Annotated in this window: 46 protein-coding genes (2 of these 46 cut by a window edge); 19 read left to right on the top strand and 27 right to left on the bottom strand. The window is 75.3% G+C overall.

The genetic code is table 11. The annotated features are described in order from the left end of the window. From AB0442_RS09760 to AB0442_RS09785, 6 genes are all read left to right on the top strand, one after another. Positions 1 to 131, top strand: the 3' portion of a protein-coding gene (locus AB0442_RS09760) for a GlsB/YeaQ/YmgE family stress response membrane protein (RefSeq protein ID WP_344627842.1). Its footprint begins 130 nt before the window's first position; 131 of the gene's 261 nt are visible here — the last part of the coding sequence; its start codon lies beyond the left edge, outside the window; its stop codon occupies positions 129 to 131. A 55-nt stretch (positions 132 to 186) separates the two neighbouring features. Beyond that, complete coding sequence (locus AB0442_RS09765) at positions 187 to 531, top strand: PRC-barrel domain-containing protein (protein WP_366161860.1); 345 nt, start codon at positions 187 to 189, stop codon at positions 529 to 531. Positions 532 to 695: 164 nt separating this feature from the next. Beyond that, on the top strand, positions 696 to 1091 hold the full coding sequence (locus tag AB0442_RS09770; RefSeq protein ID WP_366161862.1) for an STAS domain-containing protein: 396 nt from the start codon (positions 696 to 698) through the stop codon (positions 1089 to 1091). 73 nt (positions 1092 to 1164) lie between these two features. Further along, on the top strand, positions 1165 to 1593 hold the full coding sequence (locus tag AB0442_RS09775; RefSeq protein WP_363538778.1) for an ATP-binding protein: 429 nt from the start codon (positions 1165 to 1167) through the stop codon (positions 1591 to 1593). A 93-nt stretch (positions 1594 to 1686) separates the two neighbouring features. Further along, the gene (locus AB0442_RS09780) at positions 1687 to 2103 is read left to right on the top strand and encodes an SsgA family sporulation/cell division regulator (RefSeq protein ID WP_366161864.1); all 417 of its coding nucleotides are present in this window, start codon (positions 1687 to 1689) and stop codon (positions 2101 to 2103) included. 102 nt (positions 2104 to 2205) lie between these two features. Then, positions 2206 to 2379, top strand: a complete 174-nt coding sequence (locus tag AB0442_RS09785; RefSeq protein WP_366161866.1) for a CsbD family protein — start codon at positions 2206 to 2208, stop codon at positions 2377 to 2379. Between the two features lie 51 nt (positions 2380 to 2430). Here the strand turns inward: AB0442_RS09785 and AB0442_RS09790 are convergent, their stop codons facing one another. Further along, complete coding sequence (locus AB0442_RS09790) at positions 2431 to 2910, bottom strand: DUF427 domain-containing protein (RefSeq protein WP_344627837.1); 480 nt, start codon at positions 2908 to 2910, stop codon at positions 2431 to 2433. Between the two features lie 146 nt (positions 2911 to 3056). On the opposite strand from AB0442_RS09790, the gene AB0442_RS09795 reads away from it, so the two are divergent. Both AB0442_RS09795 and AB0442_RS09800 read left to right on the top strand, forming a co-directional pair. Next, entirely contained in the window at positions 3057 to 3932 is an 876-nt protein-coding gene (locus tag AB0442_RS09795; RefSeq protein WP_366161868.1) for an oxygenase MpaB family protein, read from the top strand. A gap of 133 nt (positions 3933 to 4065) precedes the next feature. After that, on the top strand, positions 4066 to 5088 hold the full coding sequence (locus AB0442_RS09800; protein WP_366161870.1) for a LuxR C-terminal-related transcriptional regulator: 1023 nt from the start codon (positions 4066 to 4068) through the stop codon (positions 5086 to 5088). Here AB0442_RS09800 and AB0442_RS09805 read toward each other — a convergent pair. Genes AB0442_RS09805 through AB0442_RS09835 form a run of 7 tightly spaced genes read right to left on the bottom strand, consistent with a single transcriptional unit; the run spans position 5085 to position 12934 of the window. Next, complete coding sequence (locus tag AB0442_RS09805; protein ID WP_366161871.1) at positions 5085 to 6263, bottom strand: cytochrome P450; 1179 nt, start codon at positions 6261 to 6263, stop codon at positions 5085 to 5087. The genes AB0442_RS09800 and AB0442_RS09805 overlap by 4 nt on opposite strands. Before the next feature lie 26 nt (positions 6264 to 6289). Next, on the bottom strand, positions 6290 to 6883 hold the full coding sequence (locus tag AB0442_RS09810) for a GAF domain-containing protein (protein WP_366161872.1): 594 nt from the start codon (positions 6881 to 6883) through the stop codon (positions 6290 to 6292). After that, a complete protein-coding gene (locus AB0442_RS09815; RefSeq protein WP_366161873.1) occupies positions 6880 to 7725 on the bottom strand; it encodes a S8 family serine peptidase in 846 nt (281 codons plus the stop codon). The genes AB0442_RS09810 and AB0442_RS09815 overlap by 4 nt, the downstream gene beginning before the upstream one ends. After that, positions 7722 to 10901: an adenylate/guanylate cyclase domain-containing protein gene (locus tag AB0442_RS09820; protein ID WP_366161874.1), complete on the bottom strand. Its 3180-nt coding sequence runs from the start codon at positions 10899 to 10901 to the stop codon at positions 7722 to 7724. The genes AB0442_RS09815 and AB0442_RS09820 overlap by 4 nt, the downstream gene beginning before the upstream one ends. Before the next feature lie 10 nt (positions 10902 to 10911). Next, a complete protein-coding gene (locus AB0442_RS09825) occupies positions 10912 to 11115 on the bottom strand; it encodes an aroma-sacti cluster domain-containing protein (RefSeq protein WP_363538795.1) in 204 nt (67 codons plus the stop codon). Then, positions 11112 to 11801, bottom strand: a complete 690-nt coding sequence (locus tag AB0442_RS09830; RefSeq protein ID WP_366161876.1) for an iron-containing redox enzyme family protein — start codon at positions 11799 to 11801, stop codon at positions 11112 to 11114. The genes AB0442_RS09825 and AB0442_RS09830 overlap by 4 nt, the downstream gene beginning before the upstream one ends. Further along, positions 11798 to 12934: a radical SAM protein gene (locus AB0442_RS09835; RefSeq protein ID WP_366161877.1), complete on the bottom strand. Its 1137-nt coding sequence runs from the start codon at positions 12932 to 12934 to the stop codon at positions 11798 to 11800. Before AB0442_RS09835 ends, AB0442_RS09830 begins: the two co-directional genes overlap by 4 nt. Positions 12935 to 13249: 315 nt before the next feature. Between AB0442_RS09835 and AB0442_RS09840 the strand changes: the two genes are divergently transcribed. The 8 genes from AB0442_RS09840 to AB0442_RS09875 all read left to right on the top strand — a co-directional run bounded on the left by AB0442_RS09840 (position 13250) and on the right by AB0442_RS09875 (position 22754). Then, complete coding sequence (locus AB0442_RS09840) at positions 13250 to 13531, top strand: hypothetical protein (protein ID WP_344627555.1); 282 nt, start codon at positions 13250 to 13252, stop codon at positions 13529 to 13531. A 68-nt stretch (positions 13532 to 13599) separates the two neighbouring features. After that, complete coding sequence (locus AB0442_RS09845; RefSeq protein WP_363538801.1) at positions 13600 to 14796, top strand: radical SAM protein; 1197 nt, start codon at positions 13600 to 13602, stop codon at positions 14794 to 14796. Between the two features lie 26 nt (positions 14797 to 14822). After that, the gene (locus AB0442_RS09850) at positions 14823 to 16094 is read left to right on the top strand and encodes an MFS transporter (RefSeq protein WP_366161878.1); all 1272 of its coding nucleotides are present in this window, start codon (positions 14823 to 14825) and stop codon (positions 16092 to 16094) included. A gap of 69 nt (positions 16095 to 16163) precedes the next feature. Next, on the top strand, positions 16164 to 18278 hold the full coding sequence (locus AB0442_RS09855) for a prolyl oligopeptidase family serine peptidase (RefSeq protein WP_366161879.1): 2115 nt from the start codon (positions 16164 to 16166) through the stop codon (positions 18276 to 18278). 182 nt (positions 18279 to 18460) lie between these two features. Continuing rightward, positions 18461 to 18703 (top strand): hypothetical protein, encoded by a 243-nt coding sequence (locus AB0442_RS09860; protein WP_366161880.1) that lies wholly within the window; start codon positions 18461 to 18463, stop codon positions 18701 to 18703. 18 nt (positions 18704 to 18721) lie between these two features. Then, the gene (locus tag AB0442_RS09865; protein ID WP_366161881.1) at positions 18722 to 18886 is read left to right on the top strand and encodes a hypothetical protein; all 165 of its coding nucleotides are present in this window, start codon (positions 18722 to 18724) and stop codon (positions 18884 to 18886) included. A 339-nt stretch (positions 18887 to 19225) separates the two neighbouring features. Further along, positions 19226 to 21109, top strand: coding sequence for a BTAD domain-containing putative transcriptional regulator (locus AB0442_RS09870; protein WP_366161883.1), 1884 nt, complete (start codon positions 19226 to 19228; stop codon positions 21107 to 21109). A gap of 421 nt (positions 21110 to 21530) precedes the next feature. Next, a complete protein-coding gene (locus tag AB0442_RS09875; RefSeq protein ID WP_366161885.1) occupies positions 21531 to 22754 on the top strand; it encodes a branched-chain amino acid ABC transporter substrate-binding protein in 1224 nt (407 codons plus the stop codon). Positions 22755 to 22796: 42 nt separating this feature from the next. On the opposite strand, the gene AB0442_RS09880 is transcribed toward AB0442_RS09875, so the two are convergent. Beyond that, positions 22797 to 24416, bottom strand: a complete 1620-nt coding sequence (locus tag AB0442_RS09880) for an ADP-ribosyltransferase domain-containing protein (protein WP_366161886.1) — start codon at positions 24414 to 24416, stop codon at positions 22797 to 22799. Between the two features lie 208 nt (positions 24417 to 24624). Between AB0442_RS09880 and AB0442_RS09885 the strand changes: the two genes are divergently transcribed. Then, entirely contained in the window at positions 24625 to 25305 is a 681-nt protein-coding gene (locus AB0442_RS09885; protein WP_366161887.1) for a macro domain-containing protein, read from the top strand. Positions 25306 to 25339: 34 nt separating this feature from the next. Here the strand turns inward: AB0442_RS09885 and AB0442_RS09890 are convergent, their stop codons facing one another. From AB0442_RS09890 to gntD, 18 genes are all read right to left on the bottom strand, one after another. Beyond that, positions 25340 to 26053, bottom strand: coding sequence for a thioesterase domain-containing protein (locus tag AB0442_RS09890; protein ID WP_366161888.1), 714 nt, complete (start codon positions 26051 to 26053; stop codon positions 25340 to 25342). Position 26054: 1 nt separating this feature from the next. Further along, the gene (locus AB0442_RS09895) at positions 26055 to 26711 is read right to left on the bottom strand and encodes a response regulator transcription factor (RefSeq protein WP_344627560.1); all 657 of its coding nucleotides are present in this window, start codon (positions 26709 to 26711) and stop codon (positions 26055 to 26057) included. 174 nt (positions 26712 to 26885) lie between these two features. Then, entirely contained in the window at positions 26886 to 27266 is a 381-nt protein-coding gene (locus AB0442_RS09900) for a nuclear transport factor 2 family protein (RefSeq protein WP_344627543.1), read from the bottom strand. A gap of 4 nt (positions 27267 to 27270) precedes the next feature. Continuing rightward, positions 27271 to 28572 carry an MFS transporter gene (locus tag AB0442_RS09905; protein WP_366161889.1) on the bottom strand — a complete coding sequence of 434 codons (1302 nt, stop codon included), beginning with the start codon at positions 28570 to 28572 and terminating at the stop codon, positions 27271 to 27273. Further along, positions 28569 to 30326, bottom strand: a complete 1758-nt coding sequence (locus AB0442_RS09910) for a non-ribosomal peptide synthetase (RefSeq protein WP_366161890.1) — start codon at positions 30324 to 30326, stop codon at positions 28569 to 28571. Before AB0442_RS09910 ends, AB0442_RS09905 begins: the two co-directional genes overlap by 4 nt. A 26-nt stretch (positions 30327 to 30352) precedes the next feature. After that, positions 30353 to 31423 carry a branched-chain amino acid aminotransferase gene (locus AB0442_RS09915; protein WP_366161891.1) on the bottom strand — a complete coding sequence of 357 codons (1071 nt, stop codon included), beginning with the start codon at positions 31421 to 31423 and terminating at the stop codon, positions 30353 to 30355. Positions 31424 to 31539: 116 nt separating this feature from the next. After that, positions 31540 to 32727, bottom strand: coding sequence for an XdhC/CoxI family protein (locus AB0442_RS09920; RefSeq protein WP_366161892.1), 1188 nt, complete (start codon positions 32725 to 32727; stop codon positions 31540 to 31542). A gap of 17 nt (positions 32728 to 32744) precedes the next feature. Beyond that, complete coding sequence (gene pucD, locus AB0442_RS09925; RefSeq protein ID WP_366161893.1) at positions 32745 to 35132, bottom strand: xanthine dehydrogenase subunit D; 2388 nt, start codon at positions 35130 to 35132, stop codon at positions 32745 to 32747. Positions 35133 to 35135: 3 nt separating this feature from the next. Then, positions 35136 to 35609 (bottom strand): (2Fe-2S)-binding protein, encoded by a 474-nt coding sequence (locus tag AB0442_RS09930; RefSeq protein WP_366161965.1) that lies wholly within the window; start codon positions 35607 to 35609, stop codon positions 35136 to 35138. After that, positions 35609 to 36490, bottom strand: a complete 882-nt coding sequence (locus AB0442_RS09935; protein WP_366161895.1) for an FAD binding domain-containing protein — start codon at positions 36488 to 36490, stop codon at positions 35609 to 35611. The genes AB0442_RS09930 and AB0442_RS09935 overlap by 1 nt, the downstream gene beginning before the upstream one ends. Before the next feature lie 64 nt (positions 36491 to 36554). After that, positions 36555 to 37142: a TIGR00730 family Rossman fold protein gene (locus AB0442_RS09940; RefSeq protein ID WP_344626075.1), complete on the bottom strand. Its 588-nt coding sequence runs from the start codon at positions 37140 to 37142 to the stop codon at positions 36555 to 36557. Further along, positions 37139 to 38314, bottom strand: coding sequence for a Zn-dependent hydrolase (locus AB0442_RS09945; RefSeq protein ID WP_344626076.1), 1176 nt, complete (start codon positions 38312 to 38314; stop codon positions 37139 to 37141). Before AB0442_RS09945 ends, AB0442_RS09940 begins: the two co-directional genes overlap by 4 nt. Before the next feature lie 14 nt (positions 38315 to 38328). After that, positions 38329 to 39300, bottom strand: a complete 972-nt coding sequence (locus tag AB0442_RS09950; protein WP_366161897.1) for a TauD/TfdA family dioxygenase — start codon at positions 39298 to 39300, stop codon at positions 38329 to 38331. Positions 39301 to 39483: 183 nt separating this feature from the next. After that, positions 39484 to 47010: an amino acid adenylation domain-containing protein gene (locus tag AB0442_RS09955; protein WP_366161898.1), complete on the bottom strand. Its 7527-nt coding sequence runs from the start codon at positions 47008 to 47010 to the stop codon at positions 39484 to 39486. Then, positions 47000 to 51985, bottom strand: coding sequence for an amino acid adenylation domain-containing protein (locus AB0442_RS09960; RefSeq protein ID WP_366161899.1), 4986 nt, complete (start codon positions 51983 to 51985; stop codon positions 47000 to 47002). Before AB0442_RS09960 ends, AB0442_RS09955 begins: the two co-directional genes overlap by 11 nt. Continuing rightward, positions 51982 to 52194 carry an MbtH family NRPS accessory protein gene (locus tag AB0442_RS09965; protein WP_366161900.1) on the bottom strand — a complete coding sequence of 71 codons (213 nt, stop codon included), beginning with the start codon at positions 52192 to 52194 and terminating at the stop codon, positions 51982 to 51984. The genes AB0442_RS09960 and AB0442_RS09965 overlap by 4 nt, the downstream gene beginning before the upstream one ends. Before the next feature lie 8 nt (positions 52195 to 52202). Beyond that, complete coding sequence (locus AB0442_RS09970; RefSeq protein ID WP_366161901.1) at positions 52203 to 53051, bottom strand: arginine deiminase-related protein; 849 nt, start codon at positions 53049 to 53051, stop codon at positions 52203 to 52205. Further along, a complete protein-coding gene (gene gntD, locus AB0442_RS09975) occupies positions 53048 to 54100 on the bottom strand; it encodes a guanitoxin biosynthesis L-enduracididine beta-hydroxylase GntD (protein WP_366161902.1) in 1053 nt (350 codons plus the stop codon). Before gntD ends, AB0442_RS09970 begins: the two co-directional genes overlap by 4 nt. Positions 54101 to 54329: 229 nt before the next feature. Here gntD and AB0442_RS09980 point away from each other — a divergent pair, with 229 nt between their 5' ends. Continuing rightward, entirely contained in the window at positions 54330 to 56591 is a 2262-nt protein-coding gene (locus AB0442_RS09980; protein WP_366161904.1) for an alpha/beta fold hydrolase, read from the top strand. Then, positions 56588 to 57671, top strand: the 5' portion of a protein-coding gene (locus AB0442_RS09985; RefSeq protein ID WP_366161905.1) for a cytochrome P450. It continues 173 nt past the right edge of the window; the window shows 1084 of its 1257 coding nt (coding positions 1–1084); the start codon lies at positions 56588 to 56590; its stop codon lies off the right edge, out of view. Before AB0442_RS09980 ends, AB0442_RS09985 begins: the two co-directional genes overlap by 4 nt.

Raw genomic sequence — 57671 nt, forward strand, 5'->3', positions numbered from 1 at the left:
ACGCACTGGCCTCGTACCTGGGCGTGCGGCACACCGGCGGCATCGACTGGATGCGGCACCTGCTGCAGGTGGGCGTCGCCGCCGTGCTGATCGCGGCGGCCTCCCCGGTGTACGCCGGGCGCCGGCGCTGAACGCCGGCTCCGGCAGGCCGACACCGACCGACACCGACGAGCGAAGGAGAAGACGATGGGCGAACAGCTGTGGAACCACCACCCCGACAACGGCGACCTCGCGGACCGGGACATCATCGGCTACACGGTGCAGGCCACCGACGGGAAGATCGGCAAGGTCGACCGGCACTCCGCCGAGGTCGACGCGGCCTACCTGGTCGTGGACACCGGCCCGTGGATCTTCGGCCGGCAGGTGCTGCTGCCGGCGGGCACCGTCCTGCGGATCGACCACGAGGAGCGGACCGTCCTGGTCGGCCGGCCGAAGGACGAGATCAAGGGCGCGCCGGAGTTCGTGAGCGAGCACGAGGTGCCCGCCGACTACCTGGACTCCCTCGGCACCTACTACCGCCCGATGATCTGACCGTTCGTCGGGGACGGGCGACGGAACGGGGGATCCCCCGGATTCCGCCCGGCCGGCACCGGGTACGGTGCCAGAAGCGGACGGTCGGGACGGGCCGACCGGCAGGGAAGACGTGACGATACGGCGGCCGCACCGCGGACGGCCGCCGGCGGAGGGCACAGGACATGGGCAGCGGTGAACTGGGTACGGGGCCGGCGACCGGCCGGGCCGAGGGAGCCGGGGCGCCGCTGCGCGCCGCCTCCGGTCCGGACGGGGCACTGGTCTGCTCCCTGACCGGGGACCTCGACCTGGACGGCCTCGCCGAGGTCGAGGAGCCGCTGCGCGGGCTGCTGGCGGCCGCCGCGCCCGGGGTGCTCTGCCTCGACCTCTCCGCGGTGGGGTTCTGCGACTCGACGGGCCTCAACCTCCTGCTCCGGCTGCGGCTGGACGCCGAGGAGTCGGGGGTCTCGCTCGTCCTGGCGCAGCCAGGCCCGCAGCTGAGCCGGCTGTTCGAACTGACCGGCACCGGCGCGGTGTTCCGGGTCTTCGAGACGGTGGGGGAGGCGTGCGCAGCCGGGTGAGGCCGGCCCCCCGCGGCCGGGCCGCGGCCGCGGGCGTCGCAGGGAAGTGCCGGAAATCCATCAGGGTGAGGACATGAGCAGCAGTTCGCACACCGCCGACGGGCCCGTGCTGGGCCAGCGCCGCCGGTACGCCTTCGGGCCCGCCGGGCAGGTCCGGACGGGCCGGGAGTTCGCCGCCAAGGTGCTCCTGGACTGGGGCCTGGCCTGCGACGGGCTGCTGGACGAGGACGTCCGGCTGATCGTGTCGGAGCTGGTCTCCAACGCCTGCCTGCACGGCGGAGGCCCGAGCGAGCTGGTGCTCGTCCTGTCGGACCGCTCGGTGCGGATCGAGGTGCTGGACGCCGGCGACGGGGTGCCCGAGCCGCGCAGCCCGCACCGCTCCTCCCGCCCCGGCGGGCACGGCCTGCACATCGTCGGCCGGCTGAGCACCGCCTGGGGCGTGCTGCGGGCCCCGGGCGTCAAGGCGGTCTGGGCCGAGGTGGCGCTGCCCGGGAGCCCGTGAGACGGCCGCCGGCACCACCGTTCGCGGGCGCATGACGGCGCGGATCGCGGGCAGACGGGCGCCGACCGTTTCGGACCTCCCAGGGAGTCGACCGTGATCATCGCGCAGGCCGGTGCAGCCTCCATTCCAGCCCCCGTCCCCGGCGTCGTGCCGCTCGTCCTGCGGTACGACTCCGACGACCCGTTCGCCGTGGTGCTGGACTTCCCCGACCCGCCGGCCGGCGGACGGATGTCCGGCGGCGAACCGATCAGCTGGTACGTCTCCCGGGAGCTGCTCACCGCCGGCCTCGCCGGACCCGTCGGGGACGGTGACTTCCGGCTGGTGCCGGTGGACGGCGGCCTCACCCAGCTGGAGTTCCACAACCGGCACGGCGTCGCCCTCGTCCAGGTCGCCACCGACGAGCTGCGCGGCTTCCTCGCCGACACCGCCGAGGTGGTGCGGCCCGGCGACGAGCACCGGCAGGTGAGCTGGCCGGACACCGTCGAGGCGTTCCTGCGCGCGACGGAGTGACCGGCGTCGGGGTGGAGCGTGTGGCGCATGGAACGGCGGGAACGGGGCAGACGCCGTCCGTGACCGCCGGTGGAACGCCCACCGGCTCCGAAGGGAGTGGTCATGAGCGGCAAGCACAAGGCCGAGAACATGGCCCAGAAGGCCAAGGGCAAGGCGGAGGAGACGGCCGGCAAGGCCGTGGGCAACGAGCGCCTGACTGCGAAGGGCAAGATCGAACAGTCCGCCGCCGATGCCAAGCAGGCGGGCCAGAAGGCCAAGGACGCGCTCAAGCACTGACCCGTCCGACCCCGGGCCGCGAGCGGGGGCGCCGCACACCGGCGCCCCCGCTCACCAGTGCCCCGAACCGGCCCCGCCCTTGAACGGCCCGCGGACGGCCGAGGTGATCCAGCCCCCGTAGAAGCCGCCCTCCTGCGGCAGCACCACCTCTCCGTCGACCGTGCAGCGGTCCACCCGCGCCGGGTAGAACGCCAGGTGGTCGCGGATCGCCCCGTAGCCGGGCGAGGGCTCGGGATAGCTCCAGGCGGCGTTCTCGCTGCGCACCCCGTCGACGACGAGGTCCCAGTAGACGGCCGCACCCTTCCACTCGCACCAGCTGCGCAGCCGGGTCGGCACCAGCACCCCCGGCGCCACCGCCGCCGGCGGCAGGTAGAACACCGGCGGGTGGCTGGTCTCCAGCACCCGCAGCGCGTCCCCGGTGTCGGCCACCAGCAGGCCGTGGAACTCCACGGTCACCCGGCGCCCGGCCCGCTCCACCCGCGGCGGACGCGGGTAGTCCCACACCGACTCCGTACCGTCCTCGCCGGCCATCGCCGCCTCCTCGTTCCGGCGCGCCGGAGCGCGCGGGAAGGGTTCGGAGCCGACCCCGGAGCGGATGGGCGGCCGCCGTCACCGGTGGACCCGTGGTTGCCGGCCGGTACGGGCGGGCAGGCTCCGGACGACGGGAGGTGTTCCGGATGTCCGGTACCCGGTCGGCCGAGGGGCCGCGGATACCCGCCGAGGGCCTGTTCGGCCCGGAGTCCGTCACCTGGCGGGTGCACGCCGACCCGGCGATGCTGCTGGGCGGCCTGCGGGCGCTGCTGCTGCAGGCGCTGCACCCGCTGGCGATGGCCGGGGTCTCCCAGCACTCCGCCTTCCGCGAGGACCCGTGGGGCAGGCTCGACCGCACCGCGGCCTTCATCGGCGCGGTGACCTACGGCACCGGCGAGGAGGCCCGCGAGGCCGTGGACCGGGTCCGCCGGGTGCACCGGCACGTCCGCGGCACCGACCCCGCCACCGGCCGGGACTACCGGGCGGACGACCCGGCGCTGCTGGTCTGGGTGCACGCCTGCGAGGTGGGCTCCTTCCTCGACGTCGTCCGCCGCGCCGGCCTCCCGCTGACCCCCGCCGAGGCGGACGCCTACCTCCGCGAGCAGAGCGCGGTCGCCCGGCTGGTCGGGGTGCCCGCCGGGACGGACGTGCCGGACTCCGCCGCGGCGCTGCGCCGCTACTTCGCCGAGGTCCGGCCCGAGCTGTGCGTGACCCCGGCCGCCCGGGAGGCCGTCCGGTTCGCCTTCCTGCCGCCGCTGCACGGCAGTGCCCTGCTCGCCGTCCCGGCCTGGTCCGGGCTGGTCGGTCTGGCCTTCGCGATGCTGCCGCCCTGGGCGCGCCGGATGTACGGCCTGCCCGGCTGGTGGATCACCGACCGGACGGCCGGCCTGGAGGCGCGGGCGCTGCGGGCGGCCGCGTTCCGCCTGCCGCGCAGCTGGTGGGAGGGCCCGTACCTGGTGGCGGCCCGGGAACGGCTCGGCCTGCCGGCGGAGGCACTCGGCGCGAACCGGGCAGGCGTCTGACGGCCCGTCGGGCCGTGGCCGCGCCGTGCGGAATGTGGAGTTCTCCTGAATGTCATGTGCCGGTCCTACTATATGACTCCATGTCATGTGCATCGACGTACCGCCGGCCCGGCGCACGGGTGGGGAGCTGAGGATGGGACACTTCGGGCCACCGGCCGCCACGACCGACCTGCCCGGCCTGGACGACACCGATGCACGGGTCTTCCAGTGGGCCGCCCGGCACGGCGGCCTCGACCCGGCGGCCGCCGCCGACGAACTCGGCCTCGACCCCGCCGAGGTCGAGGCCTCCGCCGCCGTCCTCATCCGGCTCCACCTGCTCCGCCCGCTGCCCGGCCCCGACGGCGCCCGACCGCAGCTGATCGCCGTCCCGCCCGACCTCGCCGTGGCCAGCCTGGTCGCCCCCGCCGAGGCCGAACTGCGCCGGCAACTCGCCGACGCCGAACGCGTCCGCGCCGAACTCGCCGCGCTCGGCCCGCTCTACGCCCGCAACGCCGGCCGGCCCACCGCCGGCGGCGCCCTCGACGAAGTGCTCGAACTCGCCGCCGTCATCGACACCATCGGCCGGCTCACCGAACAGTGCCGCACCGAGGTGCTCACCTGCCAGCCCGGCGGCCCGCGCGCCCCCCACCTGCTGGAACAGGCCTTCGCCCGCGACCTCGCGATGATCCGTCGCGGCGTCCGGATGCGCACCCTCTACCAGCACACCTCCCGACGCCACGCCCCCACCCAGGAGTACGTCCGGCGGATCACCGGGGCCGGAGCCGAAGTGCGCACCCTCACCGCCCTGTTCGGCCGGATGATCGCCTTCGACCGGGAGGTCGTGATCATCCCGCACCACGAGGCCTACGACGGCGCGGTGATCGTCCGCGACCCCTCCACCGTCGCCTACCTCTGCGCGGTCTTCGACCACTCCTGGACCCTCGCCGACCCCTACGCACCCTCCTGTGCCGGCGACTCCTCGCTCGGCGAGATCAAGGAGGCGATCGTCCGGCTGCTCGCCGAAGGCATGAAGGACGAGATGATCGCCCGCCGCCTCGGCATGTCGCTGCGCACCTGCCGCAAACACATCGCCGAGATCATGGACGCGCTGGGCGCGGCCAGCCGCTTCCAGGCCGGCTACCTCACCCGAGCCCCTGGTGGCGCAGGCACGTCCTAGTCGCGGTGCGGGCCGAGGCGGAGGGGCAGCGCGGCCAGTCGGCGGTGTTGGGGGCCACCGCCCCACTGCAGTCGGTCGGGCGGGACCGCGGCCCGTAGTTCGGGCCGGTGGCTCAGCAGGGCCGCGAGCGCCGCGGTGAGCTGGAGCCGGGCCAGTGGTGCGCCCGGGCAGTAGTGCGGGCCGAGGCCGAAGCCGAGCTGGCGGGCCGCGGTCGGCCGGTCCAGCCGGAGGACGTCGGGGTCGGGGTGGCGGCGCGGGTCGCGGTTGGCGGCGGCGACCGACAGCAGCACGCCGCTGCCGGCCGGCACCACCGTGCCGCCGACCGGCACGTCCGCCAGCGCGGTGCGGGTGGTGGCGAACGGGCCGGGGGTGTCCCAGCGCAGCAGCTCGTCGACGGCGGCGGGCAGCAGCGCCGGGGCGGCGGCCAGCCGGGCCAGCTCCGCCGGGTGGGCGAGCAGCGCCAGTACGGCCATCGCGAGCATCTGCACCGTGCTGTCGAAGCCCGCCAGCAGCAGCATCGCGAGCAGGTCGGCGAGTTCGTCCTCGGTGACGTCCGTCCGGAGCGACCAGGCGGCGACGATCCGGGAGAAGGCGTCCTCGCCGCCGGGCCGGGCGATCCGCCCGGCCGTGCCCGTCCGGACGAAGGCGTCCAGCCGGCGCTGGGCGGCCGGCACGTCGCGGTGCGCGATCAGGTCGTCGACCACGGCCCGCAGCGGCCCCCGGTCGCCCTGCGCCACGCCGAACACCTCGCACAGCACCCGGAAGGTGAACGGCGCCGCGAAGTGCGCCACGAGGTCGACCGGCCGGTCCGTGGCCAGCGCGGCGAGCTGTTCCCGGGCCGCCCGTTCCACCAGGGGACGGTACGCCGCGATCCGGGCCGCCGAGAGCGCCGGGGCGGCGAGCCGGCGGATCCGGGTGTGGTCCGGCGGGTCGTAGTCGACCAGGGTCATGTCGAGGGCGCGGCGCGGCCGGCCCGTCGCGGGCGGCGGGGTCCGGGCCAGCGAGAGCCGCGGATCGGTGAACGCCGCCCGGACGTCCTCCTCCCGGGTCACCACCCAGACGGCGCGGCCCGCCGGGGTGGTCACCCGGGCCACCGGGCAGGACTCGCGGAGCCCGGCCAGCACCGGGTGCGGGTCCGCGGTGAAGCGGCCGCCGAGCGGCGAGTGCGCGGTCATCGCCTCCCCCTTCCGTCCCGGCCCGCTCAGTGCGCGGCGAGCAGGTCGCGGACGGCCTCCAGGGCGCGCAGCCCGGCGGCCCGGCCGGCGTCGTCCAGGTCCCGCAGGACCCGGGCGGCCGCGGCCTGCCCGGCGTCGGCGGCCCGGCGCTCCAGCACCGCCGCGAGCGCGGTGGCGGCCTGCCGGGCGAACAGCGCCAGCAGGTCGAGCTCGCCGAGGCTGGCGCGGGCCTGCGGCGCCGGGTCGAGCACCTCCAGCACGCCCAGCACCCCGTCAGGGCCGAGCAGCGGCGCCGCCATCAGCGCGTTCGGCACGTACGCGGTCTTCTCGGCGAGGTCGCGGGCGAACCCGGCGCTCTGCGACAGGTCGTCGACCACCATCGGCTCGCCGGACCCGGCGACCCAGCCGGCGATGCCCCGTCCCGCCGGGAAGCGCATGCCCACCAGGAAGTCCTCGCCCTCCCCGGAGACCGCCTGGAAGACCAGTTCGTCGGCCTCCCGGTCGAGCAGGAAGATCGAGCCGGCGGCGGCGCCGAAGATGGCGCGGGCGGTGTCGACCACCGACTGCAGCAGGTCCCGGGCGACCGGGTCGGTCTCGGCGGCGCGGCAGGTTCCGTTCATCGGGCACCCCTGGTGGTGTTCTCGAGGCCGTTGCCGGCGCGGACGTTGGACGCTGCCTGGTACAGCGCGCTCTTGAGCTGGAAGACCGTCAGGTGCGGGTGCTTGGCGAGCACCCGGGCGGCCAGGCCGGCGAGGTACGGCGTGGCGAAGCTGTTGCCGGTGGTGCGGATCGTCGCGCCGCCCAGCCAGGGCACCGTGACGTTCTGCCCCGGCGCGAAGAACTCGACCGGCGGGGCCGGGTTGTAGAGGAGGAGCTCCGGGTCGTCCTCCTGGTGGCTGCCCACCGAGATCACCGAGGAGAACCGCCACGGGAAGCTCTCCACCGGCGTGTTGTGCGCCGAGGCGATGATCGCGGTGCGGTGGAAGTACGCCTCGTCGGCGAGCGCCCGCAGCTCCTCGGTGAACCGCGTCCGGGTGGTCGACAGGCTCAGGTTGACCACGTCGAAGCGCTGCTCGACCGCCCAGCGCAGCCCGGCGAGCAGCACGTCCCCGCTGCCGGAGAACCGCTCGCCGAGCACCCGGACGCTGTACAGCTCGCAGTCCGGCGCGGTGCGGCGGACGATCCCGGCGCAGGCCGTGCCGTGCCCGCAGACGTCCCCGGTGTCGGTCGGCTCGACCCGGATCCCGTCCTCGTCCTTGAGCACCACGAACGAGCCGTCCACCGGCCCGACCATCGGGTGGTCGCGCTCGACGCCGCTGTCCACCACGCACACCCGCACCCCGCGGCCGGTCGACCCGCCCCACGCCCACTCGGGTGTCACCTCGGGGCCGTCGGCGGCGACCGGGATGTCCGACGGACTGCGGCCGCGCAGGCTCCAGGTGAGCGCGGTGGGACCGGTCATCGCTGTTCCTCCTGTGTCGTTCCGGCCGCCGTGGTGCCGGCCGCCTCCGTTCGGGCCGCCGCGGTCCGTTCCGCCAGGGCGGCCAGGGCGGCGGCCCTGCGCCGGCCCGCGGCGTGTCCCTTGGCGGCGTGCAGGGCGCCCGCCGCGGCGGCGGCGCGGGCCGCCCGGGCCGGGTCGCCGAGCGCCAGCGCGGCCTGCGCCTCGTCCAGCGCGGCGGTCGCCCGGACCACCGGTGAGTCGGTCGCCCCGGCCGCCGCCCGGCAGCGGCGCAGCTGCTCGGCGCACTCCCGGGGCCGGCCGCGCAGCGCCGCCAGCCGGGCGAGCGTGCCGTGCAGGTCCGCGGCGTCCGCGGGCGGCAGATCGTCCTGGTGGCCGCGCAGGGCGTCCTCGGCGGCGGCGGTGTCACCGCAGTCCAGCAGCGACCGGGCCAGTCCGCGGGCGATCGGGCCGCGCAGGCCCGCCGCCCCCAGCACCCGGCAGGCCCGCTCGGCCTGCCGCAGCTCCTCGACGGCCTGCCGCGGCCGGTCCGCGGCCGCGTGCACCGCGGCCCGGAACACCGGCAGGAAGACCTCCGCCTCCGCGAAGGCGAGCTCCCGGGCCAGGCGTTCCGCCTCGGCCAGGCACGCCCGGGCCTGCGCCCACCGCTCCTGCAGGGCGAGCAGCACGGCCAGCGGGCAGTTCAGGGTCAGCCGTACCGTCCGCCGGCCGGCGCCGTGCCGGGCCAGCAGCGCCCGGCAGCGTTCGACGGCCTCCGGCACCGGCACCGGGCCCGTCCACAGCGAGACGCCCACCGCACCGAGGGCGCCGGCCCGCTCTGGCTCCGCGTCCGCCCGCACCGCACCGTCCAGGGCCCGCCGCAGCAACTGCTCCGCCTCGCCGTGGCGGCCGGCCAACTGCCGTTCCTGGGCGAGCCGCAGGCAGGCCCGGGCGGTGCCCAGGTCGTCGCCGGCCGCCTCGAACAGCGGCAGCGCGGCCCGGGCGGCATCGGCGGCCCGGTGCAACCCCGGCCCGGGGTCGAGCACGGCCAGCGCCAGGCCGGCGTGCGCGGCGAGCACCGCGTCCCCGGCGGCCGCCGCCTCCGCCAGCAGGGCACGGCCCTCCTCGGTGCGGCCGCTCGCCAGCCGCACCTCGGCGAGCCGCCAGGCCGCGGCCGCCCGGCCCGGGTCCTGCGGCCGGTACAGGCCGACGGCCCGGTCGAGCAGCTCCTCCGCCCAGCCGAGGTCGGCCCGGCGCAGCGCGGTCGCCCCGGCGGCGGCCAGCCGGTCGGCGGCCCGCCCGCGCAGCGCGTCGGTGCGGGCGTCCAGCAGGCCGAGCTCGGTGCGGTACCGGTGCGCGAGGGCGAGGTGTCCGCCGACCGCGCCGTCCGGGGCGCCGCGGGAGGCCAGCAGCTCGGCGGCCCGCTCGTGCCGTTCGGCGCGGACCCGCTTGGCGGTGCCCCGGTAGGAGACCTCCTGGACGAGTCCGCTGCGGAAGCGGTAGCCGCCGTCCGGCTCGGCCGGCTCCACCAGCCGCCGCCGGTCCAGCCGGTGCAGGGCGGGCAGCACCGGGTCCGCCCCGGCCGGGCCCGGCCGCAGCTCGCCGCCGGGTCCGCCCTCCGGCCCGCCGAGGGCGAGACCGGTCACCTCCTCGGTGTGGAAGTCCCGGCCGACCACCGAGGCCAGCGCCAGCGTCGTCCGCTCGGGCGGCGCGAGCGCGTCGATCCGGGCACCGAGCAGCGCCTGCACCGTCGGCGGCAGCCCGCCTGCGCCGTGCCCCTCCGCTGCCATCGCGAGCAGCTGCTCCAGGTGCAGCGGATTGCCCTCCGCCCGCTCCAGCAGTGCCGCGCCCGCCTCGGCGCCGTGCCCGGCGACCTCGACCAGACCCGCGGCCAGCCGGGCGCAGTCGGCGTCGGACAGCCCGCCGAGCGCGACCGCCGCCGAGCGGCGGGCCCACTCCGGGTCCTGGTCGAGGAGTTCCGGCCGGCCCGGGCAGAGCAGCAGCACGGGCCGTGCCGCGAGGTCGTCGGAGAGCCGGCGCAGCACGGTGCGCAGCAGTGCACCCGCCCAGTGGAAGTCGTCGACGACCAGCACCAGGCCGTCCGGGCCGGTCAGCGCGCCGAGCACGGCGACCAGCGCGGCGCAGGTCTCCTCCACCGACGGGTCGGGGGTGCCGTCGCGCAGCAGTCCGGCCTCCAGCAGCCGCAAGGACCCGGCGGGGAGCGGGTGTTCGGCGCCGTCGAGCAGCGGCCGGATCGCGTCGGCGAGCGGGGCGAGGCTGCCCCGGTCGCCGTACGGGCGGCAGCGGCCGGCGGCGTGCCGCACCCCGGTGCGGGCCAGCCACTCGCGGACCAGCCGGGTCTTGCCGAGCCCGGCCTCGCCGTGCACGGTGAGCAGCCGGGCGCCGCCCGCCACGGTACGCGCCAACGCCTCGTCCAGCAGCCGCAGTTCGGCCTCGCGGCCGACGAACGGGGTGTCGAAGCGGCGGAGCAGCTCCGGGGCGTCGCCGTGCAGGGCCAGCAGCCGGTGCGCCGGGACGGGCTCGGTCTTGCCCTTGAGGGCGAGCGGGCCGGCCGGCTCGGTCAGTGCCGCGTTGGGGCCGATCGCCCGCAGGGTGTCCGGGCCGATCAGGATCTCGCCGGCGGCGGCGTTCTGCTCCAGCCGGGCGGCCACGTTCACCACCTCGCCGGAGACCAGCGCCTGCCGGGCGGAGGCGTCCGTGCTGGCCACCGCCTCACCGGTGTTGACGCCGATCCGGACGTTCAGCCGCACCCCGAGGACGGCGAGCCGGTCGTTCAGCCCCGCCAGCGCGTCGACCATGTCGAGGGCGGCGGCGGCCGCCCGCCGGGCGTCGTCCTCGTGCATCACCGGGATGCCGAACACGGCCATCACCGCGTCGCCGATGAACTTCTCGACCCGGCCGCCGTGCGCCTCGATCCGCTCCGTCATCAGCTCGAAGTACCGCAGGGTCACCGAGCGCAGCGCCTCCGGGTCGAGCCGCCCGGAGAGCGCGGTGGAGCCGACCAGGTCGCAGAAGAGCACGCTGACCATCCGGCGTTCGTCCGCACGGGCCGCGGGCACGGCCGCAGCGGCGAGCGCGGCGCCGCAGTACGGGCAGAAGCGGGCACCGGCGGGCGGCTCGCCCGCACAGCTGGGGCAGGCCACGGAGGCCTCCTCTCCGGAGAAGTGACGGAACGTCATCGCGGAACGGTCAGAACAGGGCGCCGCCGGCCACGGTGGTGTGCGCCTGCACCTCCGGCTCCACCTCGTCGAGGCGCGCCTTGAGGTCGAGCAGCAGCGCCAGCTCCTCCGCGCCGAGGGTGCGGAACACGCCCAGCTGCTCGTCGGTGAAGGTGTCGACGGGGAAGCCGGCCGCGGCGAGGGCGGTGAGCACGGGGTCGTCGGCGGGGTTCATGCGCGGTCTCCGGAGGACGGGCCGGGGTGGGCCAGCGAACGGAACAGATGGGTGGTGGCGGTGACGGTGTGCAGGGCGCTCACCGTGACGGCGCTCTCCTGCCGGACGTCCAGCGGCAGACCGTCCAACAGGGCGTCCAGGTCGGCCCGGTGGCCGGCGTCGAGCACGGCGTGGTCGTGCACGGTGCGGAAGGCCGCCCGCGGCAGGCCGGTCCGTGCGGCGAGCCGGCCGGCCAGCCACGGCGCCGGCGCGTGGCCCTCCAGCACCGTCATGTAGCCGAGCAGGGCCACCGGGTGGACGTGCTCGATCCAGTAGTACTGCGGGCCGACCAGCCGGGCCGCGGCCACCGGCGGCGGCCCCGCGTCCGGCGCGGCGCCGGCGGCCGCCAGGTCCTCCAACAGCCAGTCGTCGTGGCCGCGCTCCTCCTCGACGTGCCGCTCCAGGTAGGCGCCGAGCGGCCCCGCCACCCGGTCCCCGGGCCCGGCCGCGGCGCAGCGCCGCGCGGCGAGCTCCATCAGCGGCACGGAGGCCCGCACCACCGCGTGCATCGCCCGCAGGTACGCGGTGTACCGTCCGCCCAGTCCGTCCGGCCGCCACAGCGTCGAGGTCGCGGCCTGCAGCGGCAGGGCGGCCAGGTCGAGGGTGAGCCGGAGGGCGGTGCTGCGGGAGGGCGGTGCGGAGGTCATCGGGCTTCTCCGAGCGGGAGCGGGGCGGGGGTGCGCGGGAGCGGGGCGGGGGTGCGCGGGGGCTGCGGCGGTGCGGCGCCGAGGGTGACCAGGTCGGCCCAGGCGGCGCTGCCGAAGCGGCGGACCAGCGCGGCCGGCCCGGCCGCCGCCTGGGCGTGCGCGGCCTGCAGGTCGAGCAGTTCGCCGACCGGCCCGGCGCCCGTCCGGGCGGCGGCCGCGTACACCGCCGGGTGATCGGGCAGGGCGCGGCAGCCGGTGCAGGTGCCGGTGCAGTCCGCCGCCGCACCGTGGCGGGCGTACAGGTGCGGGGCGCCGACCGCGCGGACCATCCGCAGCACCGGCCCGCTCAGCGCCCGGCGCCGCACGGCGGCCCAGTCGTCGCGGTCGGTGTGGCCGAGCAGCAGGTGCGCGGGGACGGGGCGCCGGTCCACCACCTGCTGGTTGCAGCAGGCGAGTACGGCGCCGTCCGCGGCGACCACCGGCCAGGCGGCCATCGCGCAGGGCACCGGCCGGCCGTCCGGGCCCGGTGCGGACTGCCGGGCCGCCCAGCCCGCCGCCCGGCCGACCGCGCGCACCTCGTTGACCAGCATCGGCACGGCGTCGCCGAAGACCCGGCGGACCTGCCCGGTGACCTCGGCGAGGTACGGGTCGTCCGGGCCGCCGCCGGTCAGGTGCAGGCTCACCGGGACCCCGCCGTCCAGCACGGTGCGCAGCACGGCGAAGACGTCCGCGCGCGGCACCTCCCGTTCGTGGAAGGCGTCCAGGCTGGCGGAGAAGTGGTGGACCCGGCTGATCGCCGCCGCGATCCGGCGGGGGAAGCGGCCGCCGCGGGCGAAGAACATCCCGCTGAGCACCGCCGTCCGTGCCCCGGACGCCCGTGCGGCGTCCGCGAGTTCGGCGACCAGCTCGGGCCGCAGCAGCGGCTCGCCGCCGGTCAGCAGCACCAGCTCCGGCCGGTCGGCCGCGGTGAACGACCGGACGAGGCGCAGCAGTCCGTCCCCGGCCGGGTCGGTGCCGCGCATGTCGGAGGCGGTCGAGCAGTGCGCGCAGCTGAGCGGGCAGCGGCGGGTGAGCGTCAGCAGCAGGCCGGCGCAGGGCGTCGGGCGCAGGCCCACGAGTTCGGCCAGGTCCATCGTCCACCTCTTCCCGCAGCAGGGCTGTCCCCGCCACCGTGCCCGCCCGCGGTCGGCGGCCGGTTCGGCGGCGCCCCGGGACCGGTACATCCGCAGGTCACGGCGGGTTCGGGGCGGCCCGGACGGTGCCGCGGCGCCACCTTTGGCGGCCCGCCACCCGCTCCGACCTGCGCACGGACCGTCCTGTACCGCGGCTGAACCGCCGCCGTGCCGGGCGTTCCTAGCTTTCTCGGTGTCGGCGGACGAACCGCCGGCCGCGGCACCGAGCCGGGTGCGCCGACCGGGCCCGCCCGCCAACCAGGACTGGAGACCACCATGGCCGAGAACACCGAGCCCACCCGCGACGAGGACGTCGAGGTCGTGGCGCACAGCGGCGACGCCGAGGACACCCCCTGGTGCGTCATCAACACCGGCAAGACCAACGTCGACGAGGACGTCGAGGTCGTCGCCCACAGCGGCGAGACCGAGGACACCCCGTGGTGCGTCATCAACACCGGTACCACCAAGCTGGACGACGAGGACGTCGAGGTCGTCGCCCACAGCGCGGACGCCGAGGACACCCCCTGGTGCATCATCAACACCGGCACCGCGAACTGATCCACCCGGCCAACGGGGCCCGCCGACCGGCGGGCCCCGTCCCCCTTCCCAGGCCCATGGAGGTCACCGTGCCCGCAACCCAGCCCGCCCTCCGCCCCGACCGGTACCGCCTGCTCCGCAGGGCCGACGCCGGCTGGTGGTTCCTCGGCGACGGGGGAGTCGCCCGGCTCCGCCCCGGCCAGGTCGGCCCGGACGGCGGCCTCGCACCCGCGGCCGAGCAGCGGCTGCGGGACACCGGCCTGCTCGACGCCAGGGCCTTCCGCTCCTACTCGCTGACGGTGCTCACCAGCACCGACTGCAACCTCGGGTGCGGCTACTGCTTCCAGAACACCGGGCAGGACCCGAAGGGCGGCAACCGGCCGCCGCGGATCAAGCACGCCCGGCTGACCTCCGAGATGATCGGCGAGGTCCTCGACTTCACCCGGCAGCGGATGGCCGAGGCCGGACTCGACCGGCTGGCCGTGATGCTGTTCGGCGGCGAGCCGCTGCTCAACTTCCGCGGTGCCCGGGAACTGCTCCACCGCGCGGCCGAGTTGGGCGAGCTGGAGGCCGGCATGATCTCCAACGGCACGATGCTCACCCCGCTGATCGCCAAGGAGCTGAACGCGGCCGGCCTCAGGACCGTCCAGATCACCTTCGACGGCGACCGCGAGGAGCACGACGCGATCCGGATCCGCCGCTCCGGCGGCGGCACCTTCGACGCCATCGTGCACAACGTGGCCAAGGCGATGGCGGCCGCCGAGTCGATCCGCTGGCACCTGCGGATCAACGTCTCGCACCACAACCGGCACGGCATGGACGCCCTGCTGGAACGCCTCGCCGCCGGCCTCGACCCGGCCCGCTGCGGACTGCAGTTCGCCCTGGTCGGCGACGTCGGCGTCGGCTACGGCAACGAACTCGCCTACGGCAGCGGCCTCGCAGCGGACTTCACCCGCTGGCACGCCCGCGCCCTGGAACTCGGCTTCGCGCTGACCAGGCCGCGCCCCAACGACGGCTGCCAGGCCTGCACCTACCAGGACGGCCGCTACGGCGCGGTGGTCAACGCCGACGGCGTGCTCTCCAGCTGCTGGGAGACCGCCGGCCGGCCCGGCTGGGAGGTCGGCACCCTCGCCGACGGCTACCTGCCCGCCGACCGCACCGAGGGCCGCTGGATCACCTGCGACGACCAGTACCAGCACGGCGAGAACGCCGCCGCACTGGCCGTCTTCCAGGACGAGGTCGACGCGGCCCTGCTCGACCTGCTGCACACGGCCGGCCGACTCTGACGCCGGCACAACCTCGGAGGTGGACGATGGCTGACCCCGGAGTGCTGAGCGCGAACCGGGACTTCAGGCGGTACTGGATCGGCTCGGCCCTGTCGACGCTCGGCTCCCAGATGTCCCTGATCGCTTTCCCGCTGCTCGTGCTCTCCCTCGGCGGCGGCGCCGCCCAGGCCGGACTGGTGGCCAGCTGCTCACTGCTGACCAGGATGCTGCTGCGGATCCCCGCCGGGCAGCTCGCCGACAAGGTGGACCGCCGGCGGCTGATGCTCGGCGCCGACCTCGTCCGCCTGGCCGCCGTCGGCTCCGTCCCGGCCGCCGCCGGACTCGGCGTGCTCGGCTACCCGCAACTGCTCGCCGTCGCCGTCGTCGAGGGCGTGGCCACCGCGGTGTTCGCCCCCGCCTCCACCATCGCCGTCCGGGACGTCGTCGCCGAGGAACACCTCTCCGACGCGCTCGCCAAGGACCAGGCCGCGATGGCCGCCGCCTCCCTGCTCGGCCCCTTCCTCGGCGGCTGGCTGTTCACCGTCGACCGGATCCTGCCGTTCACCGCGGACGCCGCCTCCTACGCCGTCTCCGCCGTGCTGCTGCTGCGGATGGCCACCCGCCCCGCCCCCGCCGAACCCGGCACCCGCACCGACAACAGCCCCACCGCCGGCCTGCGCTGGCTGCTCCGGCAGCCCGCCCTGCTGCGCGCCCTGCTCTTCGGCGCCCTGCTCAACCTGGTCGGCGCCGCCTCCGAGGTCGCCATGGTCGTCACCCTCCGGGACGGCGGCAGCGGCGGCACCGCGATCGGCACCGTGCTCGCCTGCGCCGGCGTCGGCGCGGTGCTCGGCTCGCTCGCCGCACCGCGCGTCCTCAAGGTGCTCAAGCCGGGGCAGCTCTTCCTGGCCATCGGCGCGGTGTGGGCCACCGGCACCGCCGTGATCGCCTTCACCGCGCTGCCCTGGGTGGTCGGCCCGCTGCTCGTCCTGCTGATCCTGCTCACCCCGCCCGCCGGCATCGTGGTCGGCCAGGCACTCATCAGCCGGTCCCCGCGGCACCTGCTGGGCCGGGTCAGCACCGCCGCCGACCTGCTGATCGCCGGACTCGCCGCCGTCGGCCCCGCCCTCACCGGCATCGCCCTGGAAGGCCTCGGCATCCCGCAGACCTGGCTGCTGATCGCCGCCCTCATCGCCGCCGCCACCGCGGTCGCCGCCGTCCCGATGCTCCGCGAGTCCGGCCTCGGCACGCCCCGGCAGGAACCGGCCGCCGAGCCCGCCCCGGCGCCCGCCCCGGATGAGGGCACCGCCGTCGCCGCCTGAGCCGGGCAATCACCTCAGGTGCCCCCACCCGCCCCCATTTTGGACACCCCCACGACCGAGGAAGCCGCCGTGACCGTGCCGACCGTGACCGCACTGCCCGCGTACCCGACCGCGCCGCGGCGGGAGTTGGTCGAGGAGTTGCACGGCCTGCGGATCGCCGACCCGTTCCGGGAGCTGGAGGACGCCACCGCCCCCGCGACGGTCGCCTGGTGCCGCGCGCAGGAGGAGCTGTTCCGCGCGCACCGGGCCGGCTGGCCCGGCCTCGCGGAGCTGCGCCGCACCCTGACCGGCCTGCTGGACACCGGCTCGGTCAGCGCCCCCGTCACCCGCGGTGGACGGCAGTTCCACACCCGTGCCCGGCCGGGGGCCGACCGGCCCGCCCTGGTGGTCACCGAGGACGGCGCCGACCGCACCCTGCTCGACCCGCTCGCCCTGGACCCGTCCGGCGGCACCGTGCTCGACGCCTGGGCGCCGTCCCGGGAGGGCACCCGGATCGCCGTGCAGACCTCCACCGGCGGCACCGAGGACTCCGTGCTGCACGTGCTGGACGTCGCCACCGGCGCCGTGCTGGACGGCCCGGTCGACCGGCTGCGGCGCTCGGCGATCGCCTGGCTGCCCGGCGGCGGGGCGTTCTACTACGTGCGGCGGCTGCCTCCCGGGCTGCACCCGGGGGAGGAGCGCTACCACCGCCGGGTCTGGCTGCACCGGGTCGGCACCGACCCGGCCGAGGACGTCCCGGTGTTCGGCGAGGGCCGCGACCCGCGGCAGTTCTACGCCGTCTCCGTCAGCGAGGACGGCCGCTGGCTGATCGTCACCGCCACCGCCGGTGCCTCGCCCGGCACCGAGGTCCGGCTCGCCGACCTCGCCGCCACCGGCCCGGAACGGCCGCGGTTCACCGTGCTGCGGCTCGCCGCCGACGCCCGCACCACCGCCACCGTCCGGCGCGGCCGGCTCTACCTGCTCACCCGCGACGGCGCCCCGCGCGGCCGGGTCGAGACCGCCGACCCGGCCCGCCCCGACGACCGCACGGTGCTGCTGCCCGAGGACCCGGAGGCGGTGCTGGAGGACCTGGCCGTCCTGGACGGGCCCGCGCCCGGCCGTACCCTGTTGGCCGTCACCCGGACGCGGCACGGCGTCGCCGAGGTCGCCCTGTACGACGCGGCCGAGGGCACCCCGCACGGCCGGGCCGCCCTGCCCGGCGCCGGCGCGGTCGGGCCGCTGCGCACCGACCCGGACGGCGGTACCCGCCTCTGGTTCGGCTACACCGACCACGTGACGCCCAACCAGGTGCTCTGCCACGACGCGGCGACCGGCACGACCGCGCTGTGGGCCGCCCCCGAGGGTGCGCCCGACACCGGCGGCGCGCAGGTCCGGCTGCTGGTGTACCCGTCCCACGACGGCACCCCCGTGCGGATGTTCGTCGTCTCGCCGACGGGCCGGCCGGACCGCCCCCGGCCGACCGTGCTGAGCGGCTACGGCGGCTTCGGCGCGTCCGTGCTGCCCGGCTTCGCCGTCCAGGCACTGGCGTGGGTGCGGGCCGGCGGCGTCTACGCCTTCGCCTGCCTGCGCGGCGGCGGCGAGGAGGGCGAGCAGTGGCACCGGGCCGGGCGGCGCGAGCTCAAGCACAACACCTTCGACGACCTGGACGCCGCCGCCGAGCACCTGGTCGCCGAGGGCTGGACGGCACTTGGGGGCCTCGCGCTGATCGGCAGCTCCAACGGCGGCCTCACGGTGGCCGCCGCGCTCACCCGCAGACCCGACCGGTACGCCGCCGTGGTCGCGGTGGCGCCGCTGCTGGACATGGTGCGCTACGAGCTCTCCGGGATGGGCCCGAGCTGGTCGCAGGAGTACGGCACCGCCGCCGACCCCGGCCAACTCGCCGTGCTGCACGGCTACTCGCCCTACCACCGGGTCCGCGACGGGGTCCGCTACCCGGCCGTGCAGTTCGGCGTCGCGGACGGCGACACCCGGGTCGACCCGCTGCACGCCCGCAAGACGGCCGCCGCCCTGCAGGCCGCGAGCACCGGGCCGGGCCCGGTGCTGCTGCGCCAGGAGCACGGCCTCGGGCACGGTGAGCGGGGGATCGGTGCCACCGTCGACCTGCTCGCCGACAGCCTCGCCTTCCTCGCCGCCCACACCGGGCTGCCCGTCGACCGGCCGGCTGCCGGAAGGCTGCCCTACTAGATGGTAACTATGCTGGTGTAGCGGCGGATCCGCCCGATTCGTCCCACAGGGTGGCTTGCTGCATGCAGCAAGCTGCAGCCCGTCACCCCTTGGCCCGCCCCCGGCCGAACGGCAGGCTTCCAGGTGTCGAAGCCGTCCGGACCACAACGGACGCGCCGCACTCCACACACCAAGGGGAACCGATGAACCGTGCCCGCACGCTGGCCGTCTCCGTCGCCGTCGCCACCGGTCTCGCCGTGCTCGGCCTGCCCGTCCTCGCCGTGCAGGCCGCCGCTGCGGACGGCACCCCCACCCCGGCCGTGACCGCCCCGGCCACCCCCGCCCCCACCACCACGCCCGTCTCCGGCGGCCACGGCCACGGCGGCATCCTCGGCGGCGACCCGGAGGACCCGCAGGACCCGATGGACACCGCCTGGGGCCACTGAAAGGCCGGACCGACCCCGATGAAGCGCCTGCGCCCCCTGCCGCGCGCCCTGCTGGCGGCGGCCCTGCCGGTCGCCGTCGGGATCGTCCTCCTCGTCCGGGCCGCCCGCCACCGCGTGCACCTGCACCGGGCCCGCGAAGTGCTCGCCGAGTTCGAGCCGCGCACCGACACCCGCTGGCCGTAGGAGCTGTCTTCAAGGGCGCTCGGGTGGTCAATTCAGGGGCGCGGGGAACTGCGCAATTCGGATGCGGGCCACCACCCGGACCAGGGGTGCGCCGGATTCGTCAGGAGCACCACTCCCGGACTGCGCAGTTCTCCCCCAGCCCTCGGCCGGGAGGTGCCCCCAGGCGCCCCTGTGCGGCATCCGTACGCTTTGAAGACACGTCCTGGCGCCGCCGCCCGGCGCGCCTGCCCCGCCGTCGCGCCCACCGGGCCCGCGGCTCCCGCCGGTCCGGCCGTGATCCGTGCCGCACCGGCCGTCCCGGTACCCGCTCCTGCCCGCGCCCCTCCCGAAGGAGCACCAGTGACGCTGGACCACCTGTCCGCCGCCGCCGCCCGCCCGGCCCGTCCGGCCGCGGCCGAGCTCCGCTTCCGGGTGCTCGGCGAACTCCTGGTCGCGACCCGCGGCCGGTCGCTGCCGCTCGGCCCCGTGAAACAGCGCCTCGTCCTCGGCGCGCTGCTCTGCCATCCCAACGCCGCCGTCTCCGTCGACCTGCTGACCGAGGCGGTCTGGGGCGACGAACCCCCGCGCTCCGCCCGCAAGAACCTGCAGGCCTACGTCTCCGCCCTGCGCAAACTGCTCGGCGAGAGCGCAGACGGCGAACGGATCGTGCACCACCACGCCGGCTACCAGCTGCGCGTCGCGCCCGCCGAACTGGACGTGCTGCGCTTCGAGGAGCTCGCCCGCGCCGGGCAGTCCGCGATCCGGCTCGGCGCCACCGCACACGGCGCCGCCCTGCTGCGCGAGGCCCTCGACCTGTGGAGCGGCCCCTTCCTCGCCGACCTCGGCCACTCCGAGCTGCTGCGCGACCGGGCCGAACGGCGCGAACTGCGCCGCCTCGCCGTGCTGGAGGACTGGGCCGAGGCCGAACTCGACCTCGGCCACGCCCCCGCCGTCGCCGAGGCACTCGCCGAGACGGTCGCCGAACACCCCATGCGGGAGCGGCTCTGCGCCGCCCAGATGACCGCGCTCTTCCGCTCCGGGCGGCAGAGCGCCGCCCTCGCCGTCTACGACGACCTGCGCCAGCACCTCGCCCGCCAACTCGGCCTGCAGGTCGGCCCGGTGCTGGAGACGCTCTACCGCGGCATGCTGGACGGACGGGGCCCGGCCGGGCCGGCACCGCGGCCGTCCGCCGTCGCCACCGGCGCGGCGCCGCACGCCCCGCAGACCGTACTGCCCGCCGACCTCCCGGACTTCACCGGCCGTCGCGAGGAGGTCGCCCGACTGACCGCCCTGCTCGCGGGCGAGGGCCGACGCGTCGTCGTCAGCGGACCGGTGGGCGTCGGCAAGACCGCCCTCGCGGTGCACGTCGCGCACCGCCTGGCCGGCCGCTTCCCGGACGGCTGCCTCACCGTCCGCCTCCGGCGCGCCGACGGCACACCGCGCCACCCCACCTCGCTGCTCGCCGAACTCTGCCGGGCCACCGGCCTGGTGGGGGCCGTGCCGGAGGACGAGGAGGAGGCCGCGGCGCTCTGGCGGTCCTGGCTGGCCGGCCGTCGGCTGCTGCTCGTGCTGGACGACGCCCCCGACGAGGGCGGCATCCGCCACCTGCTGCCCGGCTCCGGGCCGAGCGCCGTTCTGGTCACCAGCCGGACGCGGCTGGCCGGGCTCGGCCCCGTCCAGCGGCTGGAACTCGAACCCTTCGCCGCGGAGGAGGCCGTCGGCCTGCTCGACCGGATCGTCGGCGACGGCCGCATCCGCGCCGACCGCCAGGCCGCCGAGCGGATCGTCGACAGCGTCGGCCGGCTGCCGCTCGCCGTCCGGGTGTGCGGCACCAAACTGGCCGTCCTGCACCAGCTCTCGGCCGCCGAGTACGCGGCCCGGTTGGACCGCAGCCCCGCCCTGCTGGACGAACTCGCCGCCGGTGACCTCGCCGTCCGCCGCCAACTCGCCGTCTGGTGGGCCGGACTGCCCGCCGTCGTGCGCGCCGTGCTCTGCGCCTTCGGCCGGCTGCCCCGCCCGCTGTTCACCCTCGCCGAGGCGATGGCCGTGCTCGGCTGCGGCGAGGAGGTCGCCCGCCGGGTGCTGGACAGCATGATCGAGGTCTCCGTCCTGCACTGCCGGCTCGGCGAGGTCACCGCGCACGCGGCGCTGTACGAGATCCCGTTGCTCGCCCAGCTCTACGCACGCGAACGGGCCGACGCCGAACGCCCGGCCCCGGAGCCGTACCGGCCCGTGGCGGGCTGACGGCGGACCGGACACCACGGGGGGTGCCGGCCGGGGCTCTGCGGCACCCTACCGGTCGGTCGTACCGGCCGGTAGGGGGCCCCCGGGTCCGGCCTCCCCGGCCAATCCGGCAGCTCGGCGGGTGTCTTGCCGTCACCGGTTGTGTTCGGACGAACCCGTTGACGCTCCCGGTGGCAGACCATAGGGTCGCGCCCCATGGACGCCGGTCGGTGATCCGGACATGTCGGCAGTGCCGCCGGCAGCCGGGCCGCCGTCCCTCGCCGGACCGTCCACAGAGGTGCCGACTGCCGTGCCCCCGTGCGGATTTCACGGGCCCGGACAGCCGTCGCCCCTCCCTGCGCGCCCGTGCCGCCACCAGCGGCCCAGACCGGCGCGCGGTCCGGCGTCCCATGAGCAAACCCACTCAGCAAGGGATGTGCCAGTGACCGGATTCTCGAGGCCCAGGGCTTCCGCCCTGGGTGTGGTCTGCGCCGTGCTGCTGTCGGGTTGTTCCTCGGGCGTGCTCGGCTCCGGATCGACCGTCACGGTCGTGATCGGTGTCGACGGTCCGCTGACCGGCAAGCTCGCCGACCTGGGGCTCGGCATCCGGAACTCCGCCGAACTGGCCATCGCCAAGGCCAATGCCAAGAACGTCGTGCCCGGCGTGAAGTTCGTGCTCGACGCGAAGGACGACGAGGCGGACGAGCAGAAGGCCAAGTCCAACGGCGATGCGTTCGCCGCCGACGCCCGGGTGATGGGCGTGGTCGGCCCGCTGACCTCCGGGGGCGCGCTCCTGATGGCCCCCGTGATGGCGCAGGCCGGCCTGGCCGAGGTCTCCCCGTCCAACACCGCACCCGGGCTGACCTGGGGCGCCGACTACCGGACCAACGGCAAGAAGCGCCAGTACCCCACCTACTTCCGGACGGTCACCACCGACGCCGTCCAGGGCCCGCTGCTCGCCCGCTACGCGCACAGCCGGCTGAAGGCCGGGCGGGCCGCCGTGATCAGCGACACCAAGGCCTACGGCAGCAACCTCGCCGCCGAGTTCGCGACCGCCTTCGAGGAGGTCGGCGGCAAGGTGGTGTACCGGACGACCGTGAAGCCGGGCACCACCGACTTCTCGAAGATCGCGCAGCTGGTGGCGGCACAGGACCCCGACATCGTCTACTACGGCGGCGAGCACCCCGAGGGCGGACCGCTCGGCGCGGCGCTCAGGGCCGCCGGCGTCAAGGTGCCGCTGGCCGGCGGCGACGGTCTGCACACCGACGGCTTCATCAAGGCCGCCGGCACGGCCTCCGACGGCGACCTCGCCAGCCAGCCGGGCATCTCCGTCGAGGGCCTCGCCTCGGCCTTCGGCTACCTCGACGCCTACCGCGCGGCAGGCTACAAGGAGGAGCCCGGGCCGTTCGGCGCCTACGGCTACGACTCCACCTGGGCGGTGATCCAGGCGGTCGCCAAGGCCCGGCAGTCGAACGAGGACCTCACCGGCGCCGAACTGCGCAAGGCCACCGCGGACGCGCTGCAGAACGTCTCGTTCTTCGGCGTCACCGGCGACGTCTCCTTCGACGAGTTCGGCGACACCCACAACCAGGTCGCCTCCATCTACAAGGTGCAGAAGGGCGCCTGGACGTCCATCGTCCCGTTCGGCCGCCTGCGCGACTTCTGACGGCCGCGGCCGGGGTCCGACGACCCCGGCCGCGGCCGGCGCTCAGGACACCAGCGGCCCCTCCGCGACCTCCGTCAGCCGCACCGTGCACAGGCCGCCGCGCTCGCTGCGGACCTCCGTCACCTCCAGCTGGGTGCCCGGCAGCAGGATGAACTCCTCCTCGCCGGTGAAGGCCGAGAAGTCGCGGATGCCGACCGCCCGGGAGGGGACGACCTCGAACAGCGTCCGCTTGCCCCGGCTGCCGAGGAAGCCCCGGGCCACGCCCGGCTCGGAGGTGCAGGAGGACACGCCCCACCAGGTCACCGTCCGGCCCAGCGGGTACTGCGCGCGGAGGTCCAGCGCCACACCGCGCCACAGCGGCTCGGTGCGGGCCGGCAACTGCGAGACGGCCGAGAACAGCAGCCGCAGGTAGGCGAGGTACGGCACCAGCCGGCTGCGGTCCGGCGACCGCAGCACGGCGTTGATCTCCCGGTAGAACGCCGACTCGCAGGTGTAGAGGTGGATCGCCGCGACGGCGTCGGCGGACAGGCCGCCGGGCACCTCGTCCGCCCGGCGCTTGCCGAACTCGTACGACCGCTCCACGTGCCGGTCCAGGCCGCGCAGCACCGCCGCCACCGGGGCGACGGCGTCCCGGAAGTCCATCAGCGGAGTGTCGAACACGCCGGTGATCTCCGGCAGTTCGAGGCCCTCGTCCTTGACGCTCGCGAGCCGGTCCAGGTAGAGCTGGTGCAGCTCCATGGTGGAGGCGATGAACGCGCCCATCCGCTCCGCGGTGCCGTCGCCGTCCGCACCGCCGCCGTCCGCCGCGTGGGTGTTCCACCCCTTGCTCGGCAGCCAGTCCACCGGGTCGGTGCCCATGGACGTCAGCGCGGTGTTCACCGTGTCGAAGTGGTCGCCGTCGCAGAAGATGTCGCCCTGCGCCGCCGGGTTGGCGTGGTCGATGTGCCGGACCTCCACCCCCGGGTACTTCTTCTGCAGCTCCAGGACGACCTTCTTCAGGCTCCGCGCGTGGGCGCCCCACCAGGCGAACACCACGCTGCGGTCCGCCTCGTCGGCGTCCTGCTTGGCCCGGAGGATCTCCTCGACGATCCGCTCGGCGACCGGGCGCCAGAACGCGGTGTGCCGGTCGGCGCCCACCGAGCCGTCGCTGCTGGCGGTCAGCGCCGCGTTCAGCAGCAGCACGCCCTGGGTGAGCATCGCCTGGAACCACTCCGGCGGCTGGACGGTCTCCCGCTCCTTCAGCAGCGCCCGGACGTCGGCGATCGGTGTCTTCTTCGCGATGCCGTACTTCCACATCGCCGCGGCCTTGATGATGCAGCGGATGCTGACCACCCGGCCGAACTGGCTGTCCTTCCAGTCGTGGAAGGTGTTGTCGAACATCGCGATGCCGGTGGCGCTCTCCGGCCGCGGGTACGGGTTCTGCCCGAAGACGACCACCTTCCACTTGTGCGGCGCATGGGGCTTGAGCGCCTGGAAGGTGAGCTCGCGGACGGGCACGACCGCCGGGCCGCGGGCCGGGCCGATGAACGCGGCCGCGTCGGGCTGCGCCTCGACGACCGGCTTCAGCAGCGGCAGCCACGGCTCGCCGCCGCCGGCGAAGAGCTCCGTGAGCGCCAGCGGGTCGTTCGGGTCGTGCTGGGCGGGGGTGGTGGCCTCGGTCATGGTGGCGCTGCTCCGGAATCGTCGAACCGTGCGGACGGATGGCAGGAACGGACCGTCAGTTCCCCGACGGCGACTCCAGTCCTACCGTCCGCGAGTGACAACCGACCGCGCCGCCGGGGCGGCGGCGACCGGGCCCGGCGGCGCTGTCGGTGCCGCCGTCTAGGTTCATGGACGACGGAAGACCGCTCGTCCGGGAGGAGCCCGACCCATGTCCGAGAACCCGCAGCAGCCGCCGCTCAGGGTCGTGCTGACCGACATCAACAGCACCGTGGTGGAGTCCTGGCGGGCGGCGTTCGCCGACACCCCCGAGATCGAGATCCACCGCGGCTCGATCCTCGACGAGCACGTCGACGCCTGGGTCACCCCCACCAACTCCCGCGGCCGGATGGACGGCGGCGTCGACGCGGTGATCAAGCGGCACCTCGGCGCCGGCATCCAGCTGCGCGTGCAGCGGGCGATCCGGGACGGGTTCGCCGGCCGGCTGCCGGTCGGCAGCGCCGTCTGCGTCCCCTCCGGCGCGGTCAACCCCAGGTTCCTGATCTCGGCGCCGACGATGGAGTCGTCCTCGCAGAACGTCAGCCAGACGCTCAACGTGGCGCTGGCCTGCGCCGCCGCGTTCCAGGCCGTGCACCGGAAGAACGCCGAAGCGCCGGGCAGCATCCGCTCGGTGGCACTGGTCGGCATGGGCGCGCAGACCGGACAGGTGCCGGCCCGGGTGTGCGCCAACCTGATGTGGACGGGCTACACCCTGTTCAACGACCACTGCTTCGAGGACTACGACGACCTGCGCAGCACCGTCACGGCCCAGCTCGACGACATCGAGAAGGCGCCCGCCACCCGGCGCGTCCGCATCACCCCGCCCGCGCGCCGCACCGCCGCCCGGCGCTGACACCCGCCCGCCGCCTGCCGCCCGCCCGCCGACGTCACAGGAAGGAGAGGGTCTTCATCAGCAGGGGCGGCGCCGACAGGAACTCGAAGTGCCCGCCGGGCAGGGCGGTGTACTCCACCGTCCGTGCGTACTCCCGCCACCCCGCCATCCGGTCGAGGCTGATCTCGGTGTCCTCCGTCCACTCCAGCACGGTGACCGGGCCCGGCAGGGCCACCGGCGACGGGCGCCGGTAGACCCGGTTCACCTCCAGGTCCTGGTGCAGGACCTCGAGGGCGAGGTCGATCAGGACGGGATGCGGCGTGCCGCCCCGCAGCAGCACCAGGTTGCCCATCTCCGCCCGGAGCTGCTCCTCGTCCAGGTCGAGGTACCGGTCGTGCGGGCAGTGGTGCGGGGCCACCTGGGCCGAGACGAAGAGCCGCTCGGGCGCGGGCAGCCCGCTCCCGGCGAGCCGGAGCGCCGTCTCGAAGGCCGGCAGGGCGCCGGCGCAGTGCCCGAAGAAGGCGAACGGCCGGTCCAGGTACGGCCGGAGGAACTCCACCAGGTCGGCGGCGAACCGCTCGTAACTGCCGTAGTGCGGCTCGCGCGAGCGGTTCTCCCGGCCCGGCGGCTGGACGGGGCACACCTCGATGCCGTCGATCTCCTCGGGCCACCTGCTGAACATCGAGGCGCCCACACCGGAGTAGGGGAAGCAGAAGAGCCGTGCGACCGAGTCCGTCCGCGGTCGGCGCAGCAGCCAGTTGCCGGCCATGTCAGGCTCCCATCCTCCGGGCCGCGACCGGCGCCGCGGCCCGGGACTCGTACGCGTAGATGACGGCCTGCACCCGGTTGCGCAGGCCCAGCTTGCCGAAGATCTCCTGCACGTGGGACTTCACCGTGGAGCCGGCGACGCCCAGCTCGGTGGCGATCTCGGCGTTCGACATCCCCCGGGCGAGCAGGTGCAGCACCTCCTGCTCGCGTTCGGTGAGCGTCGGCACCGCGCCGAGCCGCGGGGCGGTGTGCGCGAGCTGCTGCACCAGCGTCTGTTCGACCGGCAGGTAGCCGGAGGCCAGCAGACGGACCGCCGGGGCGAGTTCCCCGGCGGCGACCTGCCGCCGGATGATCGCGCAGCCGCCCAGCCGGAGCACGTCCAGGTCCATCCGGCGCAGGTCCGAGCCGAGGACGAGCACCGAGGCCGCGCCGCCGTGCCCCGACGCGGCGAGGCGCCGGACCTGCCCGAGGAGGGTGTCGCGGTCCTTGACCGCCGGCATGTCGACGACGAAGAGCGCCGGGTCGAGCTGGGTGCCGAGCCGGCACGCCTGGCCGACGTTGGCCGCCTCCCCGGCGATCCTGACCGATGGTTCGTTGCCGAGGATCGATCTGATGCCGTTGCGGACGAAGGCGTCCTCCGCCACGAGCACGACGCTCATCCTGGTCACGTCAGTCTCCCCCTGATCTGCGCACACGGTGGTCTTCACTGGTCGGGAACGAAAGGCCGAGGAGGCCGGTGGGGCGCGCCTTCGAACCCGGTCGCGGGCCACCCGGGGGCGCAGCACCGCTCGTGGGTACCCGAGCGCCGCCGGCGGCGGTCTCAGACGGCGGTCTCAGATGGCGGGGCGGTAGAAGTAGGTGCGGCGGGTCCTGATCTTCCGGCCGTCGAGGAAGTACAGGTCGGAGAACCGCTCGTCGAGCTGCCGGCCGTCCTTGCCGACCCCGCGGAAGCGTCCCCAGCAGGCGACCGAGGAGTCCGACTCGGCGACGTGCTCGATCTCGTGGCGGCCGTCGCTGATGATCCGCTCCTCGCGGTAGAACCGCAGGACGGCGTCGAGGCCGCTGATCGCCTCGTAGCCGGGGCGGTGGTAGGTGCAGTCCTCGGCGAAGAGGGTGGGCAGTTCGTCCCAGCGGCGGCCGTCGATCACCTCGAAGAGTCTGGTGACGAAGTCCGTGCCGGACACGGCGAGCTGCTCGGGGTGGGTGGTGCTCATGCGGTCACGCTCCTGACTCGGTCTGCTGCGGTCGGCGCGGTGCGGGCCGCACCGCGCCGTGCGGTCGGTCGCGGCGGTTCATCTCGCTCCACTGGGGGAGCAGGCCGGGGACGACGACGGCGGCCAGGTAGACGGCCCCTGCGGTGACCAGCACCGGCGCCAGCCCGGCGGCGGCGATCGCCGAACCGGCGAGGATCCCGCCGAGCGGCATGCCGGTCCAGGCGGCGGCCTCCGCCAGGGAGCTGACCCGGCCCAGCAGGTCGCGCGGGATGCGTTCGACGAACACGGCGCTGAGGACCGGGTTGATGAAGCCGGAGCCGAAGCCGCCGACCAGCGCCACGCCGATCACGCACCACATCGGTGCGCCGAGCGCCATCGCCGCGAAGCGCGGCACCCCGCCGAGGAAGAAGCCCACCAGGAAGGCCGCCCGGCGCGGCACGCGCTCGCCGTAGGCGGCGGCCAGCAGCGCGGCCCCGGCGGCCGTCACCGAGAACGCCGTGCCGATCAGGCCGAGTTCGAGCGCCCCGTAGCCGTGGTCGCGGATCCAGACGGGGAGCAGGACGGCGCTGTACGCGGCGTCGACCAGGTTGGTCACGCTGACCATCGCGACGAGCGAGCGCACCATCCGGTCGGAGGTGAGGAACGTCCAGCCGCCGCGGAGCTGGGCGAGGTACGGCTCCGGCGCGGCCGCCTCCCCGGCGGGCTCCGCCGCCGGGCGGCGGCGCTTCGGGGCCCGGAGGCCCACGGCGACCGCGCAGACCACGAAGGACGCGGCGTCCAGCAGCAGGGCGTTCGCCGGTCCGGCCGCCCCGATGACGGCGCCCGCCAGGGCCGGCGCGATGATCATGGCGGTCCGTTCGGTCGCGCTGACCAGCCCGGTGACCCGTTCCAGCGGCAGCCCGGCGGCGTCCGCGATGTCCGGGCCGAGGGTGAACTTGGAGGTGTCGGCCGGGCCACGGGCCGCCCCGGCGACGGCGACCAGCACCAGCAGCACCGGGAAGCTCAGCATGCCGGCCAGGTGGAGCAGCGGGACGAGGGCCACCGCGGCCGCACTGAGCAGGTCCGCGCAGACGCTGACCCGGCGGGAGCCGAGCCGGTCGATGACCGGGCCGCAGAGCGCCTTCGAGACGACCAGCGGGGTGAGTTCGCAGGCGGCCACCAGGCCGGTGCGGGTGGCCGAACCGGTGGTGGTGAGGACGAGCCAGGGGACGGCGACTGCGGTCAGCCGGGTGCCGGCCACCGAGACCGCGTTCGCGGCGAGGACGGGGAGCAGCAGCGAGGTGCTCCGCTTCGCGGTCGTGCTCACCGGGCCGCCCGCTCCGCGACCAGCCGGGCCATGCCCGCCGGGGTCGGGTCGAAGTAGAAGTCCCGCGGCGAGATGTCCACGCCGAAGGCCTGGTGGAGCTCGGCGATGATCTTCACGCCGAGCAGGGAGTGCCCGCCCAGTTCGAAGAAGTCGTCGTCCGCACCGATGCCCGCCACCCCGAAGTGGTCCGACCAGAGGCTCACCACCGCCTGCTCGGCCGGCGAGCCCGGTCCCCGGTACTCGGTCATCAGCTGCGGGCTGCGGACGCGGGTCCGGGCCGCGAGGGCGGCCGCGTCCACCTTGCCGTTGGCGGTCAGCGGGAACTCGTCGACCACCGTGATCAGGGACGGCACCGCGTAGGAGGGCAGCACCTCGGCGAGCGAGGCGCGCAGCTCCAGCAGGGAGGTCTGCCGGTGGTCCTTGCGCAGCACCAGGGCGGCGTGCAGCGCGTGACCGCCGGTCGGGGCCTGCGCCTTGGCCAGGTGGTACTGGGCGACGGCCGGCAGCCCGGCGAGGGCGGCCTCGACCTCGCCGAGTTCGATCCGGAAGCCGCGGACCTTCACCTGGCGGTCGGCCCGGCCGAGGAACTCGATCGCCGGCTCGGTGCTGCGCACCAGGTCGCCGGTGCGGTACATCCGTGCGCCGTCGCCCTCCGGGTCGGGCAGGAAGCGCTCGGCGGTGAGCGCCGGGCGGCCGAGGTAGCCGTGGGCGAGGCCGGTGCCGCCGGTGTACAGCTCGCCCGTCCCGCCGGGGGCCACCGGCCGCAGCTCGGGGTCGAGCACCCGCACCCAGGTGCCGTTGATCGGCCGGCCGATCGGCACCGAGGGGGTGTGCAGCGGGCTGTCGAAGGCGTGGCAGCAGGTGTAGGTGGTGTTCTCGGTCGGGCCGTACCCGTTGACCAGGACGGTGCCCGGCAGGGCCGCCACCGCCCGGTCGGCGTGGTCGGCGGAGAGCACGTCGCCGCCGGTGAGCAGGTACCGCACCTGCTTGAGGTCGTCGAGGCCGTGGTCCACCACCTGGTGCAGCAGACCGGTCGTCAGCAGCAGCACGGTGACGCCCGAGGCACGGACGAATCCGGTGGTCTCGGCGAGCGAGAGGTCGCCCGGCGGGGCGACCACCAGGCGGGCGCCGTTGAGCAGCGCCCCCCAGATCTCGAAGGTCGAGGCGTCGAAGGCCAGCGGGCCGATCTGGAGGAGGACGTCCTCCGGGGTGATCGTGACGAAGTCCGGGTCGACGACGAGCCGCACCACCCCGCGGTGCGGCACCATCACGCCCTTCGGCGTGCCGGTCGACCCCGAGGTGTAGGCCACGTAGGCCAGGTCCTCGCCGGACGGGTCGGCCGTGCGGACGGCCGCCGGCGCCCCGGCCGGGGCCCGGTCGTCGGCGAACACGGTCGCGAACCCGTCGGGGAGGCCGTCGGCCAGCTCGCGCTGGGTGACCACCAGACGGGCCCCGGAGTCGCGCAGCATGAACTCGGTGCGGGCGGCGGGATAGCGGGTGTCCAGGGCCAGGTACGCGGCGCCGGCGGAGACCACCGCGAGCAGGGCGACGATGCCGTCGACCGACCGCCGGGTGAGGACGGCGACCACGTCGCCGGCCCGCACGCCCCGCTCGACCAGCCGCGCGGCGAGGCGGTCGGCCTCGGCGGCGAGTTCCGCGTACGTCAGGGAGGTGTGCTCGTCGCTCAGGGCCACCCGGTCGCCGAACCGCTCGCAGCACCGGCGGAACCGGGCCGTGATGCTCAGGTCAGTCATTCTCTCGCTCCGTGGGTGAGGGTGGGTCAGCGGGTCGACGGGTGGAACCAGCCGTCCTCGTCAAGGACGCGGCCGCGGTGCAGGTCGGTGAGGAGCCGGTGCAGCGCGGTCGTCACCGGTCCCGGCCGGCCGTCCCCGACCGTCCAGCCGCCGTCCCCGTCCCGCACCCGGCCGACCGGGGTGACGACGGCCCAGGTGCCGCAGGCGAACGCCTCGGTGACGACGCCGGCCTCGCACTGCGCACGCCACTCGTCCAGGGCGATCCGCTCCTCCACCACCCGGTGGCCGAGGCGCCGGGCCAGGGTCAGCAGGGTGCTGCGGGTGACGCCGGGCAGCAGCGTCCGCGTCAGCTCCGGGGTCACCACCTCGGCCCGCTCGCCCCGCCCCCGGACGAGGAAGAGGTTCATCCCGCCCAGCTCCTCCACCCAGCGCCGTTCGACGGCGTCGAGCCAGACGACCTGCCGGCAGCCGGCGGCCTCCGCCGCCCGCTGCGCCAGGAAGGTCGGGGCGTAGTTGCCGGCCACCTTGACCTCGCCGGTGCCGCCGGGCACGGCCCGGACGTGGTCGCGGCTCACGTGGACGGCGACCGGCTCGGCCCCGTCGCCGAAGAAGCCCCCGGTCACGAAGGCCATCAGCAGGAAGCGGTAGGTGCGCGAGGGGCGCAGCATCAGCGAGGCGTCCGAGCCGAACATCAGCGGCCGCAGGTAGAGACTGCGCGAGCCGTCGGCCGGCAGGAAGCCCTCGTCCGCGCGGACCAGCCGGTGGGCGGCGTCGGTGAAGGCGTCCTCCGGGAGCTCCGGCATGGCCATCCGGCGGCAGGAGCCGCGGAACCGCAGCGCGTGGTCGCGGGGGCGCCAGACGCCCGCCGTGCCGTCGGCCCGCCGGTGCGCCTTCAGCCCCTCGAAGACGACCTGGCCGTAGTGCAGGCCGAGCGTGCCGGGATGGAGGGAGAGGTCGGCGAGTCTGCTCAGCCGGGGCGCGGACCAGCCGTCCGCCTCCGTCCAGTCCATCACGACCATGTGGTCGGTGAACGCCTCGCCGGGGCCGGGTTCGGCGACGGCCGGGTGGGGCGGCGCGAGTTCGAGGCCGGTGGTCATCCGCAACTCCTTGGGTGAGGGGGTCTGCCGGGCGATCAGGACGCAGGCACTCGGGCCGCGCGGAGGGGGTCGCCCACCGCTCGGCCACCGAGTATCCGGACGCCGCTATCGGTGGCCTATCGCGCCGCGGCCGCCCGCTCGGCGCGGGCCGGTGCGCGGTGGGCCGGCGCACGGTGGGGCTGCACGCGGTGGGCCGGTGTGCGGTGGATCGGCGTGCCGACGCGGCCGAGCGGCAGGCCGGTGCCGCCGCCCCGGCAGGCGACGATCTCGGCCGCGATCGACACCGCGACCTCCTCGGGCGTCCAGGCCCCCAGGTCGAGGCCGATCGGGGAGTGCAGCCGGGCCAGTTCGGGCTCCGAGAGGCCGGCCGCACGCAGCCGCTCCAGCCGGTCGGCGTGGGTGCGCCGGGACCCCATGGCACCGACGTACGCCACCGGCAGCCGCAGGGCGCGCTCCAGCAACGGGACGTCGAACCTGGCCTCGTGGGTGAGGGCGCACAGCACGGTGCGGCCGTCGATCCGGTCGCGCTGGGAGTCGAGGTAGCGGTGCGGCCGGTCGACCACCACCTCGTCCGCCTCCGGGAAGCGCTCGCGGGTGGCGAAGACCGGACGGGCGTCGCACACGGTGACGTGGTGGCCGAGGAATCCGCCGATGCGCACCAGCGCCGAGGCGAAGTCGATCGCACCGAAGACGATCATCCGCGGCGGGGGCACGCTGCACTCCACCAGCAGGACGACCGGCCGGCTCCGGTCGGGTGCGACCTCCACCGTCCGGGTGCGGCCCGCGGCCAGCAGCGCCGCCGCCTCCAGGGCCGCGGCGCCGTCGAGCGCGCCGCCCCTGCCGAGGGTGCCCTCGTACGCGCCGCCCGGCCGCACCAGCAGGGCGCCGCCGGCCGGGCCGTCCGGGCCGCCGGCGACACGGACGGCCGCCACGGCCCCGCTCCCGGCGGCGGTGGCCAGGGCGGCGGCGAGCACCGGCCGGACGGCGTCCCGGCGGCGCACCGGCGTCACCAGGACGTCGATGCTGCCGCCGCAGGTCAGGCCGACGGCGAACGGGTCCCCGTCGGCGTCGCCGAAGTGCTGCAGCACGCTCTCGCCGGTCACCAGCGCCTCCTGGCACAGCTGGTGGACGGTGGCCTCCACGCAGCCGCCGGAGACGCTGCCGAGCGCGGTGCCCGCGGCGTCGACGGCGAGGGCCGTGCCGGGCGGCCGCGGGGCGGAGCCGCTGACGTGCACGACCGTCGCCACGGCGAAGTCGCGTCCTTCGGTGCACCACCGGTGCAGATCGGCGGCGATGTCCAGCACGGCCGGGTCAACTCCTCTCAGTCGACGATGTGTTCGGGACGGATCGGGACCCGGGTGAGGGCCTTCCCGGTGGCCTGCCGGACGGCGGCCACCACGGCCGGGGTGGAGGACAGCGTCGGCGCCTCGCCCACCCCGCGCAGGCCGTACGGGGCGTGCGGGTCGGCCAGTTCCAGGACGTCGACCGGCACGGCCGGCGCGTCCAGCAGGGTCGGCACCAGGTAGTCGGTGAAGGAGGGGTTGAGCACCCGCGCCGTCGCCGGATCGACCCGGACCTCCTCCATCAGCGCGATGCCGAGGCCCTGGACGGTGCCGCCCTGGATCTGGCCGGCCACCGAGAGCGGGTTGAGCGCCCGGCCGACGTCCTGGGCGCAGGCCAGTTCGACCACCTTGACCAGGCCGAGCTCCACGTCCACGTCGACCACCGCGCGGTGCGCGGCGAAGGAGTACTGGACGTGGCCGAAGCCCTGGCCGGTGACCGGGTCGAAGGGTTCGGTCGGCCGGTGGCGGAACTCGAGTTCGAGGTCGATCGGCTCCTCGCCCTCCAGCACCTCCGCCAGGGTGGCGAGGACCTCGCCGTCCCCGGTCACGACCTTGCCGCCGTCGAGCCGCAGCCCGGGGCCGCCCCAGGCCGGGCGGTCCCCGCCGAACCTGCGCCGGCCGGCCGCGAACACGTGCTCCCGGACGGCCCCGCAGGTGTTCTTCACCGCACCGCCGGTCATGTAGGTCTGCCGGGAGGCGGAGGTGGAGCCGGCCGAGCCGACGGCGGTGTCGGCGGGGTGGACGGTGACCTGCTCGACGCCGAGCTCGGTGCGGGCGATCTGGGCGTGCACGGTGACGCCGCCCTGCCCGACCTCGGCCATCGCGGTGTGCACGGTGGCGACCGGCTCGCCGTCGATGACCTCCAACCGGATCCGGGCGGTGGAGTAGTCGTCGAAGCCCTCGGAGAAGCCGACGTTCTTGATGCCCACGGCGTAGCCGATGCCGCGGACGATGCCCTCGCCGTGCGAGGTGTTGGAGAGCCCGCCCGGCAGGTCGCGGACGTCCGGGTCCTTCGGGTCGAGCGGCGGTGGCAGCGGCATGTCCCGGACCCGGCGCAGCAGTTCGGCGACCGGCGCGGGGGAGTCCACCCGCTGGCCGGTCGGCATCAGGTCGCCCTGGCGCATCGCGTTGATCCGGCGCAGCTCCACCGGGTCCATGCCGAGTTCGGCGGCGAGCTTGTCCATCTGCGCCTCGTAGGCGAAGCAGGCCTGCACCGCGCCGAAGCCGCGCATCGCGCCGCAGGGCGGGTTGTTGGTGTAGAGGCCGACGGCCTCGATCTCCACGTCGTCGACCCGGTAGGGCCCGATCCCGAGCGAGGCGGCGTTGCCGACGACGGCGGCGGTGGACGAGGCGTAGGCGCCGCCGTCCAGCACGATCCGGCACCGGACGTGGGTCAGCCTCCCGTCGCGGGTGGCGCCGTGCTCGTAGTGGAGCCTCGCCGGGTGGCGGTGGGCGTGCCCGAGGAAGGACTCCTCGCGGGAGTACACGATCTTGACGGGCCGGCCGGTGCGCAGCGCCAACAGGCAGGCGTGGATCTGCATCGACAGGTCCTCGCGGCCGCCGAAAGCACCGCCGACGCCGGCCAGCGTCAGGCGCACCTTCTCCTCCGGCAGGCCGAGGACGGGTGCGATCTGCCGCCGGTCCGAGTGCAGCCACTGGGTGGCCACGTACAGGTCGACGCCGCCGTCCCCGGCGGGCACCGCGAGGCCGGACTCCGGGCCGAGGAAGGCCTGGTCCTGCATGCCGAACACGTAGTCGCCGGTCACCACGACGTCGGCCCGCCGGGCCGCCGCGGCCACGTCGCCGCGGACGACCGGCTGCCGGTGCAGGACGTTCGGGTGCGGGACGCGCCGCGCATGGCGGTCGTCCCGGTCCGGGTGGAGGACGGCCGCGCCCGGTGCGAGCGCGGACGCCTCGTCCGTGACGACCGGGAGCTGCCGGTACTCGACCCTGATCAGCGCGGCGGCGCGCCGTGCGGTCTCCGGGTGGTCGGCGGCCACCAGCGCGACCGGCTCGCCGTGGTGGCGGACCACGCCGTCGGCGAGCACCGGGGTGTCGGCGATCTCCAGCCCGTACCGCTTCTGCGCGGCCGGCAGGTCGTCGTGGGTGAGGACGGCGTGCACACCCGGCAGCGCGAGCGCCGCGGAGACGTCCACGGACAGGATCCGGGCGTGCGCGTGCGGGCTGCGCAGGGCCTGCCCCCAGAGCATGTCCCGGTGCCACAGGTCGGAGGAGTAGGCGAAGGCGCCGGTGACCTTCGGGGTGCCGTCGGGGCGGCGGACGGACTCGCCGATGCCGCCCCGGGCGGCAAAGGGGCCGGGACCGGCGGGGGAGGGGGCCGAGGCCGTCGGTGTGCGGGTGTCCATGCCTCAGACCGCCTCCCGGCGCCGGGCGGCCGCCAGGCGGACCGCGTCCATGATCTTCTCGTAGCCTGTGCAGCGGCAGAGGTTGCCCGCGAGCGCCTCGCGGACGTCGGCGTCGCTCGGGTCCGCGTCGCGCTCCAGCAGCTCGTCGGCGGCCACCAGCAGGCCGGGCGTGCAGAAGCCGCACTGGACGGCCCCGGCGTCGAGGAAGGCCCGCTGGACGGCGGCCGGCCCGTCCGCCGTGGCCAGGCCCTCCACCGTGCGGACCTCGCGGTCCTGCGCCTGGCCGGCCGCGACCAGGCAGGCGCAGACCGGGACGCCGTCCAGGCGCACCGTGCAGGAGCCGCACTCGCCCTGCTCGCAGGCGTTCTTGGAGCCGGGCAGGCCCATCCGCTCGCGCAGCACGTACAGCAGGCTCTCGCCCTCCCACACCCCGTCGGCCGCCCGCCGGACGCCGTTGACGGTGAAACCCACCCGCATCATGCGACTCCCTCCGCGCCCTTGCGGTACGCCTCCCAGGCCCACAGGAAGGTCCGGCGGGCCATCACCCCGACGGCGTGCCGGCGGTGGCCGGCGGTGCCGCGGACGTCGTCGATCGGACTGCAGGCACCGGCCGCGAGCGCCGCGAACCGCTTCGCCACCGAGGGCGGGACGGGTCCGCGGCTCTCCCACAGGCCGCCCTCCGCCAGGGCGTCCGCGAGGAACGCCTCGGCCTGTGCCGCCCGCCGCGGGGTCGGGGCGGCCGAGCCGATGCCGGTGCGCACCGTCCCGGTGCCGGGGTGCAGCGCGAGCCCGAAGGAGCAGACCGCGATGACCATCGCGTTGCGGGTGCCGACCTTGGAGAACTGCTGCGGGCCGGTCGCCCGCCCGATGTGCACCCGCCTGATCAGCTCGTCCGGCAGCAGCGCATTGCGCTTGACGCCCGTGTAGAACGCGTCGATCGGGATGCGGCGGGCGCCGCGCACCGACTCCACCTCGACCTCCGCCCCGGCGGCCAGCAACGCCGGATGGGCGTCACCGGCCGGGGAGGCGGTGCCGAGGTTGCCGCCGACCCCGCCGCGGTTGCGGATCTGCGGCGAGGCGACGGCACGGGAGGCCAGCGCCAGGCCCGGCAGCTCCCGGCCCAGCTCCGCGACGATCCGGGCGTACGGCACGCCGGCGCCGAGCCGGACCTCCCGCTCGCCGACCTCCCACTCGGACAGCTCGCCGATCCGGCTCAGGTCCAGCAGGTGCCCGGGCCGGCGGCGTCCGAGGTTGATCTCCACCATCACGTCGGTGCCGCCCGCGAGCGGTACGGCCGCCGGGTGCTCGGCCTTGGCGGCGAGCGCCTCCTCCCAGCAGCCGGGGCGGATGAACTCCATGGGACTTCCCTCTCGAATCGTTCCCGGACCGGGCGGACCGCCCGGGGGCGGCAGGCAGGCCCGGTCAGCGGGGCAGGCCGGGGGCCGCCCCGGCGACCGGGACGGGCAGGTCGGGCGAGAAGCAGCCGTCGAGGGCGTCCAGCGAGGGCACGTCCCTGATCAGCGAGCGGTCCGCGGCGGTCATCATCCGCTCGCCCACCGCCAGGTCGAGCCAGGCCAGCAGACCGTCGAAGAACCCGCCGTGGTTGACGACGAACACCGGCTTGCTGTGCAGGCCGAGCTTGGCCCAGGTGGCGATCTCCATCAGCTCGTCGGCCGTGCCGAGCCCGCCCGGCAGGACGACGAAGGCGTCCGACAGCTGGTACATCAGCGCCTTGCGCTCGTGCATGGTGGCGACCACCATCAGCTCCACGCCCGGCGGCTGACGCCCCTCCAGGCTCAGCAGGTGGTGCGGCACCACCCCGGTGACGTACGAGCCGGTGAGCAGCGCGCCCTCGGCCACCGCACCCATCAGCCCCGTCCCGCCGCCGCCGTACACCAGGCCGACCCTGCGGCGGCCCAGCCAGCGGCCGGTCTCCCGGGCGAGGTCGAGGTACTCCTGCCTGGCCGGCCGCGCGCCGCAGAACACGCCCACCCTCCGGAAGCCGGTCATCGTGCCTCCGAGTGGACGGGAACGGCGTGCGAACGCGAGGACTCCAGCTCCACCAGCAGGTCGAGCAGCACCTGGGCGCCCAGGATCAGGTCGTCCTTCGGGGTCTGCTCCACCGGCGAGTGGCTGATGCCGGCCGTGCTGGGGACGAAGATCATGCCGGTGGGCACCCGGGAGCTCAGCGCGGAGGCGTCGTGCCCCGCGTAGCTCATCAGGCGGGCCGCCGTCGGGTCGTGCCGCACGCACACCTCGTGGATGCGGTCGACGTAGCCGTCCTCGAAGCGCACCACGGGCTTGTGCGACAGCTGGGACACCTCCACCGAGCAGCCCTGCTCGGTGCCGATCCGGCGGACGAGCGCGCGGGTGCGCTCGACCGCCCGCAGCAGCGACAGCTCCGACTCGGCCCGGAACTCCACCGTCAGGTGCGCCTCCCCGGGCACCACGTTCGGCGCGCCCGGGTACAGCTGCATCGCGCCGACGTTGACCACCATCGACTCGTCGACCTCGTTCGCGGTCTCCCACAGGTGCGCCGCGATCTTCGCCACGGCGCGGCCCGCGTCGGCGCGGACGTTCATCGGCGTCGTCCCGGCGTGGTTGGCCTGCCCCCGGACGACCACCAGGTACCGGTCGATCCCGACGATGCCCTCCACCGCCGCCAGCGTGCTGCGCCGGCTCTCCAGCCGGGGGCCCTGCTCGACGTGGAGCTCGACGAACCCGGTGATCTCGTCGATGTGCCCGGACTCCACCAGCGTGCCGGAGCCGACCAGTCCGCCGTTGGACGTCGGCAGGACGCCCTCCTCGTCCCAGAAGCCGACCGTCTCGACCGCGGCGGCCGCCGGATGGCCGGCCTCGTGCAGGGTGCGCAGCACCTCGACGGCCGCGATGGCGCCGTACGCGCCGTCCAGCCGGCCGCCGACCGGCACCGTGTCGGTGTGCGAGCCGGTCAGCAGCCACGGGCCGCGCGATCCGGGCTGGCGCCCGAACACGTTGCCGACCTCGTCCGTCCAGGCGTGCAGCCCGGCGGCGGTGATCCGGTCGGCCAGCCAGACCCGGGAGGCCAGGTCGGCGGGCGACCCCGCGACCCGGTCCACCCCGCCGTCCTCCCGCCCGCCGAAGGTGGCGAGCATGTCCAGGTCGTCGAGGAGTCGACGCCCGGAGATCTTCGGTGAGTTCACGACACTGGCTCCCATCAGCTCAGCACGTTGCCGTCGCCCGTCCGCAGGCCGCGGGTCCGCCGGTGGTCGATGTGGACGAACGCCCGCTGCAGCCAGCGGTCCCGGCCGTCGTAGCGCGGCACGAAGGCCGACCGGCCGTGCAGGGTCACCCGGTTGTCCACCACCACCAGGTCGCCCGCGCCGAGGACGAGGTCCGTCTGCACGGCCTCGACGGCCCGCCGCAGCCCGGCCAGCGCCGTGGCGGCCCCGGCGTCCAGCGGATGGGTGTTGGCGAAGTCGACGCGGACGTCCGGGTCCTCCTCCGCGCCGCTCAGCACGGCGTGCACCGGGTCCCGGCCGGCCGCGAAGGACGGCGGCGGGGTGGAGCGGAAGCGGGGCTCGGCGAGGACGCGCCGGTGCTCCGGCCCGACCAGCGGCAGGGCCTGGCGGATCGAGGCGACCCGCAGCCCGGCCCGGTCGTCGTGGTCGTTGCGCAGGCACAGCAGCGACACGAAGTCCGGCCGGTGGTCCAGGTGCACGTTCTCCACGTGCATCTGGAGCGGCTGGGAGCCCGCGTTGCTCTGCTCGAACTCCTGGCCGGGGACGGGCACCACGTTCTGCAGCAGCGCCCCCGACTTCTCCTGCCGGAAGGCGACGATCTCGCCGAGCTGCATCACGCACAGCGCCAGCAGGGTGGCCGAGGCGGTCGCGTTGCGCTCGACCGAGCCGGCCTCGACCGGCGTCGGCCCCTCGGGCCTGACCGGCAGTCCGGCGATCCGCAGGCAGCCGTTGGGCCCCGGGTCGCTGCGGAAGCGGCGCAGTTCCTCCAGCACGCGGGCCGGCAGCCGGCAGGAGCGGTCGCGGGCGGCGGCCAGCCACGTCGGGTGGTCCACCAGCCGCGGTGGGACGGCGGAGAGGTGCTCGACGAGCCGCTCGATGTCCGCGCGTTCGGCGCCGTCCAGGACGAGAGCGCCCGGTTCGGCATGGATGTCCAGACTTACAGCCACTGTCTTTCTGCCCTCTCTTGGTCTGCTTGAGCAAGGCGGGCCGGCGGCGGGGCAGTTCCCCCGCCGGCCCGGTGGGCGGCGCGTCAGGCCGCGGAATCGTCTTCGAAGGCGTACGGATGCCACATGGGAGGTGCCCCCACGCGCCCCTGAATCGACCACCCGAGCACCCTTCGAGGACATCCCCTAGGCCCTGTTGCCCAGGTATCCGGTGAGGTGCATGTAGCGGTGGATGCCGTTCATCCACGCGAGGTCGCGGTCGGCGCGGGCCGCCTGCCCGGTGATCCGGGCGACGGCCTCGCCCCCGGCCGCGCCGTTCACCGCGACGGCGAGGCCGCTGCCCGTGCGCAGGTCGAGGGCAGCCATCGCGACCGTGCCCTTGGTCGACCCGGAGTGCCCGAACCAGCGGCCCTGGCGGTCCGTCATCATGCCGAGCCCGTAGTCGAAGTCGGCGTGCCCGGTGAGGGCGGCGCGGGCCAGCGCGGTGCCGAGCACCCCCGGGCCCAGGCCCAGCGCCTCCGCCCGGACCGACAGCAGCAGCCGGGCGAGGTCCGCCGGGGTGGTCCACAGTCCGCCGGCGGCCGCCTCCGGGGTGATCCGCAGACCGCCGTCGAGCGGCCGGCCGTCGGCGTCGTGGCCCAGGGCGACCGGCACCGCGGCGCGGTCCGGCAGGTCCTGGGCGAAGCTGCTGTCCGCGAGCCCGAGCGGCCCGAGGACGAGCCGCCGGGCCAGCTCGGCGAAGGGCTCCCCGGTGAGGTCGGACAGCACCTGCTGCAGCACCGAGAAGTTGGTGGCCGAGTAGCTGGTCAGTCCGGCGAACAGCGGGTCCACCCGCAGCGCAGGCCGCCCGGCGACCGCCGTGCCGTCCAGCACCGCGTCCAGGGCGGGCACCGGTTGCGCGGGGTGGAAGTCGGCGAAGCCGGCGATCGGCAGCCCGGCGCTGTGGCTGAGCAGCTGACGGGCGGTCACCTTCGCGGGCGCGCCGTGCACGTCCCGGATGCGCAGGGCGTGCAGGTACTCCGCGACGTCCGTGTCCAGGTCGAGCCGCCCCTCGGCGGCCAGGGCGAGGGCGACCACCGCCGAGGTGGGCTTGCTCATCGAGCCCACCTGGAAGGGCGTCCGGTCACCGACCGGGTCGGCCGCACCGGCCCGGACGACCCCGTGCTGCCAGGTGTCCACGACCTCCCCGCCGTCGACCACGGCGACGCTCACCCCGGGGATCGCCCGGTCGGCCAGCAGCTCCCGCAGGCCGTCGTCCGGCCGCACCGAGAGCCGGCCCCGGCCCCGCCCGCGGGCCGGCCGCGCCGTCCAGTCCCGGCCGGTCGACGGGCCGTCCGCCGCGGCGGCGTCGAGCGCCGCGGCGAGCTCCGCCACCGTCTGGTGGCTCATCGCCATCCGCGGCGTCAGGTCCAGCCCGGTCAGCTTCGCCTGGGCGACCATCCGGACGACCGTGATCGAGTCGCCGCCGAGCCGGGTGAACTCGTCGTGCACGCCGATCGCGTCGTTGCCGAGCACCTGGGCCCAGATCGCGGTCAGCACCAGCTCCGTCGTGCTGCGCGGCGGCACGAACTCCGCCGCCCGCTCCGCCGCCCCGGCCTCCTCCGGCGCCGGCAGCGCCTTCCGGTCGACCTTGTTCGCCGAACTCAGCGGCAGCTCGTCGAGCCGGACGAAGACCGCCGGCACCATGTACTCGGGCAGCGCCGCGGACAGGTGCGCCCGCAGCGCGGACGGCGCCGGCCGGGCCCCGGGGGCGGCCACCACGTACCCCACCAGCCGCCGGACGCCCGGCACGTCCTCGCGGGCCGCGACCACCGCCTCGGCGACCTCCGGGTGGGTGAGCAGCACCGCCTCGATCTCGCCGAGCTCGACCCGGTAGCCGCGGATCTTGACCTGGTGGTCGATCCGGCCGAGGAACTCCAGCTCGCCGTCGGGGCGGCGGCGCGCCAGGTCGCCCGTCCGGTAGAACCGGGCGCCCGGGGCGGAGGCGTACGGGTCCGGCAGGAAGCGCTCCGCCGTGAGCGCGGCCCGGCCCAGGTAGCCGCGGGCCACGCCGGCGCCGCCGATGTACAGCTCGCCGGCCACCCCGACCGGCACCGGCTGGAGCGCGGCGTCCAGCACGTACATCCGGATGTTGGCGATCGGGTGGCCGATCGGCACCGGCACGGACGGGTCGAAGTCCTCCGGGACGACGTGGACCGAGCAGCCCACCACCGTCTCGGTCGGACCGTACTCGTTGATGATCCGGGCGCCCGGGGCGGTCTTCCGCCAGGCCACCACCGTCTCCGGCTTCACCTCGTCGGCACCCACCACGAAGGTCCGCACCGAGTCGACCGTCCCATCGGGGCCGATCAGCGAGCGCAGCACGTCCAGGTGCGCCGGGGTGATCTTCAGCAGGCTGTAGTCGGCCGTGCCGGCCAACAGCGCGGCGAGCGACTCGGGGCTCTGCTCCGGCGGCAGCACCGTCACGCTGCGCCCGCCGATCAGCGGCAGGAAGAAGTTCGGCACGGACAGGTCGAAGGCGACCGAGCCGAGCATCACCGCGCCGTCGGCGCCGTCCAGCCCGTAGCCGTCGACCGCCCAGAGCAGGTAGTTCACCAGCCCCTCGTGGGTGATCAGCACGCCCTTCGGCCGCCCGGTCGAGCCGGAGGTGTACAGGGTGTACACCAGGTTGGCCGGGGTCAGCTCCCGGCCGGGCGCGGTGGCCGGCGCGGCGGCGATCCGCTGCGCGTCGCCGTCCAGGGACAGCACGGTGCCCGCGTACCCCGCGAAGCGCCCCCGCAGCGAGTCCCGGGTGACCAGCACCCCTGCCGCGGTGTCGTCGAGGATGAAGCCGGAGCGGTCCGCGGGGTGGGCGGGGTCGATCGGCACGTAGGCGCCGCCCGCCTTGCTCACGGCCAGCAGGGCCGTGAGGATCTCGGTGCCGTCGCGCAGGCAGACGGCGACGAAGCGCTCCGGGCCGACGCCGAGCTCCACCAGGACGTGCGCCAGGCGGTCGACCCGCTCGTCGAGCTCCCGGAAGGAGAGCGTGGAGCCGTCCGTGTCCACCACCGCGACCGCGTCCGGGGTGCGGCGGACCTGCGCCTCGAAGAGGTCGGGCAGCGTGGTCGCCGGGTGGGCGGCGTCCGTCCGGTTCGGCGCCAGCAGCACCAGCTCGCGCTCGCCCTCCGGCAGGTGCGCGGCCGTCGCGTCCCCCTCCGGGTCGGCGACCATCGCCTCCAGCACCGCGCGGTACATCGCGCCCAGGCGCTCCCGGTTCTCCGTGGAGACGTCCTGCGGACGGCTGATCAGCGCCAGCAGCCCGGGGTGCGAGGTCACCGACAGGCCGAACTCGTTCGGGCTGTCGTCGATGCTGGTCTCGACGTCGATGAGCTCGGTGTCGAGGACGTGGAAGTCGAGGTAGTTGAAGTACACGTCGGCGAGCCGCTGGCCGCCGGCGAACTCCCGCTGCATCTGGCCGAGCGGGAACCGGCGGTGCGGCCAGAGGCCGATCTCCGTCTCGAAGACCTGCCGGACCAGCTCCGTCCAGGTGCGCGCACCCCGCCGGAACGGGAACGGCACCGTGTTGATGTACAGGCCGTACACCCGGTCGGCGCCGGCCACCTCGGGCCGGGTGTCGCACACCAGGCCGCAGGAGAAGGCCTCCTCGCCGGTGAGCATGCTCATCACCTTCAGGTGCGCGGCGTGCATCACGCTCTTCAGCGGCACGTCGGCGCGGGCCGCCAGCGCCCGCAGCCCCTCCTGCAGGTCCGCGAATCGGACGTAGGTCTGCTGGATCGAACCCGGCGGCTCGGTGGTCGAACCCCAGGCACCGGGCAGCGTGAACTTCGGGTGCGCGGCCACCGACGCCCGCCAGTGCTCGCGGGACGCCTCCGAGGCGAGCGCCGTGCGCTCCAGCGCCACGAAGTCCGCGAAGCGCACCTCGGGCAGCGGCTGCGGCTCGGGCGCCGAGCCCGCCGCCAGCTCCCGGTAGCGGTCCAGGACCTCCATGATCATCGAGCTGAAGCTCCAGCCCTCCAGGATCGGGTGGAACTCGGTGAAGGTCAGCCACCAGCCACCCCGGTGGCTGCGGGTGAAGAACCGCAGCAGCGGCGGCCGGTCCAGCTCGAACGGCCGGTCGCGCTCCCGGGCCATCAGCGCCCGCAGCTCCGCCTCCTGCTCCTGCGGGGAGAGACCGGAGACGTCGACGCTGTCCACCGCGATCCGGGCGTCCGGGTGCACCAGCTGGATCGGCTCGGAGTAGCCGTCGAGGTCGATCGAGGTGCGCAGGATCTCGTGCCGGTCCACCACGTGGTCCACCGCCGCCTGGAACGCCGCGGCGGAGAAGGGCCTCGGGTCGCGGATCCGGAACGAGGTGACGTTGTGGTAGTTGCCCTCGCCGCCCGCCGCGTGCATCTCGAACAGCATGCCCAACTGGACCTGGCTGAGCGGGTACGCGTCGCGGACGCCCTCCGGCACGCGCCGGCGGTCCGCCTCGGACAGCAGCTCGAACGGGGCCACCAGCGGGGCGTCCAGCCGCCCGCGGCTGCGCCCGCCGAGCGCGGCGGCGAGCCGGGCGACCGTGCGGTGCCGGAACACGTCCCGGACGGCGACGTCGAAGCCGGCCGCCCGCAGCGCGCCGACCAGGGCCACCGCGCGGATGGAGTCGCCACCCAGCTCGAAGAAGCTGTCGTGCGCGCCCACCGCCTCCGTCCTGAGGACCGTCCGCAGGTGCTCCGCGAGTTCGGCCTCGACGCCCGGCCGCGGTGCGGTGAACTCCGTGGTCAGCCGGGACCGGCGGCCCGGCGCGGGCAGCGCACGGTGGTCGGTCTTGCCGTTGCTGGTGAGCGGGATCTCCGCCAGGTGGACGACGGCGGAGGGGACCATCCAGGCGGGCAGCCGCTCGGCGAGGAAGGCCGTCAGGTCGGCGCCGCGGTCGTCGGCCACCACGTAGGCGACCAGTTCGGTGCCGGACGGGCCGTCCGTCCGGCCGACGACCACCGAGGCCCGGACGGCCGGGTGTTCGTCGAGGACGTTCTGCACCTCGCCGGGCTCGACCCGGTATCCGCGGATCTTGACCTGGGTGTCGCACCGGCCGACGAACTCCATCTCCCCGCCGGGCAGCATCCGGGCGAGGTCGCCCGTCCGGTAGAGCCGCCCGCCCGGCACGGCCGAGAACGGGTCCGGGACGAACTTCTCGGCGGTCTGCCCGGGCCGGCCGCGGTAGCCGCGGGCCACCCCGGTGCCGCCCACGTACACCTCGCCGACCACGCCCGTCGCCACCGGCCGCAGGCCCCCGTCCAGCACGTAGGCGGTGGTGTTGGGGATCGGGGCGCCGAGCGGGACGAGCTCGGTGGTGATCGGGCCGGTCACCTCCTGGCAGGAGTTGCCGACGGTGATCTCGGTCGGGCCGTACTCGGAGGCCAGGCGCGCGCCGTCGACCCGCCAGCGGTCCACCAGGGCACTGGTGAAGCTGTCGCCCGCCGCGATCACCGTCGCCGCCACCGAACGGCGCTGCCCGGCGTCCAACTGGCCCGCCAGCACCTCCAGATGGCCGGGGGCCAGCTTGAGGAAGCTCAGCGGGCCGGCCGCCAGCAGCAGCCGGCCGAGGTCGGCGAGGTCGAAGTCCGCGGGGAGCAGGGTGACCGGGCGGCCGAGCATCAGCGCCGTCCACAGGTTCGGCACCACCAGGTCGAAGGCGACCGAGGAGAACAGCGCCGTGCCGCCCGGTGCCTGCGCGTACGCCTCGGCGCTCCACAACAGGTAGTTGGCGAGGCCGCGGTGGGTGGTCTCGACGCCCTTGGGGCGTCCGGTCGTCCCGGAGGTGTAGATGACGTAGGCCAGGCTGTCCGGGTCGACCACCACGCCCGGGTCGGTGGCCGGGAGGCCGTCCAGGCGCACGGCGTCCACCAGGACGGCCGTCCGGCCCTCGGCGGCCGGCAGCGCACCGGCCCGCGCCGTACCGGTGAGGACCAGCGCCACCCCGGCGTCGGCGAGCACGTGCGCCGTCCGCTCCGCCGGGTGCGCGGGATCGACCGGCACGTACGCGGCACCGGACTTCAGCACCGCGAGCAGCGCGACCACCAGGTCCGGGCCGCGGTCGAGGTGGACGCCGACCGTGGTCTCCGGGCCCGCGCCGAGCGCGATCAGGTGCCGGGCGAGCCGGTTGGCCCGCGCGTCGAGCTCGCCGAAGGTCAGCCGGCTCCCGTCGGCGGCGACGACGGCGACCGCGGCCGGGTCCTGCGCCGCGACCAGCGTGTGCACCGCCGCCGGACCGCGCTCCTGCGCGTTGTCGTTCGGGGCGGTGACGAACCGGTGCAGCTCGTCCGCGGTGAGGTACTCCAGGGCCGCGACCGGGGTGTCCGGTGCCTGTACCGCACTCGCCAGCAGCCGCAGGAAGTGTGCGGCGATCCTCTCCGCGGTGGCCGCGTCGAACAGCTCGGCCGAGTACTCCAGCACGGCGTCCAGCGGGCCGGCCGGGGCGTCGACGACCTGCAGGTTGAGGTCGAACTTCGCGGTGGTCCAGGCGGTTTCGACCGCCTCCGCCCGCACCCCGGGCAGCTCGGGGCCGCTCGCGCCGGTGTTCTGGTAGCCGAACATGACCTGCACCAGCGGAGTGCGGGACAGGTCCCGCTCCGGGTCCAGCTCGTTCACCAGCCACTCGAAGGGCAGCTCCTGGTGGTCGAAGGCGTCGAGGACGGCGAGCCGGTTGTCCTGCAGCAGCTCCGCGAAGCCCTGCTGCCCGGACCACCGCGCCCGCATCACCACGGTGTTGACGAAGAAACCGATCAGGTCCTGCAGTTCGGGCCGCTGCCGGTTGCCGACCGGCACGCCGACCGCGACGTCGCTGCGCCCGGTGTACCGGCCCAGCAGGGCCTGGAAGGCGGTCAGCAGCACGGCGAACGGGGTGGTGCCGTGCTCCAGGGCGAGCGCGCGGACGCCGTCGGCGGTGTCCGCGGGGACGGCGAACCGGCAGGCCCCGCCGGCGGGGCCGCGCACCTCCGGCCGGGGCCGGTCCGCGGGCAGCTCCAGCGGGACGACCCCGGCCAGCCGCTCCGTCCAGTACGCGGTGGCGGCGGCCGCCCGGCCCTCGTCGAAGCGCCGCCGCTGCCAGGCGGCGTACTCGGCGTACTGCACCGGCAGTTCGGGCAGCGCGGCGGCGCCCGCCCCGGTCTCCTCGCGGTAGCACGCGCTCAGCTCCGACCAGAACACCGGCTCCGACCAGCCGTCGAAGGCGATGTGGTGGAACACCGCGACCAGCAGGTGCCGGTCGGCGGCCGTGCGCAGCAGGTGGATGCGGGCGGCGGCGCCCCCGGAGAGCGGCAGCGGCCGGGCGGCGAGCCGTTCGGCCAGCTCCTGCGCCGCCCGCTCCGGGTCCTCGGCGGCGGCCAGGTCGGTCAGTTCGAGCCGCGGGCCGTCGGGGGCGATCCACTGGACGGGCTCGTCCCCGGTCGCCCGGTAGCGCGTCCGCAGCACCAGGTGCCGCTCCACGAGCCGGTCCCAGGCGCGACCCAGGGCCGCCGCGTCGAGCGGGCCCGTCAGCCGCAGCACGATCGGCACCAGGTTGTCGGTGGCGCTCTCGTCGTACCGGTCCAGGAACCAGAGCCGGCGCTGGCCGAAGGAGAGCGGCAGCTCGGCCGAGAGGTCGAGGCGGGGGACGGCCGCGCGGGAGCGCCGGGCACCCGCCAGCCGTTGCCGCAGCAGCGACTGCCGCCGGTCGTCGATCTCAGTGCTCATCTCGGTCCTCTTCGTCCGATGGGGTCAACCGGGTCAGTTCGGCGTCGGACATCTCGGCGATGTCCGCCCTGATCCGCTCCTCGACGAGCCGGGCGAGGCCGGCGACGGTGGGGTGCTCGAACACGCTGCGCAGCGGCAGCCGGACCCCGTAGTCGGCCTCGACCGCGGCGACGAGCCGGGAGGCGAGCACGGAGTCGCCGCCGAGCTGGAAGAACGTCCGGTGCAGCTCGGGCAGCACGTCGTAGCCCAGCAGGTCGCTCCAGAGCCCGGCCAGGCCCTCCGCCAGCTCGCCCAGCGGGCCGGTGTCCGGCTGCGCCGCCTCCTCGGGCGGGGCCGGCAGCGCGGCGTGGTCGACCTTGCCGTTGGCGTTCAGCGGGATCCGGTCGAGCAGCACCAGCGCGGCGGGCACCATCGGTGCGGGCAGCCGCAGCGCGCAGTGCTCCAGCAGCTCGGCCGGGACGGGCTCGTGGCCGTCCGCCGGGACGACCCAGGCGACCAGCCGGCCGGTGGCGCCCTTGGTGTCGACCCGCACCAGCGCGTCGGCGACCTCGGGGCGCTCGGTCAGCACGGCGGTGATCTCGCCCGGTTCGATCCGGTGGCCGCGCAGCTTGATCTGCTCGTCCAGGCGCCCCAGGAACTCGACGTTCCCGTCGGGGAGCAGCCGGGCCCGGTCGCCCGTCCGGTACAGTCGCCGGCCGGGTTCGGCGGAGAACGGGTCGGGCACGAAGACCGCCGCGGTCAGCCCCGGGCGGTTGCGGTAGCCGCGGGCCACGCCGGTGCCGCCGATGTGGAGTTCGCCGGGCACGCCGACCGGGCACGGGTTCCCGTGGCCGTCGAGCACCCACATGGTGGTGTTGGGGACGGGGGTGCCGATGGGCAGCACCTCGAGGTGGCCGCCACCGGTGATCCGGTAGGTGGAGTTCGCCACCGAGATCTCGGTCGGGCCGTACTCGTTGAGCAGGCGCGGTCCGTGGGGCCCGGCCTTGGCGAGCCACCGCTCCAGCACCGGCACCGGGAAGGAGTCGGCGCCGACGGCGAGCACGCCCGCCAGGCCCGCGGCCTGCTCGGGGGTGAGCTGGGCGCTCAGCAGGTCGAGGTGACCGGGCGTCAGTTTGACGAAGGAGTACGGCGCGCCCGCGGCCAGCAGCCGGCCCAGCTCGGACGGGTCGAAGTGCGGCGGCAGCAGCCGGACGGGCTCGCCGGTGACCAGGGCGGTGTAGAGGTCGGGCACCACCATGTCGTAGGCGGTCGACGAGAACAGCGGGGTGCCGCCGGGGCGGGAGCCCGCGTAGTCCTCGACCGTCCACATCAGGTAGTTGAGCAGGCCGCGGTGGTCGACCATGACGCCCTTGGGGCGGCCGGTCGAGCCGGAGGTGTAGATCACGTAGGCGAGCGCGTCCAGGTCGGCCGGGGCGGCCTCGAAGGGCGGCTGCGCGGCGAGCGCGTCCCGCTCCCCGGGATCGTCGAGCAGCAGCGGCACGGCGGGCCGCAGCACGCCGGCCCGGGCGCGGTCGGTGATCACGCAGCGGGCGCCGGAGTCGTCCAGCATGTACCGCAGCCGCTCGGCCGGGAAGTCCGGGTCCAGCGGTACGTACGCCGCGCCGGCCTTCCACACCGCGAGGAAGGACACCACCAGGTCGGTGCCGCGGTCGAGGCAGACGCCGACGACCGACTCCGGTCCGACGCCGAGGCCGCGCAGCCGCGAGGCGAGCCGGTCGCTGCGGTCGGCCAGCTCGGCGTAGTCCAGCCCGCCCGCGTCCGAGAGCAGCGCGGGAGCGTCCGGGGTCTTCGCGGCCTGGACGGCGAACAGCTCGTGCACGGCGAGCTCCGGGCGGGCCGCGTCGGCCCCGCGCCCCGCCGCCAGGACCGCCCGGTGCTCCTCCGGCGGCAGCAGCGGCAGCTCGTGCAGCCGGGCCTGCGGGTCGGCCGCGACGCCCGCCAGCAGCTGCCGGAAGTGTCCGGCCAGCCGGCGCACGGTCTTTGCGTCGAAGAGCGCGGTCGAGTACTCCAGCACGGCCAGGCAGGAGCGGTCGGGCTGGATCTGCACGACCAGGTTCAGGTCGGCCTTCGAGCCCGTCCAGGCGTCGAGCAGCATCCCGGTGTCGGTCCTGCCGCCGTCGACCGAGGTGACCCCGTCGTCGTGCAGGTCGAAGAGCACCTGGGCCAGCAGGTTGCGGGACTGGTCCCGCTCCGGGGCCAGTTCGCGCACCAGGTGGGCGAACGGCACCTCCTGCGCCTCCTGGGCCTGTGAGACCGTCCGCCGCACCCGCTCCAGCAGCTCGGTGAAGGCCGGGTCACCGGTGGCGTCGCAGCGCATCACCACGGTGTTGAGGAAGCAGCCGAGCACCCCGGCGACCTCCTCGCGCAGCCGGCCGGCCAGCGGGGTGCCGATCGGGACGTCGCCCTGCCCGCAGTACCGGGCCAGCAGGGCGGCGTACGCGGCCAGCAGGGTCGCGTACGGGGTCGCCCCCCGCTGCCAGCCCGCCTCCAGCACCGGGCGCATGACGGCGGCGGGGATCTCGAACTCGAACGCGGCGCCGCGGGTGTCCCGGATCGGCGGCCGGGGCCGGTCGGTCGGCAGGTCGAGCGTCGGCAGGCCGGCCAGCTGGCGGCGCCAGTAGGCGAGCTGCTCGTCGAGCGCGCCGCCCTCGACCCGCTCGCGCTGCCACACCGCGAAGTCCGCGTACTGCACGGACATGTCCGGCAGCAGGGGCTCACGGCGGTCCTTGCGGGCCGAGATCAGCTCGTCCAGCTCGCGGCGGAGCACGACCATCGACCAGCCGTCGGAGGCGATGTGGTGGAAGGTCAGCAGCAGCGCGTCGGTGCCGTCCGACACCCGGGCCAGCATGGCCCGCCAGACCGGCCCCTCGGCGAGGTCGAACCCGGCGGCCGTCTCGCGGCGCACCGCCTCCGGCAGCTGTGCCTCGGTCACCTCGACCACGGACGGCCGGACCGGCCGGTCCTTGTCGACGATCTGGCAGAGGCTGCCGTTGACCGACGCGTAGCGGGTGCGCAGGATCTCGTGCCGGGCGGCGAGGTCGCGCAGCGCGCCCTCGACGACCACGGTCGGAATGCCGTTCTCCGGCAGCCGGATCATGATCGGCATGGTGTACTCGCCGCTGCCCGGGTTCATCCGGTCCAGCACCCACAGGTCCTGCTGGGCGTACGACAGCGGCAGCGGCCCCTCCCGTGGCACCGGCTCGACCGCCGACACCGGTGAGGCCTGCGCCCGGGCGCCGGCGATCAGCAGGCTCTGCCCGGCCGGGGTCGGCGCGCCGAACAGCTCGCGCACCTGCAGCGGCAGCCCGGAGAGCTTGCGCAGCCGCATCGCCACCCGGAGCAGCAGCAGCGAGTAGCCGCCGAGCTGGAAGAAGTCGTCGTCCAGGCCGATCCGCCCGACGCCGAGGACCTCCTGCCAGACCTCGGTGACCTGGACCTCCTCGGGCGTCCGCGGCGCCCGGTACGGCGCCCGGCGGGGGTCGGCGTCGACGGTGAGCGCCGTCCGGTCGACCTTGCCGTTCGCGGTCAGCGGCAGCTCGTCGACCGGCTGGAAGACCGACGGCAGGTGCGAGTCGGGCAGGTGCGCGCGCAGGTGGCCGCGCAGCTCCTCGTGGCCGGCGGAGCCCTTCACGAACGCCACCAGCTGCTGCCCGCCCACCCGGTCGGGCGCCACCGTGACGGCCGCCGCCTCCACCAGGGGGTGCGCGGTCAGCAGCGCCTCGATGCCCTCGGGCTCGATCCGCACCCCGCTGAGCTTGATCTGGTTGTCGATCCGCCCGGCGAACTCCAGCTCGCCGCGCAGGTTCGTCCGCGCCCGGTCGCCCGTCCGGTACAGCCGGGCACCGGGCGGGCCGTCCGGATCCGGCCGGAACCGGTCCGCGGTCAGGCCCGGCGCCCCGAGGTAACCGCGGCCCACGCACACCCCGCCGAGGTGGATCTCGCCGCTCTCCGCGCGGTGGCCGTCCTCGTCGAGCAGGACGATCCGGACGTTGTCGATCGGTCCGCCCAGCGGCACCCCGCCCGGGCCCTGCGCCGGGTCGTACGGGTGGTCGGTGACGCCGATCGCGCACTCCGCAGGCCCGTACACGTTCCGCACCCGGACACCCAGCACGGACAGCGCGCGGGCGCACAGGTCACCCGTCAGCATCTCGCCCGCCGAGGTGAGCCAGCGCAGGCCGCCGACCCCGGCGGCCTCCGGCTGCTCCAGCAGCACCTGCAGCACCGAGGGGACGAGCTCCAGCGCGGTGATCCGCTCCTCGCGCAGCAGGGCGAGCAGCGCCACCGGGTCCCGCTCCAGACCGTCCGGGGCGAGCACCAGGGTCGCGCCGCAGACCAGCGGCAGGAAGACCTGGAAGACCACCGGGTCGAAGCCGAGACCGGTCGCCGACAGCAGCCGGTCACCGGGGCCGACGCCGTGCCGGCGGACCGCGTCCGCCAGCCGGTTCGCCAGGCCCGCCTGGGTGTTGACCACCCCCTTGGGCGCACCCGTCGACCCCGAGGTGAAGGCGACGTACGCCGCGTTGTCGGGGTACAGCTCCGCGGGCGCCGCGACGGGCCCGTCGGCCACCGGCCCCTCGTCCGGCCGCACCCGCGACCACGGACCGGGGACCGGCTCCTCGCAGACCAGCGCGAGGGCACGGGCCGTGCCGAGCATCCCCGCCCGGCGCTCCGCCGGGTGCTCCGGGTCGAGCAGCAGGAAGGCGCCGCCGGCGGTGGCCACGGCCAGCATGGCCACCACCAGCCGGACGGACCGCGGCAGTTGGATGCCGACCATCGCCTCCGGGCCCACCCCGAGTTCACCGAGCCGCGCTGCCAGGGCCCGCACCCTCTCGCCGGTCTCGCGGTAGCTCAGGGCCTCGGCCCCGTCGCTGACGGCCACGGCGTCCGGCGTCAGGGCGACCTGACGCCAGAACAGTTCGGGCAGCAGCAGCTCCGCGGTGTGCGGGACGCCCGGCACGGCGGCACGGACGGTCATGAGCCGACTTCCTGCGCCATGCGCAGACGGAGGCTCAGCGGACGCATGTCCGTCCAGATCTCCTCGATGTGCGCGAGGCACGCCTCCCGGGTGCCGCTGACGCCCTCGGCCGTCCAGCCCGCGGGCAGGTCACGGCCGACCGGCCAGATGGAGTACTGGAGCTCGTGGTTGACCACGACCTGGTGGAGTGCGGAATTCGACTCGGACACTTCTGCTCCTACTGTCGGACGGCGGGAACGCCTTGGGCGAGCAAATCGAGGTCGAGGGTCATGCAGCGGATGCCGCCGCCGCCCTTGGTGAACTGGTCGATCGGGGTCACGACCGGCTCGAAGCCCCAGGCCTCGAGCCGGCGGCCGATCCGCGCGGGGCACGCGGACATCACGACCGAGGTGTCGATGACCACCGAGTTCACGCAGAAGGTCAGCGCCTCCTGCTCGGTCACCACCAGCGGTTCGGGGACGAGGTCCAGCAGCCGGCGGCGGCTCTCCCCGTCCCACGCCCCCGGGAACACCAGCGCCCGCCGGTCGTCCAGCGGACAGACCGACATGTCCAGGTGGTAGAACCGGGGGTCCACCAGGCGCACCGGCACCACCTCGCGGCCGAAGGCCGCGGCGAGACCGGCGTGCGCCTGCGCCGTGCTGCGCATGCCGTGCCCGGCGAGCAGCCGCTCCCCGAACGCCAGCACGTCACCGCCCTCCAGCCGGGCGGCCGCGTCCCAGCCGGCGGTGCGGATCTCCTGCCAGCCGTTGCCGGTCAGCCACTCGGCGGCCAACCGCGCCTCGCCGCCCCGCTCGGGCCGGCTGAACCGCGACCGCAGGAACCGGCCGCCGCTGACCACGGCGGTGTCGGTCGGGAAGACCATGTCGGGCCAGTCGGGGTCGGACGGCGCGGTGTGCACCACCCCGCCCGCCTTCCGCAGCGCCGCGCCGAGCGCCTCCCACTCCGCCCTGGCGAGCTCGGGGCTCGGCTGCGAACCGGTGGCCATCCACGGGTTGATCTCGAACTCGATCCGGAAGTGCTCCGGATCGCGCAGCAGGAACGGCCGCGCCACCGCCTGCGGGATCATGCCACCACCCGCGAGCGCGCACTGCTCCGCAACTCCCGCGACTTGCGCAGGTCCCGGGCGACGACGACCTTCTTCAGCCAGCGGTCCGTCCCGTCGTACCGCGCCTCGAACGGCCGCCGGCCGTGCACCGCCCGGTAGTTGTCGACGAACGCGACCTCGCCCGGGTCGAGCACCAGGTCCTCCAGGTCCGCCTCCAGCGCGGCCACCACGCACTTCAGCGCCTGCGTCGCGTCCGGGTCCCCGGGGACGGCGTCCATGAAGTACGGGTCGATCCGCAGGTACGGCTCGGTGCGGCTGCCGAACAGCACCGGCACCGGGCTGGTGCGCGCCGCGATGTCGTGCACGCTGCTGCCCGCCGGGCCGGTGCGCAGGTGCTCGGTGTCCGGCCGGATCAGGAACCGCGGCTGCTGCAGCACCTCCGTCACCTCGGCCGGCAGCACGAGGTTCCCGACGCCGGCGAAGGTGGTCGCCACCCCCGTCGGGTTCCGCAGTGCCATCAGCCCGAGGTAGTCGCAGCGGAACGGGTGGAAGCCGTCCTCGGTGTGCCACTCCAGCAGGTCGGAACTGCCGTGCCCGCTCTGCGCCGTCTCCTCACCGCGGACGGGCAGCACGTCGTGGATGATCCGGCCGGACTGCAGCGTCGACCACCCGAACGGCTCGCCGAGCAGCGCCGCGAGCAGCACGAAGAAGACCTCCTCCCGCACGGTCGAGGACGGCTGCGGCTGCTGCGACCAGTGCGGGGGAGTCGGGCCGATCGCTTCGTCGTCCACCGGCAGCCCGCTGACCACCACGCCGGCGGTGGTCTCGTGCAGCTCGAACGACCGCAGGAAGTCCACCAGGCCGTCCGGGAGCCCGGTCGCCAGGCTCGCCGCGTGGAACAGGAAGTCCGTGTCGGAGGCGGTGGCGAACTGCTTCCGCACCCGGGCCACCAGGCGCTCGATCCGCTCCAGTTCGCCGCCGTCGACCCGGTAGACACCCACGTCCCGGGGAAATTTCTTGGAGTTCATCAGTGCCCGCTTTCTCGGCGGGCGGACCGGCTGGTCCGCCATTCGTTCTGCGGTACCAAACTCGCCGAGCCGGACCGGCGGAACCATCCGCCCCGGGAGTGGAATCGGCCCCGGCATCCGCCGCGCGGCGGATGCCGGCGGCCCCGGCGCACCGCCGCCTCCCCCGCACGGCGGAGAGCGCCCCGGAAAGCCGACGCCCGGCCGGTACACCCGCACCGCGAACACCCCGGACGATGACGGCAGCCCGCCCGAACCCGGAGAGGAACCCCGCATGAGGACAGAGGATCTGCTGCCGTTCTGGGAGAACGACCTCCCCGGTCTCCCGGTCTTCTGCCTGCCGCACGCAGGGGCCGGCGCGGGTGCCTTCCGCACCCTGGTCCGCGACCTGCGCCCGGCCGTCAACCTCCAGCCGGTGCAACTGCCGGGCCGCGAGAACCTCGTCGCGCTGCCCCTGGTCGACAACGCCCGGCAGCTCGTCGACTGGCTCGGCCCGCGCCTGCTGCCCCGGCTCGACCGGCCCTTCGTCCTGGCCGGCCACAGCATGGGCTCCCTGATCGCCGCCGAGCTGACCGCCTGGCTGGAGCGCAACGGCGGGCCCGCGCCCGAGCTGCTCGTCGTCTCCGCCTACGCGGGCGACTTCCGGCACAACCGGATGGCCGCCCGCGACCGGACCGACCAGGAACTGGCCGAGGTCCTCACCGAGTTGGGCGGCACCGCGCCGGAGGTCCTGCAGAACGAGGAGATGCTCTCCTTCATCCTGGAGACCATCCGCAACGACCTCCGGCTCGTCCGCGGCTACCGGCCCGCCTACGACACGGTGAACGTCCCGATCCTCGCCCTCGGTGGCACCGACGACCCCGACGCGGACGAGGAGGCACTCACCACCTGGCGAGGCCGCACCACCGCCGGCAGCCGGGTCGAGATGCTCCCCGGCGGCCACTTCGCCGTCTTCGAGAACCCCGGCACCGTCGCCGCCCTGATCGCGGAACGCCCGGGGACACCCGAGCAGACCCTCCTCGACGTGCTGCGCCACCACCTCGGCGACGACGGCATCACCCCGGACGACGACTTCTACGCCGCCGGCGGCGACTCGCTGATCGCCCTCGCCGTCGTCGGCGACCTCAAGGAACGCGGCCTCGACCTCCCCCTGCGCGGCCTCCTCACCGCCTCCACCGTCGCCGAACTCGTCCCGCTCCTCACCCCGGCCGCCGCACCCGGACCCACCCACCGGCCGTTCGACGGACTCGGCCCCGCCGACCGCGCCCTGCTGCCCGCCGGCCTGCAGGACGCCTACCCCGCCTCCACCCTCCAGGTCGGGCTGATCTACCTCTGCGAACTCGCCGGCGACCCGAGCCTCTACAACGACCTCGTCGGCCTGCGCGTCAACGCGCCCTTCGACGAGGAGAAGTTCCGCGCCGCGCTCGGCGCGCTCACCCGGCGCCACCCGCTGCTGCGCAGCTCCTTCGACCTCGCCACCTACTCCACCGCCGTGCAGCTCGTCCACCCCGAGGTCACCGTCCCGGTGGAGATCGAGACCGGCGACGGCGAGGCGCTCGTCCGGGCCTTCCGCGAACGCCACCTCGCCACCGGCATCGACTGCGGCACGCCCCCCGCCTTCCGCATCCACATCGCCCGCGAACCCGAGGCATTCCGGCTCACCCTGGCCATCCACCACGCCGTCATCGACGGCTGGAGCATGGCCCAGCTGATGGTCGAACTGCTCACCTGCTACGACGCCGAACTGGCCGGCCGCACCCCGCAGCTGCCCGCCGTGCCGGCGGACGGCCACCGGCAGTTCGTCGCCCTGGAGGCGGCCGCCGCGCAGTCCGCACCGTTCTGGCAGGCCGAGGCCGACGTGCCGCCGCTGCTCCTGCCCGACCGCCCCGACGGCGCCGTCCCCGACCCGGTCGCGACCCGCCACCTCCCGCTCGACCCGGCGGACGTCGCCCGTCTGGAGGCCGCCGCCGAACACGCCGGCGTCCCGCTGAAGAGCCTGCTGCTCTCCCTGCACCTGCGGGCCCTCGCCCTCGCCACCGGCCGCGACCGCGACCTGGTGACCGGCCTGGTGGCCAACGGCAGGCCCGAGGTACCCGGATCCGCCGCACTGATCGGGCTCTTCCTCAACACCGTCCCGCTGCGGCTGCAGTCCGTCGAGGGCGACTGGGCCGAACTCGCCGGGCGGACCTGGGAGGCCGAACAGCGCCTGCTCGCCCACCGGCGCCACCCGCTCTCGGCGATCGAGCAGGGCCTCGGCCGGCCCGCCTTCGACGTCTCCTTCAACTTCACCCACTTCCACCCGTACCGGCAGGTGGACGACCTGCGGTTCAAGGCCGACGAGTGGTGGTCCTACGACAAGGCCAGCTTCCCGCTCGGCGTCGACGCGATGATCGACGCACCCGACCTGGGCAGCGGGGTGCTGGTCGCCCACGACCCCGCGCTCGTCCCCGGCGCCCTGGTCGACCGGTACGTCGACGCCCTCGGCGCCGCGCTCGCCACCGTCGCGGCGCCCGACCGGCCCAGGGAGGCCCGATGACCGTCCTGACCCGGCACACCGGCAGCGACCCCCGGCAGGAGCCCGCCCCCGAGGTCGACCTCGACGTGGTGGACCTCTTCGACCCCGGACTGCACGCCGACGGCGACCCGCACCGGATCTGGGCGCACCTGCGCCGGGCCGCACCGCTGCACCGCCGGACCCTGCCCGACGGCCGGAGCTTCGCCTCGGTCACCCGCTACCACGACGTGCGCCGGGTCCTCAGCGACTCCCGCGCGTTCACCTCGGAGCGCGGCAGCCTGCTCGACCAGCTCGGCCACGGCGACGAGGCCGCCGGCCAGATGATGGTCTCCACCGACCCGCCCGACCACGCCGCACTGCGCCGCCCGCTCCAGCACGCCCTGCAGCGCAACGCCCTGGAGGCCGCCCGGCCCCGCATCCGGGCCGCCGCCCGCGCCGTCCTCGCCCCGGCCGCCGACGGCCGGCCCTTCGACCTGGTCACCGCCGCCCTGGACTTCCCGATGACGTTCACCGGGGCGCTCATGGGCATCCCGGAGCAGGACTGGCCCGACCTCGTCCGGTGGACCTCGATGGCCGCGTCCCCCGAGGACCCCGGCTTCAAGATCCGAAACCGGCACGCCACCCTGGCCATCGCCCACCACGAACTCTTCTCCTACTTCACCGAGCAGACCGCCGCCCGGCCGGACGGCAGCGGCGACCTGCTCGACCTGCTGGCCGGACTCGGCAGCCGGGCGAAGACCGTCTACAACTGCTACAGCCTGCTGCTCGGCGCCAACGCCACCACCCCGCACGCCTTCACCGGCACCGTCCTCGCCCTGCTGGAGCACCCCGACCAGCTCGCCGAGGCCCGCCGGCACCCCGAACTCGTCCCCTCGCTGGTCGAGGAGGGCCTGCGCTGGACCTCCCCCGCCAGCAGCTTCCTGCGGCACGCCGTCGAGGACGTGGAACTGGAGGGCGGGGTGCTGCGCAAGGGCGAGGCGGTCGCCGCCTGGGTCGGCTCGGCCAACCGCGACGAGACCGTCTTCCAGGACGCCGCCCGCTTCGACCTGCGGCGCACCGGCAACCGCCACATCACCTTCGGGGCCGGCGCCCACTACTGCC

Origin of the sequence: Kitasatospora sp. NPDC085895, assembly GCF_040702125.1 — a bacterium.
GTDB lineage: Bacteria > Actinomycetota > Actinomycetes > Streptomycetales > Streptomycetaceae > Kitasatospora > Kitasatospora arboriphila.

Coding starts and splice junctions, on each gene's coding strand:
- AB0442_RS09765 (WP_366161860.1), top strand. CDS start 187: ATGGGCGAACAGCTGTGGAACCACCACCCCGACAACGGCGACCTCGCG.
- AB0442_RS09770 (WP_366161862.1), top strand. CDS start 696: ATGGGCAGCGGTGAACTGGGTACGGGGCCGGCGACCGGCCGGGCCGAG.
- AB0442_RS09775 (WP_363538778.1), top strand. CDS start 1,165: ATGAGCAGCAGTTCGCACACCGCCGACGGGCCCGTGCTGGGCCAGCGC.
- AB0442_RS09785 (WP_366161866.1), top strand. CDS start 2,206: ATGAGCGGCAAGCACAAGGCCGAGAACATGGCCCAGAAGGCCAAGGGC.
- AB0442_RS09790 (WP_344627837.1), bottom strand. CDS start 2,910: ATGGCCGGCGAGGACGGTACGGAGTCGGTGTGGGACTACCCGCGTCCG.
- AB0442_RS09795 (WP_366161868.1), top strand. CDS start 3,057: ATGTCCGGTACCCGGTCGGCCGAGGGGCCGCGGATACCCGCCGAGGGC.
- AB0442_RS09800 (WP_366161870.1), top strand. CDS start 4,066: ATGGGACACTTCGGGCCACCGGCCGCCACGACCGACCTGCCCGGCCTG.
- AB0442_RS09805 (WP_366161871.1), bottom strand. CDS start 6,263: ATGACCGCGCACTCGCCGCTCGGCGGCCGCTTCACCGCGGACCCGCAC.
- AB0442_RS09810 (WP_366161872.1), bottom strand. CDS start 6,883: ATGAACGGAACCTGCCGCGCCGCCGAGACCGACCCGGTCGCCCGGGAC.
- AB0442_RS09815 (WP_366161873.1), bottom strand. CDS start 7,725: ATGACCGGTCCCACCGCGCTCACCTGGAGCCTGCGCGGCCGCAGTCCG.
- AB0442_RS09820 (WP_366161874.1), bottom strand. CDS start 10,901: ATGACGTTCCGTCACTTCTCCGGAGAGGAGGCCTCCGTGGCCTGCCCC.
- AB0442_RS09825 (WP_363538795.1), bottom strand. CDS start 11,115: ATGAACCCCGCCGACGACCCCGTGCTCACCGCCCTCGCCGCGGCCGGC.
- AB0442_RS09830 (WP_366161876.1), bottom strand. CDS start 11,801: ATGACCTCCGCACCGCCCTCCCGCAGCACCGCCCTCCGGCTCACCCTC.
- AB0442_RS09835 (WP_366161877.1), bottom strand. CDS start 12,934: ATGGACCTGGCCGAACTCGTGGGCCTGCGCCCGACGCCCTGCGCCGGC.
- AB0442_RS09840 (WP_344627555.1), top strand. CDS start 13,250: ATGGCCGAGAACACCGAGCCCACCCGCGACGAGGACGTCGAGGTCGTG.
- AB0442_RS09850 (WP_366161878.1), top strand. CDS start 14,823: ATGGCTGACCCCGGAGTGCTGAGCGCGAACCGGGACTTCAGGCGGTAC.
- AB0442_RS09860 (WP_366161880.1), top strand. CDS start 18,461: ATGAACCGTGCCCGCACGCTGGCCGTCTCCGTCGCCGTCGCCACCGGT.
- AB0442_RS09865 (WP_366161881.1), top strand. CDS start 18,722: ATGAAGCGCCTGCGCCCCCTGCCGCGCGCCCTGCTGGCGGCGGCCCTG.
- AB0442_RS09880 (WP_366161886.1), bottom strand. CDS start 24,416: ATGACCGAGGCCACCACCCCCGCCCAGCACGACCCGAACGACCCGCTG.
- AB0442_RS09885 (WP_366161887.1), top strand. CDS start 24,625: ATGTCCGAGAACCCGCAGCAGCCGCCGCTCAGGGTCGTGCTGACCGAC.
- AB0442_RS09890 (WP_366161888.1), bottom strand. CDS start 26,053: ATGGCCGGCAACTGGCTGCTGCGCCGACCGCGGACGGACTCGGTCGCA.
- AB0442_RS09895 (WP_344627560.1), bottom strand. CDS start 26,711: ATGAGCGTCGTGCTCGTGGCGGAGGACGCCTTCGTCCGCAACGGCATC.
- AB0442_RS09900 (WP_344627543.1), bottom strand. CDS start 27,266: ATGAGCACCACCCACCCCGAGCAGCTCGCCGTGTCCGGCACGGACTTC.
- AB0442_RS09910 (WP_366161890.1), bottom strand. CDS start 30,326: ATGACTGACCTGAGCATCACGGCCCGGTTCCGCCGGTGCTGCGAGCGG.
- AB0442_RS09915 (WP_366161891.1), bottom strand. CDS start 31,423: ATGACCACCGGCCTCGAACTCGCGCCGCCCCACCCGGCCGTCGCCGAA.
- pucD (WP_366161893.1), bottom strand. CDS start 35,132: ATGGACACCCGCACACCGACGGCCTCGGCCCCCTCCCCCGCCGGTCCC.
- AB0442_RS09930 (WP_366161965.1), bottom strand. CDS start 35,609: ATGCGGGTGGGTTTCACCGTCAACGGCGTCCGGCGGGCGGCCGACGGG.
- AB0442_RS09935 (WP_366161895.1), bottom strand. CDS start 36,490: ATGGAGTTCATCCGCCCCGGCTGCTGGGAGGAGGCGCTCGCCGCCAAG.
- AB0442_RS09940 (WP_344626075.1), bottom strand. CDS start 37,142: ATGACCGGCTTCCGGAGGGTGGGCGTGTTCTGCGGCGCGCGGCCGGCC.
- AB0442_RS09955 (WP_366161898.1), bottom strand. CDS start 47,010: ATGAGCACTGAGATCGACGACCGGCGGCAGTCGCTGCTGCGGCAACGG.
- AB0442_RS09960 (WP_366161899.1), bottom strand. CDS start 51,985: ATGACCGTCCGTGCCGCCGTGCCGGGCGTCCCGCACACCGCGGAGCTG.
- AB0442_RS09970 (WP_366161901.1), bottom strand. CDS start 53,051: ATGATCCCGCAGGCGGTGGCGCGGCCGTTCCTGCTGCGCGATCCGGAG.
- gntD (WP_366161902.1), bottom strand. CDS start 54,100: ATGGCGGACCAGCCGGTCCGCCCGCCGAGAAAGCGGGCACTGATGAAC.
- AB0442_RS09980 (WP_366161904.1), top strand. CDS start 54,330: ATGAGGACAGAGGATCTGCTGCCGTTCTGGGAGAACGACCTCCCCGGT.